This window comes from Sphingomonas sp. TZW2008, assembly GCF_002117915.1.
In the GTDB taxonomy this organism is placed as follows: domain Bacteria; phylum Pseudomonadota; class Alphaproteobacteria; order Sphingomonadales; family Sphingomonadaceae; genus Sphingomonas.
Genome location: NZ_BDJB01000014.1, coordinates 56,323 through 113,367 on the forward strand (window position 1 = coordinate 56,323; position 57,045 = coordinate 113,367).

Annotated in this window: 51 protein-coding genes (2 of these 51 cut by a window edge); 23 read left to right on the forward strand and 28 right to left on the reverse strand. The window is 68.6% G+C overall.

Annotated features, from left to right (window positions below):
- Nucleotides 1–381 carry the final stretch of a M48 family metalloprotease gene (locus B7L05_RS14595; RefSeq protein WP_085811017.1) on the forward strand. It extends 978 nt beyond the left edge of the window, so only the last 381 of its 1,359 coding nucleotides appear in the window; its start codon lies off the left edge, out of view; the stop codon is at nt 379–381.
- Nucleotides 378–1,094 carry a DsbA family protein gene (locus B7L05_RS14600; RefSeq protein ID WP_085811018.1) on the forward strand — a complete coding sequence of 239 codons (717 nt, stop codon included), beginning with the start codon at nt 378–380 and terminating at the stop codon, nt 1,092–1,094. The genes B7L05_RS14595 and B7L05_RS14600 overlap by 4 nt, the downstream gene beginning before the upstream one ends.
- A 178-nt stretch (nt 1,095–1,272) precedes the next feature.
- On the opposite strand, the gene B7L05_RS17820 is transcribed toward B7L05_RS14600, so the two are convergent.
- Nucleotides 1,273–2,103: a cold-shock protein gene (locus tag B7L05_RS17820; protein ID WP_085811019.1), complete on the reverse strand. Its 831-nt coding sequence runs from the start codon at nt 2,101–2,103 to the stop codon at nt 1,273–1,275.
- A gap of 287 nt (nt 2,104–2,390) precedes the next feature.
- On the opposite strand from B7L05_RS17820, the gene B7L05_RS14610 reads away from it, so the two are divergent.
- The 5 genes from B7L05_RS14610 (at nt 2,391) to rpoN (ending at nt 6,614) form a co-directional block, all read left to right on the forward strand.
- On the forward strand, nt 2,391–3,011 hold the full coding sequence (locus B7L05_RS14610) for a ribonuclease D (RefSeq protein WP_085811020.1): 621 nt from the start codon (nt 2,391–2,393) through the stop codon (nt 3,009–3,011).
- A complete protein-coding gene (gene lptC, locus B7L05_RS14615; protein WP_085811021.1) occupies nt 3,004–3,642 on the forward strand; it encodes an LPS export ABC transporter periplasmic protein LptC in 639 nt (212 codons plus the stop codon). Before B7L05_RS14610 ends, lptC begins: the two co-directional genes overlap by 8 nt.
- 6 nt (nt 3,643–3,648) lie before the next feature.
- Nucleotides 3,649–4,182, forward strand: coding sequence for an LptA/OstA family protein (locus B7L05_RS14620; protein WP_085811022.1), 534 nt, complete (start codon nt 3,649–3,651; stop codon nt 4,180–4,182).
- 99 nt (nt 4,183–4,281) lie between these two features.
- Nucleotides 4,282–5,058 (forward strand): LPS export ABC transporter ATP-binding protein, encoded by a 777-nt coding sequence (gene lptB / locus B7L05_RS14625; RefSeq protein ID WP_085811023.1) that lies wholly within the window; start codon nt 4,282–4,284, stop codon nt 5,056–5,058.
- Between the two features lie 65 nt (nt 5,059–5,123).
- Nucleotides 5,124–6,614 carry an RNA polymerase factor sigma-54 gene (rpoN, locus tag B7L05_RS14630; protein ID WP_085811024.1) on the forward strand — a complete coding sequence of 497 codons (1,491 nt, stop codon included), beginning with the start codon at nt 5,124–5,126 and terminating at the stop codon, nt 6,612–6,614.
- A gap of 87 nt (nt 6,615–6,701) precedes the next feature.
- On the opposite strand, the gene B7L05_RS14640 is transcribed toward rpoN, so the two are convergent.
- From B7L05_RS14640 to B7L05_RS14665, 6 genes are all read right to left on the reverse strand, one after another.
- Nucleotides 6,702–8,516, reverse strand: a complete 1,815-nt coding sequence (locus B7L05_RS14640; protein ID WP_085811025.1) for an acyclic terpene utilization AtuA family protein — start codon at nt 8,514–8,516, stop codon at nt 6,702–6,704.
- Nucleotides 8,517–8,607: 91 nt separating this feature from the next.
- On the reverse strand, nt 8,608–9,897 hold the full coding sequence (locus tag B7L05_RS14645) for an adenylosuccinate synthase (RefSeq protein WP_085811026.1): 1,290 nt from the start codon (nt 9,895–9,897) through the stop codon (nt 8,608–8,610).
- Between the two features lie 112 nt (nt 9,898–10,009).
- On the reverse strand, nt 10,010–11,113 hold the full coding sequence (locus B7L05_RS14650; RefSeq protein WP_085811027.1) for an ATP phosphoribosyltransferase regulatory subunit: 1,104 nt from the start codon (nt 11,111–11,113) through the stop codon (nt 10,010–10,012).
- 60 nt (nt 11,114–11,173) lie between these two features.
- Nucleotides 11,174–12,193: a VacJ family lipoprotein gene (locus B7L05_RS14655; RefSeq protein WP_256926771.1), complete on the reverse strand. Its 1,020-nt coding sequence runs from the start codon at nt 12,191–12,193 to the stop codon at nt 11,174–11,176.
- Between the two features lie 109 nt (nt 12,194–12,302).
- A complete protein-coding gene (gene serA, locus B7L05_RS14660; RefSeq protein ID WP_085811028.1) occupies nt 12,303–13,880 on the reverse strand; it encodes a phosphoglycerate dehydrogenase in 1,578 nt (525 codons plus the stop codon).
- Between the two features lie 93 nt (nt 13,881–13,973).
- The gene (locus B7L05_RS14665; RefSeq protein WP_085811029.1) at nt 13,974–15,125 is read right to left on the reverse strand and encodes a phosphoserine transaminase; all 1,152 of its coding nucleotides are present in this window, start codon (nt 15,123–15,125) and stop codon (nt 13,974–13,976) included.
- 260 nt (nt 15,126–15,385) lie between these two features.
- Between B7L05_RS14665 and B7L05_RS14670 the strand changes: the two genes are divergently transcribed.
- Entirely contained in the window at nt 15,386–16,036 is a 651-nt protein-coding gene (locus tag B7L05_RS14670; protein WP_307718269.1) for an extensin family protein, read from the forward strand.
- 11 nt (nt 16,037–16,047) lie between these two features.
- Nucleotides 16,048–16,932, forward strand: a complete 885-nt coding sequence (locus B7L05_RS14675) for an LOG family protein (protein WP_085811178.1) — start codon at nt 16,048–16,050, stop codon at nt 16,930–16,932.
- 96 nt (nt 16,933–17,028) lie between these two features.
- Here B7L05_RS14675 and B7L05_RS14680 read toward each other — a convergent pair whose 3' ends face one another.
- Entirely contained in the window at nt 17,029–17,751 is a 723-nt protein-coding gene (locus B7L05_RS14680) for a cytochrome c family protein (protein WP_085811030.1), read from the reverse strand.
- A 108-nt stretch (nt 17,752–17,859) separates the two neighbouring features.
- Here B7L05_RS14680 and B7L05_RS14685 point away from each other — a divergent pair, with 108 nt between their 5' ends.
- Both B7L05_RS14685 and B7L05_RS14690 read left to right on the forward strand, forming a co-directional pair.
- Entirely contained in the window at nt 17,860–18,750 is an 891-nt protein-coding gene (locus B7L05_RS14685) for a prephenate dehydratase (RefSeq protein WP_085811031.1), read from the forward strand.
- Between the two features lie 95 nt (nt 18,751–18,845).
- The gene (locus B7L05_RS14690) at nt 18,846–20,975 is read left to right on the forward strand and encodes a S9 family peptidase (RefSeq protein ID WP_144037316.1); all 2,130 of its coding nucleotides are present in this window, start codon (nt 18,846–18,848) and stop codon (nt 20,973–20,975) included.
- A 188-nt stretch (nt 20,976–21,163) separates the two neighbouring features.
- Here the strand turns inward: B7L05_RS14690 and B7L05_RS14695 are convergent, their stop codons facing one another.
- The 4 genes from B7L05_RS14695 to B7L05_RS14710 are packed head-to-tail and all read right to left on the reverse strand — an operon-like array spanning nt 21,164 to nt 25,267.
- Nucleotides 21,164–21,997 (reverse strand): enoyl-CoA hydratase, encoded by an 834-nt coding sequence (locus B7L05_RS14695; protein WP_085811032.1) that lies wholly within the window; start codon nt 21,995–21,997, stop codon nt 21,164–21,166.
- Nucleotides 21,994–22,860 carry an NAD(+) diphosphatase gene (gene nudC / locus B7L05_RS14700; RefSeq protein WP_085811181.1) on the reverse strand — a complete coding sequence of 289 codons (867 nt, stop codon included), beginning with the start codon at nt 22,858–22,860 and terminating at the stop codon, nt 21,994–21,996. The genes B7L05_RS14695 and nudC overlap by 4 nt, the downstream gene beginning before the upstream one ends.
- A complete protein-coding gene (locus tag B7L05_RS14705) occupies nt 22,857–24,206 on the reverse strand; it encodes a serine hydrolase (protein WP_256926773.1) in 1,350 nt (449 codons plus the stop codon). Before B7L05_RS14705 ends, nudC begins: the two co-directional genes overlap by 4 nt.
- A complete protein-coding gene (locus tag B7L05_RS14710; protein WP_256926774.1) occupies nt 24,203–25,267 on the reverse strand; it encodes an A/G-specific adenine glycosylase in 1,065 nt (354 codons plus the stop codon). Before B7L05_RS14710 ends, B7L05_RS14705 begins: the two co-directional genes overlap by 4 nt.
- 26 nt (nt 25,268–25,293) lie before the next feature.
- Here B7L05_RS14710 and B7L05_RS14715 point away from each other — a divergent pair, with 26 nt between their 5' ends.
- From B7L05_RS14715 to smc, 4 genes are read left to right on the forward strand one after another with little or no spacing between them, the layout of a single operon-like run.
- A complete protein-coding gene (locus tag B7L05_RS14715) occupies nt 25,294–25,818 on the forward strand; it encodes a DUF721 domain-containing protein (RefSeq protein WP_256926775.1) in 525 nt (174 codons plus the stop codon).
- Nucleotides 25,815–26,489 carry a thioredoxin domain-containing protein gene (locus B7L05_RS14720; RefSeq protein ID WP_085811035.1) on the forward strand — a complete coding sequence of 225 codons (675 nt, stop codon included), beginning with the start codon at nt 25,815–25,817 and terminating at the stop codon, nt 26,487–26,489. The genes B7L05_RS14715 and B7L05_RS14720 overlap by 4 nt, the downstream gene beginning before the upstream one ends.
- Before the next feature lie 41 nt (nt 26,490–26,530).
- The gene (locus tag B7L05_RS14725; protein ID WP_085811036.1) at nt 26,531–27,262 is read left to right on the forward strand and encodes a thioredoxin domain-containing protein; all 732 of its coding nucleotides are present in this window, start codon (nt 26,531–26,533) and stop codon (nt 27,260–27,262) included.
- Nucleotides 27,263–27,306: 44 nt separating this feature from the next.
- Nucleotides 27,307–30,723: a chromosome segregation protein SMC gene (gene smc, locus B7L05_RS14730; RefSeq protein ID WP_085811037.1), complete on the forward strand. Its 3,417-nt coding sequence runs from the start codon at nt 27,307–27,309 to the stop codon at nt 30,721–30,723.
- Here smc and B7L05_RS14735 read toward each other — a convergent pair.
- A complete protein-coding gene (locus B7L05_RS14735) occupies nt 30,665–31,903 on the reverse strand; it encodes a hypothetical protein (RefSeq protein ID WP_085811038.1) in 1,239 nt (412 codons plus the stop codon). The genes smc and B7L05_RS14735 overlap by 59 nt on opposite strands.
- 66 nt (nt 31,904–31,969) lie before the next feature.
- Here B7L05_RS14735 and B7L05_RS14740 point away from each other — a divergent pair, with 66 nt between their 5' ends.
- Nucleotides 31,970–33,217, forward strand: a complete 1,248-nt coding sequence (locus tag B7L05_RS14740) for a putative DNA modification/repair radical SAM protein (protein ID WP_085811039.1) — start codon at nt 31,970–31,972, stop codon at nt 33,215–33,217.
- A gap of 4 nt (nt 33,218–33,221) precedes the next feature.
- On the opposite strand, the gene rarD is transcribed toward B7L05_RS14740, so the two are convergent.
- Both rarD and gpmA read right to left on the reverse strand, forming a co-directional pair.
- Nucleotides 33,222–34,133, reverse strand: coding sequence for an EamA family transporter RarD (gene rarD / locus B7L05_RS14745; protein WP_085811040.1), 912 nt, complete (start codon nt 34,131–34,133; stop codon nt 33,222–33,224).
- A gap of 19 nt (nt 34,134–34,152) precedes the next feature.
- Nucleotides 34,153–34,839, reverse strand: coding sequence for a 2,3-diphosphoglycerate-dependent phosphoglycerate mutase (gene gpmA, locus B7L05_RS14750; RefSeq protein ID WP_085811041.1), 687 nt, complete (start codon nt 34,837–34,839; stop codon nt 34,153–34,155).
- 115 nt (nt 34,840–34,954) lie between these two features.
- Here gpmA and B7L05_RS14755 point away from each other — a divergent pair, with 115 nt between their 5' ends.
- Complete coding sequence (locus tag B7L05_RS14755) at nt 34,955–35,680, forward strand: dienelactone hydrolase family protein (protein WP_085811042.1); 726 nt, start codon at nt 34,955–34,957, stop codon at nt 35,678–35,680.
- Nucleotides 35,681–35,704: 24 nt separating this feature from the next.
- Here B7L05_RS14755 and B7L05_RS14760 read toward each other — a convergent pair whose 3' ends face one another.
- Entirely contained in the window at nt 35,705–36,181 is a 477-nt protein-coding gene (locus B7L05_RS14760) for a helix-turn-helix domain-containing protein (RefSeq protein WP_085811043.1), read from the reverse strand.
- A gap of 174 nt (nt 36,182–36,355) precedes the next feature.
- On the opposite strand from B7L05_RS14760, the gene B7L05_RS14765 reads away from it, so the two are divergent.
- From B7L05_RS14765 to B7L05_RS14780, 4 genes are all read left to right on the forward strand, one after another.
- Complete coding sequence (locus tag B7L05_RS14765) at nt 36,356–36,718, forward strand: hypothetical protein (protein WP_085811044.1); 363 nt, start codon at nt 36,356–36,358, stop codon at nt 36,716–36,718.
- 114 nt (nt 36,719–36,832) lie between these two features.
- Nucleotides 36,833–38,938, forward strand: a complete 2,106-nt coding sequence (locus B7L05_RS14770; RefSeq protein ID WP_085811183.1) for a bifunctional (p)ppGpp synthetase/guanosine-3',5'-bis(diphosphate) 3'-pyrophosphohydrolase — start codon at nt 36,833–36,835, stop codon at nt 38,936–38,938.
- A gap of 123 nt (nt 38,939–39,061) precedes the next feature.
- On the forward strand, nt 39,062–40,897 hold the full coding sequence (locus tag B7L05_RS14775; RefSeq protein WP_085811045.1) for a DUF885 family protein: 1,836 nt from the start codon (nt 39,062–39,064) through the stop codon (nt 40,895–40,897).
- A 67-nt stretch (nt 40,898–40,964) separates the two neighbouring features.
- Nucleotides 40,965–41,981, forward strand: coding sequence for a glycosyltransferase family 2 protein (locus B7L05_RS14780; protein WP_085811046.1), 1,017 nt, complete (start codon nt 40,965–40,967; stop codon nt 41,979–41,981).
- 4 nt (nt 41,982–41,985) lie between these two features.
- On the opposite strand, the gene B7L05_RS14785 is transcribed toward B7L05_RS14780, so the two are convergent.
- Nucleotides 41,986–42,714, reverse strand: a complete 729-nt coding sequence (locus B7L05_RS14785; RefSeq protein ID WP_085811047.1) for a bifunctional 2-polyprenyl-6-hydroxyphenol methylase/3-demethylubiquinol 3-O-methyltransferase UbiG — start codon at nt 42,712–42,714, stop codon at nt 41,986–41,988.
- Nucleotide 42,715: 1 nt separating this feature from the next.
- Entirely contained in the window at nt 42,716–43,138 is a 423-nt protein-coding gene (locus B7L05_RS14790) for a GtrA family protein (protein ID WP_256926776.1), read from the reverse strand.
- A 112-nt stretch (nt 43,139–43,250) separates the two neighbouring features.
- Between B7L05_RS14790 and B7L05_RS14795 the strand changes: the two genes are divergently transcribed.
- Nucleotides 43,251–45,047, forward strand: a complete 1,797-nt coding sequence (locus B7L05_RS14795) for an AcrB/AcrD/AcrF family protein (RefSeq protein ID WP_256926777.1) — start codon at nt 43,251–43,253, stop codon at nt 45,045–45,047.
- Here the strand turns inward: B7L05_RS14795 and B7L05_RS14800 are convergent.
- The 4 genes from B7L05_RS14800 to B7L05_RS14815 are packed head-to-tail and all read right to left on the reverse strand — an operon-like array spanning nt 45,044 to nt 49,024.
- Nucleotides 45,044–46,381 (reverse strand): HAMP domain-containing sensor histidine kinase, encoded by a 1,338-nt coding sequence (locus B7L05_RS14800; RefSeq protein WP_085811048.1) that lies wholly within the window; start codon nt 46,379–46,381, stop codon nt 45,044–45,046. The genes B7L05_RS14795 and B7L05_RS14800 overlap by 4 nt on opposite strands.
- Nucleotides 46,381–47,457: a DUF2336 domain-containing protein gene (locus tag B7L05_RS14805; protein WP_085811049.1), complete on the reverse strand. Its 1,077-nt coding sequence runs from the start codon at nt 47,455–47,457 to the stop codon at nt 46,381–46,383. Before B7L05_RS14805 ends, B7L05_RS14800 begins: the two co-directional genes overlap by 1 nt.
- Before the next feature lie 25 nt (nt 47,458–47,482).
- Nucleotides 47,483–48,673 carry a hypothetical protein gene (locus B7L05_RS14810; protein ID WP_085811050.1) on the reverse strand — a complete coding sequence of 397 codons (1,191 nt, stop codon included), beginning with the start codon at nt 48,671–48,673 and terminating at the stop codon, nt 47,483–47,485.
- A gap of 57 nt (nt 48,674–48,730) precedes the next feature.
- Nucleotides 48,731–49,024: an Hpt domain-containing protein gene (locus B7L05_RS14815; protein WP_085811051.1), complete on the reverse strand. Its 294-nt coding sequence runs from the start codon at nt 49,022–49,024 to the stop codon at nt 48,731–48,733.
- A 103-nt stretch (nt 49,025–49,127) separates the two neighbouring features.
- Between B7L05_RS14815 and B7L05_RS14820 the strand changes: the two genes are divergently transcribed.
- The gene (locus B7L05_RS14820; protein ID WP_256926778.1) at nt 49,128–51,413 is read left to right on the forward strand and encodes a hypothetical protein; all 2,286 of its coding nucleotides are present in this window, start codon (nt 49,128–49,130) and stop codon (nt 51,411–51,413) included.
- Between the two features lie 45 nt (nt 51,414–51,458).
- On the opposite strand, the gene B7L05_RS14825 is transcribed toward B7L05_RS14820, so the two are convergent.
- From B7L05_RS14825 to B7L05_RS14850, 6 genes are all read right to left on the reverse strand, one after another.
- On the reverse strand, nt 51,459–51,722 hold the full coding sequence (locus B7L05_RS14825; RefSeq protein WP_085811053.1) for a DUF1467 family protein: 264 nt from the start codon (nt 51,720–51,722) through the stop codon (nt 51,459–51,461).
- Nucleotides 51,723–51,728: 6 nt separating this feature from the next.
- Nucleotides 51,729–53,366 (reverse strand): ribonuclease J, encoded by a 1,638-nt coding sequence (locus tag B7L05_RS14830; RefSeq protein ID WP_179187242.1) that lies wholly within the window; start codon nt 53,364–53,366, stop codon nt 51,729–51,731.
- 219 nt (nt 53,367–53,585) lie between these two features.
- A complete protein-coding gene (locus B7L05_RS14835; RefSeq protein WP_085811055.1) occupies nt 53,586–54,371 on the reverse strand; it encodes a type III pantothenate kinase in 786 nt (261 codons plus the stop codon).
- 11 nt (nt 54,372–54,382) lie between these two features.
- Nucleotides 54,383–55,132 (reverse strand): biotin--[acetyl-CoA-carboxylase] ligase, encoded by a 750-nt coding sequence (locus B7L05_RS14840; protein WP_307718271.1) that lies wholly within the window; start codon nt 55,130–55,132, stop codon nt 54,383–54,385.
- Nucleotides 55,099–56,559 (reverse strand): NADH-quinone oxidoreductase subunit NuoN, encoded by a 1,461-nt coding sequence (gene nuoN, locus B7L05_RS14845; protein ID WP_085811057.1) that lies wholly within the window; start codon nt 56,557–56,559, stop codon nt 55,099–55,101. The genes B7L05_RS14840 and nuoN overlap by 34 nt, the downstream gene beginning before the upstream one ends.
- A protein-coding gene (locus B7L05_RS14850) for an NADH-quinone oxidoreductase subunit M (RefSeq protein WP_085811058.1) crosses the window boundary here: on the reverse strand, nt 56,559–57,045 show its 3' end. It continues 1,067 nt past the right edge of the window; the window shows 487 of its 1,554 coding nt (coding positions 1,068–1,554); the start codon falls outside the window, past its right edge; its stop codon occupies nt 56,559–56,561. Before B7L05_RS14850 ends, nuoN begins: the two co-directional genes overlap by 1 nt.

Genomic DNA, 57,045 nt, shown 5'->3' on the forward strand with positions numbered 1-57,045 from the left:
GAGCCGCTGCGCACTGCCACCGCCGGATCGCGCAACAATCCGCTGATCGCGACGACCTTCGGCCACGCGCTAATCGCGACCGAGGACAAGGCGAACCTGGCGGAGGCGCGGCAGGTGCTGCGCACCGCAGTGGCGCGCGACGATCAGAACCCCTTCGCCTGGCAGCAGCTCGGCACCGTCTACGAGATGACCGGCGACAGCGCGCGGGCGGCACTCGCCACCGCGGAGCGCGCGAGCATGATGGGCGATGCGAGCACCGCAGCCATGAGCGCGCGCAACGCGATGGCGGGCATTCCGCAGAACACGCCCGACTGGATCCGGGCACAGGATATCGCGATGACGTCGCAGAACGAACTTGGCAGTAAGCGCAAACGGCGATGAGCAGGATCGCTCTTCTCGGCCTCGTTCTGCTCGGCGCGCTGTTCGGCGCCGCGGGGGTGTGGATCGCCGAACGCGCCGCGCCCGGCGATCTTGGCCCAGCGGACAGGACGCGCGTCGAGCGGATCGTGCGCGACTATGTTCTCGCCAACCCCGAACTCATCCCGCAGGCGATGCAGAAGCTGCAGGAACGCGAGAGTGCGCGTGCCATCGGCGGCGATCGCGCGAAGATCGAGACGCCGTATCGCGGCGCGGTGATGGGCAATCCCAACGGCGACGTGACGCTGGTTGAGTTCTTCGACTATAATTGCGGCTACTGCCGCGCCAGCCTGCCGGTCATCCGCCAGCTGATCGCGGCCGATCCGCAGCTACGCGTCGTGTTCCGCGAACTGCCGATCCTGGCTGAGGAGAGCCGCGATGCCGCGCGCGCGTCGCTCGCCGCCGCGGCACAGAACAAGTTCCCCGCTTTCCACGAGGCGCTCTACGCCGCCGGCCCGGTAAGCGCGGCGACGATCGCGGATACCGCGCGTCGCACCGGCGTCGACGCGTCGCGCCTACCTGACGATGCGGACACCGAAATCGCCGCCAATCTAGCGCTTGCCGCGAAGCTGGGCATCACCGGCACGCCGACCTGGGTGGTTGGCGACCGCGTCCTTTCCGGCGCACAGCCATTCGACAAGCTGAAGGAAGCGATCGCCGCCGCCCGCGTGCGGTAACAGCCCGTTAGTCTGGCCGGGCGTGCACTGCACCCCCGAGCAAACCCACGTCGCCGGCGATGGCGTACCGCCCTCGCTCATCATTCCGCCACGAACCGACCGCGCAGAAGGCCACCATAGCAAAAGGGCCGCCCGGCTGCCCGGACGGCCCTTTTCTATTCGGCAATCGTGGGAGCGGTTAGCTGCCCGAGGCGAGGTTCACCGCTGCGTACTTGCCACGCCGATCGACCTCGATCTCGAAGGTCAAGCGATCGCCCTCGTTGAGGCTCGACATGCCCGCGCGCTCGACAGCGGAAATGTGAACGAACGCATCGGGCTGGCCGTCGTCGCGCTGAATGAAGCCGAAGCCCTTCATCGCGTTGAAGAACTTGACCGTGCCGGTCGCCTTCTCACCGGTCAACTGACGCTGCGGGCCGCCGGCACCACCGGCGCCGCCAGCACGCGGGCCGCGATCGCCGCCGCCGAAGCCGCCGTCACGCGGCGGGCCGCGGTCGGTGACGGGGAGCGGCTCGCCCTCGATCTTGAGGTCGGTTGCCGAGATCCGGCCACCGCGATCGACCAGCGTGAAGCCGAGCGGCTGCCCTTCGGCAAGCGCGGTTAGGCCGGCCTGCTCGACCGCCGAGATGTGGACGAACACGTCCTCGCCGCCGTCATCGCGAACGACGAAGCCGAAACCCTTCTGCGCGTTGAAGAACTTGACGACGCCGGTACCCTCACCGACGACCTGCGGGGGCATGCGGTTGCCACCGCCAAAGCCGCCACCACCGCCGCCGCCGCGGAAACCACCGCCGCCGCCGCCGCCGAAGCCGCCACCGCCGCCACGGAACCCGCCGCCGCCACCGAAGCCGCCACGGTCACCGCCGCCAAAGCCGCCGCCGCCGAAACCGCCGCCGCCGAAGCCACCACCACCGAAGTCGCCGCCGCCGCCGAAGTCGCCGCCACCGAAATCATCGCGTTTGTCGCGTCCGCGTCCGCCACGATTGCCGCGGCCACCTTTGTCGTAACTCATAAACCCTGTTCGTCTTCCCGCTCCGCCCGCCGATCGTTCAAGGCTTGCGCGCTGGACGGCCTGCGCAAGTCTTCGCAGCGCCAAAGCCAATGCGCCACACGACTCGTCATAGCGCATCGCGTCGCGCGTCGCGAACGGAATCGTCGCGATTTGCAAGTGAAACGGGCGGTTGATTGCGCAACTGTCGCGCTGAAAGCACAATCCGTCGCATGTCATGGGCCGAAAACCGTCGCTTTCCGGCGCTCGGAGCCGGTTGAGCCCGCCGCGCCCGCACGCTAGGGCACGCCATGGCCGTTCATTTCCACGAAGAAGATCTGCCCGGTGACGTCTTCGCACCCGGCGCCCCGCTCGCGGTAGATACCGAGACGATGGGGCTCATCACCCCGCGCGATCGGCTGTGCCTGGTTCAAATCTCGGACGGGCTCGGCGACGAGCATCTGGTCCGCTTCAATCCGGGCTCGGATTATGCGGCGCCGAACCTGCGCGCCGCGCTCGCCGATCCGGCGCGGCTCAAGCTCTATCATTTCGGTCGTTTCGATATCGCCGCTATCCGTCATTATATGGGGATCGTCGCCGCGCCGGTCTATTGCACAAAGATCGCCTCGCGGCTGGTGCGCACCTATACCGATCGCCACGGACTGAAGGAACTGGTGCGCGAACTCCTGGGGCAGGACATCTCGAAACAGCAGCAATCGTCCGACTGGGGCGGCCCGGTACTGAGCGAGGCGCAGCGCGATTACGCCGCGTCCGACGTGCGCTTCCTCCACCGCCTGCGCGACGAGCTTGACCGGCGCCTCGCGCGCGAGGGGCGTACGGCGCTCGCGCAGGCCTGTTTCGATTTCCTGCCGCACCGCGCCGAGCTCGATCTCGCCGGCTGGCCGGAGGCCGACATCTTCGCGCATGTCTGAGATTGCGCTTCGCGAACGGACCAAGCGCCAGCGCTGGGCCGCGCCGGGCAGCCGGCATGATCGGCTGATCGCCATCACGCACTGGCTGCTGCCGGTGCTGATCGGCGTCCTCGCGGCGTTCCTCGTCATGGCGCCGCTGACGACCGGCGGCGATGTCTCGTTCGTGCTCGACAAGAACAAGGTCGAAGTCGCGAAGGAGCGGCTCAAGATCCAGCGCGCGCAATATCGCGGCGCCGATGCCAAGGGGCAGCCGTTCGTGCTCAACGCGGGGTCGGCGCTGCAGAAGAGCTCGGCCGAACCGATCGTGCAGCTGAACGCGCTAGCCGCGCAGATCCGGCTGCAGGACGGCCCGGCGACGCTTACCGCGCCCAAGGGTCGCTACGACATGCGCAGCGAGCGCGTCGCGGTCGACGGGCCGATCGCGTTTCGCGGGCCGGATGGCTATTCGCTCGACACCAACGATGCGACCGTCGATCTCAAGACGCGCCGCATGCAGTCGGGCGGCGCAGTGACGGGTACTGTGTCGCAAGGGACGTTCAGCGCCGACCGGCTCGACGCCGACCTCGAATCGCGAACTGTGACGTTGCGCGGCAATGCCCGCTTGCGCGTGAACCCGCGAGCGACGAGATAGCGCGCCATGAAACGCGCGTCGCTCCTCCTGCTTCTGCTCGCCACCGGCGCTGGCGCACAGACGCGTCACAATTCCGCCGCCCCGATTGATTTCGGCGCGGACACGATCGAGCTGCAGGACCGCGCGAACCGCGCCGTCCTGTCGGGCAATGTCGCGGTGCGGCAGGCGGAAATGTCTCTGAACGCCGCGCGCATGACGGTGAGTTATACCGGCCAGGTCGTCGGCGGCAGTCCGCAGGTCTCGCGGCTCGACGCGGCAGGGAGCGTGATCGTGCGGCGTCCCGATCAAACGGCGCGCAGCCAATATGCGGTGTACGATCTCAACCGACGCGTCATCACGATGGTCGGCGGCGTCACGCTGACGCAGGCAGGCAACACGGTGAACGGCGGCCGGCTGACGATCAACCTCGATAACGGCAAGGCGGTGATCGACGGTTCGTCGGTGCGCGGTGGCGGCAGTGCGACCGCCCCCGGCGGCGCCGTGACGACCGCGCCGTCTGGCCGCGTGACGGGTACCTTCTCGGTGCCCAAACGCAATTGATCGCAAGGGGGCTTCCCCCGCGCACGCTCCTCATGCATGAATCCTGCCAATCGGTAGCGGGCTGACCGCCCGATCGCACGTACGGGATTGATACAGGCGATGGACGAAGTGATGCCGCTCGATCGGGCGAACCCGGTTCGCGAGGCGCCGGTGACGGGCGGCCTGCAGGTCGTGTCGATCGCCAAGTCGTACGACAAGCGCATCGTGCTCAGCGACGTCTCGGTCTCGGTCGGGCGCGGCGAGGTGGTCGGGCTGCTCGGCCCCAACGGCGCGGGCAAGACGACCTGCTTCTACTCGGTGATGGGGCTGGTGAAGCCCGATGCCGGCCGCATCATGCTCGACGGCGAGGATATCACCGGGCTACCGATGTACCGCCGCGCGATCCTCGGGCTCGGCTATCTGCCGCAGGAAACGTCGATCTTCCGCGGGCTGACGATCGAGAAGAACATCCTGACGGTGCTCGAACTGTCCGAACCCGACAAGGCGGCGCGGCAGACGAAGCTCAATAGGCTGCTCGACGAATTTGGCCTCACGCGGCTGCGCGATGCGCCGGCGATGGCGCTGTCGGGCGGCGAGCGGCGGCGCGCGGAGATCGCGCGCGCGCTCGCCGCCGATCCCTCGATCATCCTCCTCGACGAGCCGTTCGCGGGCATCGATCCCTTATCGATCGCCGACATCCGCGATCTGGTGAAGGACCTGAAGCGCCGCGGCATCGGCGTGCTCATCACCGATCACAACGTGCGCGAAACGCTCGAGATCGTCGATCGCGGCTACATTATCTACGATGGCCGCGTGCTGTTCAGCGGCGCGCCGAACGATCTCGTCGCCGATCCTAACGTGCGCCGGCTATATCTCGGCGAGGGCTTCTCGCTCTGACCGATGGGTGCGCTCCCCGCCCCGTCCCCCGCGCCTGATCGCGTCGTGTCGCGGGCTTCGCGCGCGTGAGCCTCGCCCCGCGCCTCGATCTGCGCCAGTCGCAGTCGCTGGTGATGACGCCGCAGCTGCAGCAGGCGATCAAGCTGCTCGCGCTGTCGAACCTTGAGATCGAGAGCGTCATCGCCGAGGAGATCGAGAAGAACCCGCTGCTCGAGGGCGCCCCCGCCGACGATGATGGCCCGGTGGCCGAGCGCGACACGCTTGTCGAGCGCGACGAGCCTGCGCCCGCGGACGAACTCGTCATCGCCGGAGAGGCTGCAGGCGAGACACTCGACGTCGATATCGCTGCCGAGCGGTTCGATGACGGCCCAGGCGACACAGTAGGAAGCGAGCGCGCGGCGGGCGACGGTCTCGGCCTCGACGGTGCGAGCGGGACGGCCAGCGCGGACGGCCCAGATTTCGACGCAATGGCTAGCGCCGACCTGTCCTTGGCCGACCATCTGCTGCGCCAAGCGGGCGAGGCGCTTGCCGGCGGCGATCTGTTCGTCGCGCAGCACCTTATCGATCTGATTGATGAGGCCGGCTACCTCACCGCCAATCTGCTCGACGTGGCGACGCGGCTCGGCGTTCCGCTCGCACTGATCGAACAGGTGCTGGGCGTGATCCAGACGTTTGATCCGACCGGCGTCGGCGCGCGCGACCTTGCCGAATGCATCGCGCTCCAGGCGAAGGAGGCGGATCGCTACGATCCGTGCATGGCGCGGCTGATCGACAATCTCGATCTCGTCGCGCGCGGCGATCTGCCGCGGCTCAAGCGGCTCTGCCAGGTCGACGACGAGGACATGGCGGACATGATCCGCGAGCTGCGCGGCTACGACCCAAAGCCGGGCTGCCGCTACGGTGGTGAGCCGGCGCAGTCGGTGACCCCCGATCTCCACGTGCGCCGCACCGCGGCCGGCTGGGTGGTGGAGCTCGACGCCGCGTCGCTGCCGCGCGTGCTCGTCAACCGCCGCTATCACGCCGAGCTGTCGGCCGCGCCGCAGGACAAGGCATCGAAGGCGTGGCTCGGCGACATGCTGGCGAGCGCCAACTGGCTGGTGAAGGCGCTTGACCAGCGGCAGAAGACGATCATCCGCGTCGCGACCGAGATCGTGCGCCAGCAGGAGGCGTTCTTCCTGAAGGGCGTCGCGCACCTGCGCCCGCTGACGCTGCGCCAGGTCGCCGACGCGATCGAGATGCACGAATCGACGGTCAGCCGCGTGACGTCGAACAAATACCTGAGCTGCGCGCGCGGCCTGTTCGAGCTCAAATACTTCTTCACCTCGGCGATCCAGGCGGCCGACGGCGGCGACGCGGTGTCCGCGGAGGCAGTGAAGAGCGCGATCAAGGCACTGATCGCGAACGAGGGCGCGAAGGTGCTGAGCGACGACACGATCGTCGAGCTGCTCAATGCCAAAGGCTTCGACATCGCGCGGCGCACGGTGGCGAAATATCGTGAGGCGATGGGGATCGGCAGCTCGGTGCAGCGGCGCCGGCAACGCGCGCTGGCCGGTTAGGCGATCCCCCCCCCCCCCCCCCCCCCCGGCGGCGCCCCCCCGCCNNGGCCCCGGGGCGGGTTGGGGGCCCCCCCCCCCCCCCCCGCGTCAGGCGGCCAGCCGGCGCGGCACCTTCAGCTTCATGTCGAGCAGCTGCTGCCCCTTGCCCTTCGCCAGCGGATCGAGCCTGAGGCTGGCGAACTGCCCCCCGCCGAGCGACTGGATACAGTGGAGATTGATCGCGTTCATGCCCGGTAATTCGTAGCGCCGGACTTCGGGATGCGCGGCCCCTTCGAATTCGTGCGCGAAGAACGCCTTCACCGCTTCCTCAGTCAGCGCGGCGCGGATCCACGGCAGCAGATCGGGCCGACGCGCGATCACCCCGACGTTGAACGCGTCGCCCTTGTCGCCCGATCGCGCCCAGGCGACGTCGATCAGCGCAACCTCGACCAGATCGTCGTCGCCGTCACCAACCGGCGCCTCGCCCACCGACGGACGCTCGACCATCGCGTCCGCGAAGGGTGTCGCCGGCGCCGGATTGATCACTGCGATCGTCTCGCCGCCGATCGCAACCGATGCATCGACCGATCCGCCGTCGACTAGGAACGAGAATACTTGCGATACCGGCGAGATCGTCGGCCGCGCGCCGAACCATCCGGTCGAACCGACGCTCATCGATGTGGTCGGCGAATCAAACTCGCGCATCATGATGCCAAGTGCGGCCTCGTCGTCGTGCTCGGCGCCGATCCGCGCGATCACCTCGCGCGTCGCCGCCAGCGCCGGATTGGCCTGCGCGCCGTAGCTTGCCTCGGTTCCCAGCAATTCGACGCGGGTGTCGCGCAGCGGCGGCAAGTTGCGATCGCGCAGCATCTCGTTGACGCGGGTGATCACCGCCTGCGCCTGCGCCGCGGCCTTGCGCGCCGCATCCCGGCCGACGACGGGCATGATGCCGATGAAGCGGAAACCGTTCTCGTAGGTGACGCATGTCTTGAGGTTGCCGCTCGGCGGATAGCCCTTGGCGTTCGACACACGCACGCGGTGCTCGCCGTCCTGCGTGACGCGCAGCTGCGTGAAGTCGCACACCACGTCGGGCAGCGCGTAACCCTGCGGATCGCCCACCTCGTAGAGTATTTGCTCGGACACCGCGGCGACCGATACCAGCCCACCGGTACCGGCCGGCTTGGTAACGACGAAATCGCCGTCGGCGTGGCATTCGATCACCGGATAGCCGATATGTGCCCAGTCGGGCACCTTCTCCCAGTCAGTGAACAGCCCGCCCGTCGCCTGCGCGCCGCATTCGATCACATGCCCGGCGAGCGATCCTGCCGACAGCCGGTCATGATCGTCCGCACTCCAGCCGAACTCATGGATCAGCGGCCCGAGCGTCAGCGCGCTGTCGACCACGCGGCCGGTGATGACGACGTCGGCCCCCGCGGCAAGCGCCGCCGCGATCGGGCCGCCGCCGAGATAGGCATTGGCGGTCCACACCTTTGACGGATCGGGAAAGCGCGTGCCGGCGAACATCTCGGGCGTGCCTTCGGCGGCGAAGGCCGGCACCCGATCGAGCAGATCGTCGCCGGTGACGATCGCGATGCGAAAGCTGACGCCCGCCTCGGCCGCGATCTCCTCCATCCGCGCGCGGCAGGCGGCCGGGTTCACGCCGCCGGCGTTGGTGACGACGCGCACTCCCTGTGCCTTGAACTCGCGCAGATTGTCCTTCCACACCCATTCGGTGAAATCGCGCGCATAGCCCTGATCGGGACGCGCCCGCTTGAGCTGGCCGAGCGGTGCCATCGTCGCCTCGGCGAGATAGTCGAGGATCATGTAATCGAGCCCGCCGCCGGCGAGCAGTTGCGGCGCGGCCACCGAACTGTCGCCCAGGAAACCCCCTGCGCCGCCGATGCGGACGATCTTCGCCATCATGCCTCTCCCGCTTTATCTTACGGGAACGGCTACAGGATTTGGCCCGTCAGGCAAGATCGCCCGCCGCATCGAGCAGCGGGGCTCGCGCGGATCAGTCGGCGAACGGGTCGCGCACCAGAATCGTGTCCTCGCGTTCCGGGCTGGTCGACACCAGCGCGACGGGGCAGTTGATCAACTCCTCGATGCGGCGGATGTACTTGATCGCCTGCGCTGGCAGATCGGCCCAGCTGCGCGCGCCAGCAGTCGACTGTGACCATCCGTCTATCGTCTCGTACACCGGGCGCACTGCCGCCTGATCGGCCGCGTGCGACGGAAAATAGTCGATCGTTTGCCCGTGCAGCGTGTAGCCGGTGCAGATCGCGATCTCTTCGAACCCGTCGAGCACGTCCAGCTTGGTCAGCGCGATGCCGGTGATCCCGCTCACCGCCGCCGCCTTGCGCACCAGGACGGCGTCGAACCAGCCGCAGCGGCGCTTTCGCCCCGTCACCGTGCCGAACTCGCGCCCGCGCGTGCCGAGCCGCTCGCCCGTCTCGTCGTCGAGCTCGGTTGGGAACGGGCCCGATCCGACGCGCGTCGTATAGGCCTTGGCGATGCCGAGCACGAAGCCGACCGCGCCCGGCCCCAGCCCGGAACCGCCCGCGGCCGTGCCGGCAATCGTGTTCGACGACGTGACGAACGGATAGGTGCCGTGATCGATGTCGAGCAGAACGCCCTGCGCGCCCTCGAACAGGATGCGGCGGCCGCGCGCGCGCGCTTCGTTCAGATCGCGCCACACCGGCTTGGCGAACGACAGCACGAAATCGGCGATCTCGCGCAGGTCGGCGATCAGCCGGTCGCGATCGATCGGCGGTTCGCCGAACCCCGCGCGCAGCGCATCGTGATGCGCGGTCAGCCGGTCGAGTTGCGGCGCGAGATCATCGAGATGCGCCAGATCGCAGACGCGGATCGCGCGGCGACCCACCTTGTCCTCATATGCCGGGCCGATGCCGCGCCGCGTGGTGCCGATCTTGCCCGCGCCGCTCGCATCCTCGCGCAGCCCGTCGAGATCGCGGTGGAACGGCAGGATCAGCGCGCAATTATCGGCGATGCGCAGCGTATCGGGCGTGATCGCGATGCCCTGCTCGCCCAGCTTCGCCACCTCGTCGCGCAGCGCCCAGGGATCGAGCACAACGCCATTGCCGATTACGGACGGCGTGCCGCGCACGATTCCCGACGGCAGCAGCGACAGCTTGTAGACGTTCTCGCCGACGACCAGCGTGTGCCCGGCATTGTGGCCGCCCTGGAAGCGCACCACCATGTCGGCGCGCTCGGCCAGCCAGTCGACGATCTTGCCCTTGCCCTCGTCGCCCCACTGGGCGCCGATCACCGCTACGTTCGCCATGGATACGGTTGCTCCCCTGCCGGAATGACCCCGCGCGCCCTTCGACAGGACTCGGCACGTGGGGGATGGCTGGAATGTGCGCCGCGCCGGTAGCGGCGCGAGCCGCGCACTGTCAACCGCCGAGCGGCCGCGCCTCGCCGCCGGCAAAGACGTGGGTGCACAATTGCGCCTCGGGCGTGTCGCCCGGCTCGAGCGCGGCGACCGTCACCCATCCCGCGCTGCGCAGTTCCGCCCCGATCTTGGGCGGGGTGCCGGCGGGCAGAAACAGCCGGCGGCGCGCACCGGCATAGGCGCCAGCGATCGACGCGGCGTACAGCGAGAAGCCCGTCGCCACCTCCTCCGCCCCGCCCTCATGCATCAGCGTGTAGGTGCCGCCGCGCCCAACCTCGCGCGGCGATCCTTCCGCGAACAGCGAGAAGCCGAGCCACGTCTGATATTCGAACCCGTGCCGCTCGGTCGGGTCGAGCGTCAGCGTCGCCCGGTCGCCGACAGCGGCAGCGATCGCCTCCAGCGCGTCGAGCCGTGAGGCCAGCACGCCCGCCACGTCGAATTGCCGCAGCCGGCCGATCGCGCTGTCGAACGGGCCCGCGGCCTCGATCAGCGGCAGATAGGCGGGGGCGATCTGTGCCACCGCGCCCGCGTCCTTCGCATCAAGCCGGTCGCGCAGTCGTTCGACATCGTCAATTGGCAGCGCGCCGGCGGCCAGCGTCGGCACCAGATCGGGCAGCGTGAAATCGAGTGAGACGCCTTGCGCGCCCGCCGCGGCGAGCGCCTCCACCGCAACCGTCACCACCTCGCGTGCCGCCGCCACGGTATCGAGCCCGATCAGCTCGCACCCAATCTGGCGCGTTTCGCGCTCGGGCTGCAGAGCGCCGCCGCGCAGCTTCAGCACCGATCCGGCGTAGCTGAGCCGGACGGGGCGCGGATGGTGCGCCATGCGCGTCGCCGCGATCCGCGCAATCTGCGCGGTGATGTCGGGGCGGATTGCCATCGTCCGCTGGCTGACCGGATCGACGAAGCGCACCGCATCGAACAGCCCGCCGTCCTTCAACCGCGACGCGAGCCCGTCGGCAAACTCGGCGAGCGGCGGATCGACGCGCTCATAGCCGTAGCCGTGCGCCACGCCGAGGACATGCGCCTCCACCGCCGCGGCTCCATCGGCGTGCGGCGGCAGGGAGTCGCGGAAACCTTCGGGCAGCAGGCTGGTACGGGTCATGCGGCGCCTCTACCCGGAGAGCCGGATCGGGGAAAGCCGCGCCAGCAAGGTGCTACGCCGTCAGCGCGGCGGCACGGCCTCGGGGGTGGCGGGCGCGTCCTCAAGCGTCGTGCCGGAGCGTTCGCGCACCACGATCGGTGCGGTCGGCGCTTCCGACATCGGGCTCGAGTTCCTCGGTGCCTTGCCCTTCAGCTCGTCGATCTCGTTCTGCCGACGCTGGAGGTAGAAGTCGCGCGACCGAGCATAGGGATCGGACTGGCCGTCGTGCAGTTGCTTCAGCGTATCGTCGAACTCCGCGCGGTGATCGAGCGCGCCGAGCACCGCGAACGGCACGGCATATTCGGGCTGCGTAATGCGTGAGCCATAGACGAACGGGAACAGCAGCCGGTCGAGCGCGCCGCCGATCAGGTCGCGCGGCGTCGTCGGGCCGACGATCGGCAGGAACAGGAACGGCCCCGACTTGATGCCGTAGAAGCCGAAGGTGTTGGCGAAGCCGTTACTGCGCCGCTTCGCGCGGAACGGCTTGCGCTTCGCCATGTCGAACAGGCCGGCGATGCCGATCGTGGTGTTGATGGCAAACCGCCCGACCGTTTCCAGCGCGCGCCCGATCTTGAGCTGCAGCGCGAAGTTGAGCGCCACCACCGGCTCGCGAAGATTGTAGAGGAAATTATGGATGCCGTCGCGCACCGGCTTGGGCAGGATGCTCTTGTAGGTGCGCGCGAGCGGCGCGACGATCGCGCTGTCGACCGCCATCGTCGCCTCGAACGCAACGGTGTTGACGTCGGCGAAGGGATCGGGCGCCTCCCACGCGCCGCGCCCGGTGACGACGATGTCCTGTGCTGGCTGGGGCGATGCCGGCGGGGTCTGCGCGGCGACGGGAGCAATCGCATCGGCCCGCGGCGCGATCTCGCCTGGAACGAAATCGGCGGCCGGCATGATCGCCGGCAGATCGGCGTGGATCGGAACATCGGCGAGCGCGGTGACGTCGGCCAGATGGGTGATGTCAATGCCGAGCGGCAGCGCCGGCTGCGCGAGCGGCGGCGCGACGAGCAGCGCCCCGGCAAAGATCAACGCACTCACATTCAGTCCCCGGCGGTTCCGTTCCACCTTCGCGATGGAGCGGGACCGTGGCGGGTCGGACGGGCGATGACAACCGTTAAGTCGTGCATCGCCTGCCCTGCCGCGTCGGTCAGAAGCGCAGCCCCATCGCGGTCTTGACGCCCGGCAGCGCCTTCACAGTCGCGAGCAGCTCGGGCGTCACCGGCTCGTCGACGCTGAGCAGCAACACCGCCTCGCCGCCCGCCTGTCGCCGGCCGAGGTGGAAGGTGCCGATATTGACCCCCGCCTCGCCCAGCGTCGTGCCCAGCCGGCCGATGAAGCCCGGTGCGTCCTCGTTGACGACGTAGAGCATCGCGCCGCTGAGGTCGGCCTCCACCTTGATGCCGAACAGCTCCACCAGCCGCGGCGCCTCGTCACCGAACAGCGTGCCCGCGACCGAGCGTTCGCCGTCGGCGGTGCGCACCGACACGCGCAGCAGCGTGTGATAATCGCCGGCCCGCTCGGTTCGGATCTCGCGCACTTCCGTTCCGCGATCGCGCGCGAGCACGGGCGCGTTGACCATGTTCACCGTGTCGGTCTGCGTGCCCAGGAACCCCTTCAGCACTGCGCTCGTCAGCGGTTTGGGATTGAGCTCCGCCGCTGCACCCTCGCGGTGGATCGACACGCGATCGATCGCCCCGTGCGCCAGTTGGCCGACGAGGCTGCCGAGCTTCTCGGCGAGCCCCATATAGGGCTTCAGTTTCGGCGCCTCCTCGGCGCTGAGGCTCGGCATGTTGAGCGCATTGGTGACGCCGCCCGAGACGAGATAGTCCGCCATCTGCTCGGCGACCTGGATCGCGACGTTGACCTGCGCCTCGGTGGTCGATGCGCCAAGGTGCGGCGTCGAGACGAAGTTCGGCGTGCCGAACAGCGGGCTCTCCTTCGCCGGCTCGGTGACGAAGACGTCGAGCGCCGCGCCGCCGATATGCCCGCTGTCGAGCCCCTGCTTCAGCGCCACCTCATCGATCAGCCCGCCGCGCGCGCAGTTGATGATGCGCACGCCCTGCTTGGTCTTGGCGAGGTTCTCCGCCGACAGAATGTTGCGAGTCTGATCGGTCAGCGGCGTGTGCAACGTGATGAAGTCGGCGCGCGCCAGCAGGTCGTCGAGCGTCACCTTCTCGACGCCAAGCTCGATCGCGCGATCCTCGGTGAGGAACGGATCGAACGCGACGACCTTCATCTTCAGTCCACGGGCGCGATCGGCGACGATCGAGCCGATGTTGCCCGCGCCGATCAGCCCCAGCGTCTTGCTGGTCAGCTCGACGCCCATGAAGCGGTTCTTCTCCCACTTGCCCGCCTGCGTCGAGGCGTCAGCCTCGGGCAACTGGCGGGCGAGCGCGAACATCAGCGCGATCGCATGCTCGGCGGTGGTGATCGAATTGCCGAACGGCGTGTTCATCACCACCACGCCCTTGGCGGAAGCGGCCGGGATGTCGACGTTGTCGACGCCGATGCCCGCACGCCCGACGACCTTGAGGTTGGTCGCGGCGTCGAGGATGTCCTTCGTCACCTTGGTCGAGCTGCGGATCGCGAGCCCGTCATAGCCGCTGATGATCGCCTTCAACTCGTCCGGCGTCTTGCCGGTGATCTCGTCGACCTCGACGCCGCGCTCGCGAAAGATCTGCGCGGCCTTGGGATCCATTTTGTCGCTGATGAGAACTTTTGGCATGGGTATTGTCCTAGGTACGGCCGTCATCCGCGCTGATAAGCGCAGCTTCGTCGACGACTAGAATGTGGAGGCTCTGCGTTTGGAAAAGCGCGGTCAGGCCGCCCTCGCCGTCGCATAGGCCCAGTCGAGCCATGGGCCGAGCGCGACGATGTCCGCGGTGTCGACCGTCGCGCCGCACCAGATACGCAAGCCCGGCGGCGCATCGCGATAGCCACCGATATCATAGGCCGCGCCTTCCGCCTCGAGCAGCGAGACCATCTTCTTGATCACCGCTTCGTCGGCATCGACGGTCAGGCAGACGCTGGTCTTCGAGCGCGACGCGGGATCGGTCGCGAGATGCCCGAGCCAGTCGCGCGCGGCGACGATCTCGTCGAGCGCCGCGGCATTCGCGTCAGACCGCGCGATCAGTCCGCGCTCGCCAAGCGACTTCGCCCATTCCAGGCTGAAGATCGCGTCCTCGACCGCGAGCATCGACGGAGTATTGATCGTCTCGCCCTTGAACACGCCTTCAGCGAGCTTGCCCTTGGAGACGAGGCGGAACACCTTGGGAAGCGGCCACGCCGGCGTGTAGCTCTCCAGCCGCTCGACCGCGCGCGGCCCGAGGATCAGCACGCCGTGCGCGCCTTCCCCGCCCAGCACCTTCTGCCACGAGAAGGTGGCGACATCGATCTTGTCCCACGGCAGGTCGTACGCGAACACGCCGCTGGTTGCGTCGGCGAAGGAGAGTCCTTCGCGACCGTCCGCGATCCAGTCACCGTCCGGCACGCGCACACCGCTGGTAGTGCCGTTCCAGGTGAACAGCACGTCGTTCGACCAATCGACCTGGCCCAGATCGGGCAGCTGGCCGTAATCGGCGCGGATCACCGTCGGATCGATCTTGAGCTGCTTGACCGCATCGGTCACCCAGCCCTCGCCGAAGCTTTCCCAGGCGAGCGCGGTGACCGGGCGGGCGCCGAGCATCGTCCACATCGCCATTTCATAGGCGCCGGTATCGGAGCCCGGGACGATGCCGATGCGATGCGTGTCGGGAAGCGCGAGCAGCTCGCGCATCAGGTCGATGCAATATTGCAGCCGCTGCTTGCCGATCTTGGAGCGGTGCGACCGGCCCAGCGAAGAATCGGCGAGCTTGGCGGCATCCCAGCCCGGCGGCTTGGCGCACGGGCCCGACGAGAAATAGGGGCGCACCGGCTTGGTCGCGGGTTTCGCAGGCGCAATCGTGGCGTCGGCGAGCGTCGTATCAGTCATATAACTCTCCTCACAGAGAGCACGCGCGGCGTTGGGACCGCGTGGCCCGTCGACGGCCCTAGACGTGCGTTGGTCGCGTGACAACCGTCTGCGCCGCCAAGGGTTGCGCGCATCCGCACGCGCCGTCTGCCGGTGATCACCGTCCGCCGGGTTCCTGCCACCATCTGCCCTGCCGCGGATCGCACGCGGCTTCCCTTCGCGGCGGCCGCAGGGAAAGAAGCATCAGCGCCGATTGTCGTGCGGCGCGATCGGGGGTTGTGGTGCGTACCGTCATGCTGCTTGCCGTGCTGACGGCATTGGCCGCCTGTGGCCGATCCGAACCACCGCGCAAGGCGACGACGCGGCCGGCAACGACGACGGCGAAGGTCGACGGCCCGTCGCCGCGCGAGACCGCGATGTGCCAGCGCGACCTGCGCGCGCTCGGCGTCGATTTCGAGCCGCTGCCCGATCGCCAGTTCGGGCCGGGCTGCGCGATCCTCGGCACGGTGAAGCTGCTCGACGTCGGCGTGCCGACGACCAATCTCGGCGCGGTCCGCTGCGGCCAGGCGCGCACCTACGCGCAATGGGCACGCAATGCGGTCGCGCCAGCCGCCTATCAGATCCTCGGCAGCGAGCTTGCCAAGGTCGAGAGCATGGGAAGCTACGCCTGCCGCAACGTGGCGGGCACTGGCCGGCGTTCGGGGCATGCGATCGCCAATGCCATCGACGTCGGCGCGTTCCAGCTCAAGGACGGGCGGCGGATCAGCGTGCTGCGCGACTGGAACTCGCCCGATCCCGATGTGCGCCGCTTCCTCGCGGTCGTCAGCGCGTCAGCATGCCGGCGCTTCGGCACCGTGCTCGGCCCGAACTACAATGCCGCACACCGTGACCACCTGCATCTCGAGGACGACAAGGCGAATTTCTGCCGCTAATGGCTGCCGAAATGACCGAGACCAGAGTACCGAGCCGCGTCTTTCCGCGAGCCCGCCAGGATGCCGAGTCGGCAAAGACCGGCATCTCCACACCCCAGACCGAGAACCCGGCCTACAAGCTCGCCTTCCAGGACATGGATTTCCTGCTGCGCGAGGATCTGCGCCCCGTGCGCTTCCAGCTCGAGCTGCTCAAGACAGAGCTGCTGCTCGAGGAAGCGCATATCGGTTCCACCTTTGTCTTCTACGGCTCGGCCCGCATTCCCGAACCGGCCAAGGCGCAGGCGATGCTCGACATGGCGGACGAGGCGCATCGCCCCGTCGCCGAGCGGCTGGTCGCCAAGTCGAAATTTTACGACATGGCGCGCGAACTCGCGCGGCTTGCGAGCAACTTCCCGCGCGACGAGCAGGGGCAGCGCCACTTCGTCGTGTGCTCGGGCGGCGGCCCGTCGATCATGGAGGCGGCGAACCGCGGCGCGGCCGACGTGCACGCCGAATCGATCGGGCTCAACATCGTCCTCCCGCACGAGCAGGCGCCCAATCCGTACGTGACGCCGTCGCTGTCGATGCAGTTCCACTATTTCGCGCTGCGCAAGATGCACTTCCTGCTGCGCGCCCGCGCGCTCGCCGCCTTCCCCGGCGGGTTTGGTACGTTCGACGAACTGTTCGAACTCCTGACGCTGATCCAGACGGGCAAGGTGGCGCCGATCCCGGTGCTGCTGTTCGGCCGCGAATTCTGGGAGCGGGTGATCAATTTCGAGGCGCTGGTCGAGGAAGGCGTGGTGTCGGAGCGCGACCTCGACATCTTCACCTATGTCGAGACCGCCGCTGAGGGCTGGGCGGTGGTACAGCGTTTCTACCAGGAACGCGCGCAGAAGGATCCCGCGCCGCCGGTGTGATGCGCCGGCGTGATCCCGCGCCCCTTGCCCAGGCAACGAAAAGGGGGCCGGCTCACTTCGAGCCGACCCCCTTTTCGTTAAATGCTGAAGCGCGGCTTACTTGCCAGTCTGCTTCGCCGCCGCCGGGTCGACCGACGGCGCGCCGCTCGCCGGCGTCGCGGTGTTGGCGATATCGCCCGTCTGGCCGCGCACGTCCTTCTCGACCGCGTCGATCGCGTTCGCCGCGCCCGGCGCCGCACCGCCCGCACCCTCGACGGCATTGCCGCCCTCGGCCGCCGGCGCCGCGCCTGCTGCCGGCGCGGCCGGCAGCGGCAGGTTCGATCCCTGCTGGTTGAGGTAGAGGATGATGTTGGCGCGATCCTGCGGGTTCGACAGGCCGGCGAAGGTCATCTTGGTGCCGGGCGCGAACTTGCGCGGGCTCGTCAGCCACGCATTCATCTTGTCGAAGTCCCAGGTGCCGCCGACCTTCTTCAGCGCATCGGAGAAGGCGTAGCCGCCCTTGCCCTGCGCCACGCCCTCACCCATCGTGCCGTACAGGTTGGGGCCGATGCCGTTCGCGCCGCCCTGGTTGATCGTGTGGCAGGCACCGCACTTCTTGAACACGTCGGCGCCCTTCGCCGCATCGGCGGTCGGCAGCAGCGACGCGATCGGCACTTCGGCCGCCCCGCCACCGCCGGCCTCTTCCGCTGCCTCGACCGGATAGCCGAACTTCTCGACCTCGCCCGAGTGGAAGATCATGCCGCCAGCGATCGAGAGCCCGAGTGCAGCACCGCACGCAGCCAGCACCCAGCCTGCAATCGTGTTGTTCCGATCGTCCATCTTGCGCAGTCGCCCCTGAAACGTTTGGCCGTCCCATAGAAAAGCGTGCCCACGACGGCAAGCGCGCTTGAGAGGGTCGGTATGCTCGCTTAACGCCCGTTACCCAGAATGGAAAACTTCGCCGCCCCCGCCCGCCCGATCGTCGCCCGCATGGCCGATGCCGCCGCCGCCGCACCCGAGCGCGCCGTCGCGTTTCAGGGCGCGCCCGGCGCCAACAGCCACGTTGCCGCGGTCGAGGCGTTCCCCGACGGACTACCGCTGCCGTGCTTTTCGTTCGAGGATGCGATCGATGCGGTGAAGCAGGGCAAGGCCGACTGCGCGATCATCCCGATCGAAAATTCGCTCCACGGCCGCGTCGCCGACATCCATTTCCTGCTGCCCGAATCGGGGCTGGTCATCACCGGCGAGCATTTCCTGCCGATCCGCCACGCGCTGATGGGGATCGGAACGCGCGACGAGGTGCGCGAGGCGATGAGCCACCCGCAGGCGCTCGGCCAGTGCCGCCACTGGCTGAAGGCGCACGATATCCTGCCGGTCGCCTATCCCGACACCGCCGGCGCAGCCGCGATGGTCGCCGAGCGGGGCGAGCGCAGCGTCGCCGCGCTCGCCCCGCCGGCGGCAGCCGAGATCTACGGGCTCAATTTGCTCGGCACCGATATCGCCGACGCCGATCACAACATGACGCGCTTCGTCACGCTGGCGCGCGGCGGCCAGCCGCCGGTCGGCGACGGTCCGTGGATGACGACGTTCATCTTCGAGGTGAAGAACATCCCTGCCGCGCTCTACAAGGCGCTCGGCGGCTTCGCGACCAACGGCGTCAACATGACCAAGCTGGAAAGCTACCAGCGTGGCGGCACGTTCGCGGCGACCGATTTCTACGCCGACATCGAGGGCAAGCCGGGCGACGAGCACGTCGACCGCGCGCTGGAGGAGGTCGGCTTCCACTCGAAATGGGTTCGCGTCCTCGGCACCTATCGCCAGGCACGCAAGCGCGGATAGCCCCAGGTGCGCGAGCGCGGATAATCGTCACGCCCGCCCCTTGCGCCGCCCCGCGCCTGTCGTATCACCTGCGACAAATCGCTGTGGGGATGATGATGCGGAAGATGTTGCTCGCCGGCGCCGCGCTGGCCGTTTCGACCGGTGCGCTGGCGCAGACCGCCAAGCCGTCGCAGGCGACGGCAACCGCGCCGCGGGCCGCCAAGAAGCCGTTCCAAGTGACGTCGCCCAACGGCGCGCGCATCGACGATTATTACTGGCTGCGCGACGACACGCGCAAGAACCCGGAGATGCTGGCGTATCTTAACGCCGAGAACGCCTATGCCGATACGCAGCTCTCCGCGCTCAAGCCGCTCGAGGACACGCTGTACCGCGAGACGGTGAGCCACATCAAACAGGACGACAGCTCCATTCCGTATCTGAAGAACGGCTATTGGTATCAGTCGCGCTTCGATACCGGTGCGAACTATCCCGTCATCGAGCGGCGCAAGGGCGACAAGGCCGCGCCCGCGCAGGTGATGTTCGATCAGCCGGCGATGGCGAAGGGACATAATTTCTTCGCGCTGTCCGACTGGAGCGTCAGCCCCGACAATCGCCTCGTCGCCTATGCCGAGGACACCGTCGGCCGCCGGCAATATGTGCTGAAGGTCAAGGATCTGACGACCGGGCAGCTGCTGCCCGATACGATCACCAACGCCGAACCCAATGTGATCTGGGCGGGTGACAACCGCACGATCCTCTACGTCGCCAAGGGTCCGACGACGCTGCGCGGCTACAAGGTGATGGCGCACGTCCTTGGTACGCCCGCGGCACAGGACCGGCTGCTGTACGAGGAGAAGGACGACACGTTTCAGATGGGGATCGGGCGCACCAGCGACGATCGCTTCGTGTGCGTCGTCGTGCAGTCCACCGTCAGCACCGAGCAGCGCTGCGCCGCCGCGGCGGCGCCCACCGCCTTCCAGGTCATCGCACCGCGCAAGCGCGACCTGCGCTACGAGGCCGATCACATGGACGGGCGCTGGATCCTGCGCACCAATCTCAAGGCCAAGAATTATACGCTGATGACGCTCGCCGACGCCGATGTGGCGAAGGGCACGGCGGCGTGGCGCGACCTGACGCCCGCCAGCGACAGCGTGTTCATCGAAGGATTCAAGCCGTTCGCCGGCTTCGTCGCGATCGATCAGCGCGAGGGCGGTAATCGCATGATCCGCCTGCTCGACGCCGCTGGCAAATCGCTGCCCGTAAAGGCGGACGAGCCGGCGTACCGTATGGCGCTCGACGTCAACGAGGAGCCGAAGACCGATTGGGTGCGCTACACCTACGGCTCACTGGTGACGCCGACGACCACCTACGAGGTAAACGCGAAATCGGGCGAGCGGCGCGTGCTCAAGGTAGCACCCGTGCCCGGCTACGATCCGGCGAACTACGTGACCGAACGTGTCTGGGCGGCGGCGCGCGACGGCACCAAGGTGCCGGTCAGCGTCGTCTACAAGAAGGGCGTCAAGCGCGACGGCACTGCGCCCCTGTTCCAATACGGCTACGGCAGCTACGGCGCGTCGATGGATCCGGCGGTCGATCCCGGCCGCATCGGCATGCTCGACCGCGGCGTCGTCTACGCCATCGCGCACATCCGCGGCGGGCAGGAAATGGGCCGCGGCTGGTATGACGACGGGCACCTGCTCAATAAGAAGAACAGCTTCACCGATTTCATCGACGTGACGCGCTATCTCGTCGCGCACAAATATGCCGCGAAGGATCGCGTCGCGGCAATGGGCGGCTCGGCCGGCGGGCTGTTGATGGGCGCGGTCGCCAACATGGCGCCACAGGATTACAGGGTGATCGTCGCGCAGGTGCCGTTCGTCGACGTGGTGACGACGATGCTCGACGCATCGATCCCGCTCACCACCTTCGAATACGACGAATGGGGCAACCCGGCACAGAAGCCATACTATGATTACATGCTGAGCTACTCGCCCTACGATCAGGTTGCGGCGAAGGGCTATCCGGCGATGTACGTCGGCACCGGGCTGTGGGACAGCCAGGTGCAATATTACGAGCCCGCCAAATGGGTCGCCAAGCTGCGCGAGATGAAGACCGATACCAATCCGCTGCTCTTCCGCGTCAACATGGAGGCGGGGCACGGCGGCAAGTCCGGCCGGTTCGAGCGCTATCGCCAGAACGCCGAATGGGGCGCGTTCGTGCTGCAGCAACTGAACGTGGCGAACTGAGCGGCGGACGAACACCCGTACCGCGGCCTTGAATCGGCGCGTCGATCGTCAGGCGCGCCGATTTTGGCTCGAGACGATGCGGCTATTCGTTGGCGCTAATCCCGGTCGGCGATAGCTGCAAGGCGCGCGTTGTCGCGGGTCGAGCCTGGATTTCTCCTCGCAAACCAGGAAGCCGGAAGCGGGTTCCGCTATTCCCTGCCCATCCGGGTGCGGATGGCTGAAGGCAGGTTGCTCGGATCGATCGGCAGCCCGTGCACCAGCTGGTTGTGCGCATGCGCCAGCTGATGATTGGCGAAGGCGGTGCGCATAGCATCGGCGCGCCCCATCCGGTCCTGCGCGGCGTTGATCGATTCCTTCGCGAGCTTCAGCGTGAAGCGATTGGTGCGCGCGATCCGCTCGGCGAGCGCAAGGGTGAAATCCGCCAGTGCGTCTCGAGGTACGACGTGGTTGACCATGCCGAGCCGGAGCGCCTCGTCCGCTGCGAGCCAGTCGCCGGTGAACAGCCACTCCTTCGCCTTGCGCACGCCGAGCTCGAACGGGTGGTGAAAAAGCTCGACGCCCGGTACGCCCATGTCGGCGGCACTGTTGTCGCGAAAGCGCGCGTCCTCGGCGCAGACGATCAGGTCGCACGCCCACGCGAGCATCACGCCGCCGGCGATCGCGATCCCCTGTACCGCCGCGATCGTCGGCTTGGGTAGGTTGCGCCATCGCTCGGTGATGTCGAGATATAGCGCCCGCTCGCGCGAATAGCCCGCCTCCCAACCCGCGCCGCCGAAGTCACCCCACGCGCCGCGCGCCGCGGCCGGATCGAGCGGCCCATCGGACAGATCGTGCCCGGCGCAGAAATGGTCGCCTTCCGCCGCCAGGATGATGACGGAGACATCGTCGTCGCGCGCGGCGCGGGTGAACGCGTCGTCGAGCGCGTGCGTCATCGCCGCGCCCTGCGCGTTGCGTTTCTCGGCCCGGTGGAGGACGATCCGCGCCACCCTTGGCGCCGGCGTCTCGTACCGGACCTGGCTCATTCCGCGGCCCAGATCGTCAGCAGCGTGTGCGCGATCGCGTACGGCGGCGGCGCGATGAACGGCCCGTCGCCGGCAAGCGCCGCGCGCACCTCGTCGCGGGTGAACCAGTCCGCCGCGTCGAGCTCGTTCTCGTCGAGCGTGATCTTGTCGTCCTGAGCGATGCCGACGCAGGCGATCATCAGCTGCGAGGGGAACGGCCACGGCTGGCTCGACAGATAGCGCACCCCGCTGACGCGTACGCCTGCCTCCTCCTCGATCTCGCGCGCCACCGCCTCCTCGATCGATTCGCCCGGCTCCAGAAAGCCGGCGAGTGCGGAGTATCGCCCCTGTGGCCATGCCGGCTGCCGCCCCAGCAGCGCCCGCCCGTCATGTTCGGCGATCATGATCACAACCGGATCGACGCGCGGGAAATGCTCGGTCTTGCACGATCCGCACTTGCGGCCCCAACCGGCGCGGAACAGCGTGGTCGGGTTGCCGCAATTGGCACAGAAGCCGTGCCGTGCGTGCCAGTCGATCACGCTACGCGCCGCGGCGAAGGTCGCCGCCTCGCCGGGGCGGAGCTGGTCGAGCACGCCGAACAGATTGGGTGAGCGGAACGGTGGCGGCGCCGCCTCCCCCGGCACGAAGGCGGCGAAGCGCGGCTTGCCGTCCTCCAGCCCGAGGAGGATGAATTCCGCCTCGTCGGGCGCCTCGGTCAGCATCGTCCAGGCGAGCCGGCCGTCGTCGGTAACCTCGGGCTCATAGTTGTGCAATTTGAGCAACCGCGCCTGCCAATTGCCCATCGCGCTCGCCAACGCATCGTCATCATGCCGCAGGCGATCGGCGCGATCGAGCGTACCGCCGGTGAAGCCGGGCACGATCATCGCGGCATCATCCGCGCCATATCGCGCGCGAGCGCGGCGGGCACGCTTTGCCGCAGCCCCCATTTCTCTGCCGGGAAATATTGCACCATCACCGTTCCTCGCATCCTCCGCGCCGGATCGACCCACGCGATCGTTCCCGCCGCGCCGCCCCAGCCATAGGTGCCCTTCGACGGCCCGCCGTTCGGCGCATCCTCCAGGTACACCGAGCCGCCGGCGCCGAACCCCATCCGGGCCGACATCGCGCCCCCGGTGCCGCCGCCGATCCCACCGAACGTCACCCCCGCGGGCAGCAGGTTCGACATGCCGAGCGCTACTGTTTCGCGCTTCATCACCTGCCGCCCGTCGAGCGTGCCGCCGTTCGCGAGCATGTGGAGGAAGCGGTCGTAATCGCGCGCGCTGGATACCAGCCCCGCCCCGCCATAGGGAAATCTGGGCGGCGAGAGGTATACCGACGTCGCACCGGGATCGAGCGGACTGCGCGTATCGCCGACGAAGACGTAGTTGGTCGACAATCGCCCCGCCTCGCTGGCCGGCACGCTCCAATAGGTCGATCGCATGCCGAGCGGATCGAGCAGCCGCGTCTGCACGAAGCGGTCGAATGGCATCCCGCTCGCCTTCTCGATCACCGCGCCCATCACGTCGAGCCCGATCGAGTAGCTCCATTTGGTGCCGGGCTCGGCGATCAGCGGCACACTGGCGACACGGTTGGCGAATTCGGCGAGCGTCGTCGGCCGCGCACGCCGCGCCTGCGCCTCGACCTGAGCGTTGACCTGCCCCGGCAGGATGCCGAGCCGCTCATATTCCTTGAGCAGCGGGCCCTTCGCCGAGATATTGTACGACAGGCCGGCAGTGTGCGTCAGCAGGTGGCGGATCAGGATCGGGTTTTTGGCGGGTACGCTGCTTAGCGACGTGTCCGGGCTAGTCAGCACGCGCATCGTGGCGAAGGCGGGGAAATATTTGCTCACCGGATCGTCGAGGTTGAGCTTGCCGTCCTCGACCAGCAACATCGCCGCCATGCCGGTGATCGGCTTGGTCATCGAATAGATCCGCCACAGGCTGTCCGGCCCGGCGGCGGGCGCGGTCGGCGCGTCGGCGATCCGCCCGGCCGACACGAATTGCGTCGGAAAATCGCCGACCCCGAACGCCCCGACAATGCCGGGCATCTTGTCCGACGCGACAAGGCCGTCGAATAGCGCCTGCGTCGCCGGCAGGATCGGATTGCCGCGCTGGGATGACGAGGCCGATGCGATGGACGGTGTCGGCACGGCTACCGGCTGCGCCTGCCGCGCGTGAAGCCCGCCGGCCAGCAGGATCATCGCCGCGCTGGTGCCGGCTAACCACGTCATCCGCATCGCTTCCTCCCTATCGCCTCGGCCGCCTTGCCGAACACGGTCGGCAGGCCGGCTTCGGCCAGGCGATCGACCGGCCACCAGCGTGCGTCCCCGTTCGGCTCGACGTCGGTCGCTGAATGCGCGTCAACGCACGCCACGGCAAGCGCGAGTTCGAGCGTGAAATGGGTAAAGCCATGGCTCACCTCGTCGTTCAGCACCGTCCAGTCCGCCGCCGCTGCCGGCGCATCGACGAGGCCGGGCCGATCCGCGAGCCACGGCCCGGTAGGCAGCGCCCGCATACCGCCGAGCAGACCCTTTTCAGGCCGCCGGACAAGCAAGACGTCGCGACCGCCGTCCGCGCCGATCCACTCGAGCCAGAAGATCGTGCCGTAGCGTGTCGGGCGCGGCTTCTTCGCTGTCTTGACCGGAAAGGCTTCCTGCTCGCCCGCCGCCTTCGCCGCGCATCGATCGGCGAGCGGACACAGCAGGCACTTCGGACGCCGCGGCGTGCAGATCGCTGATCCCAGATCCATCATCGCCTGCGCGAAATCACCCGCGCGGGTGTCGGGCGTGATCGTCTCGGCAGCGGCGCGAACGGCGGGCTTGCCGGCGGCGCGGAATAGCCGGGCGACGACCCGCTCGACGTTCGCGTCGATCACCACTGCGCGTCGGCCGAAAGCGATCGCGGCAACCGCAGCGGCGGTATAGTCGCCCAGTCCGGGCAGGCGTCGCAGTGTTGCCTCGGTATCGGGAAAGCGGCCATCGTGATCGGCCACCACGGCGCGCGCCGCCTTCACCAGATTGCGCGCCCGAGCATAATAGCCGAGCCCGGCCCATGCGGCCATCACGTCCGCTTCCTCTGCCGCCGCGAGGCTTGCGACGTCGGGCCAGCGCGCCACCCACGCTGCAAAGCGCGGCCGCACCGTCGCGACGGTGGTCTGCTGCAGCATCACCTCAGATAGCCAGACGCGGTACGGATCGGGCGCTGTCCCGGGCAGCGCACGCCACGGCAGCGTGCGCGCGTGCTGGTCGTACCAGGCGAGCAGAGGATCGGCGATCAGGCGCTTGGCGTCCACGCCCCGGCTATGGCATGAGGCGCGCCATGAGCAAGCGCCTGCGCGCCCCCCAAACCGGCCCCGCCGCCGAGCCCGTGCGATCGAACCGCTCGCGCCAGGTGTCCGAACTTCTGCCGCACGTCGGCGGGGCGGCGTTCCGGCGCTTCGGCTTCGTGCAATCGTCGATCGTGACGCGCTGGCCGGAGATCGTCGGCGAGCGGCTGGCGGCGGCGAGCGCACCCGAATCGATCAAGTTCCCGATGGGCAAGAAGCAGGACGGCACGCTGACGCTCGTCGCGCGCGGCGCGCACGCGGTGATGATCCAGCACGTCATCCCCGAGATCATCGAGCGGGTGAACCGGTTCTTCGGCTATGCCGCGGTCGCCAAGGTGACGATCCGCCAAGGCGAGGTCGCAGCGCGCCCCAAGCCGCGCGTCGCAGCGGCACCTCAGCCCGTTCCCGCGGAACTCGGCCAGAGCCTCAAGACCATCGAAGACCCCGAACTCAAGGCCGTTCTGGAGGCGCTCGCCGCCGGGATCGGCGCCTCCAGCGGATTGCCCATCGTCAAATGAAGAAGCTGCTCGCTCTCGCGCTCGCCGTAACCCTCGCCGCGCCGCTCACCGCCGCCGCGCCAAAACCGTGGCCGTCGGTAGCGACGCCGGCGGCGCAGGGCAGCTACGTCATCGGCAATCCCAAGGCGAAGGTGAAGCTGGTCGAATACGTCAGCTACACCTGCCCGCATTGTGCGCATTTCGCGCGCGATTCGGCGGCGGTGCTGAAGGGTCGGATGATTGCGTCGGGCTCTACCAGCCTCGAAGTGCGCAGTTCGGTGCACGATCGCTATGATCTGGTCGCGGCGACGCTGGCACGCTGCTCGGGCCCCGCGCTATTCCCCAAGATGCACGAGGCGCTCTTCGCCCGGCAGGACGAGTGGCTGAACAAGGCGGTCGCGTTCGATCCGGTCGGCGGGCAGAACCCGGCTGGCACCACGCAGGCGCAGAAGATGCGTAGCCTCGCCAATGGCGCCGGACTGAGCGACATCGCCAAGGCGGCCGGGATGACCGATGCGTCGATCAACGCGTGCTTCGCGAACGAGGCGAACGTCACCAAGACGCTCGCGGTCGCTCAAGGCATGCAGGGCAAGATCAAGGGCACGCCGACGTTCGAACTGAACGGTAAGCTGATCGAGAATACCGACTGGGCGAAGCTCGAGCCGATGCTGCGCGCTGCCGGCGCGCGCTGATCTCTCGGCCGCCTCCCGCCCGATTTCAACGGAGTAGATTGATGACCTTGCGTATCGCCGCCACCGCCATCGCGCTTACCTTTCTCGCCGCGTGCGGGGATGGCGGCTCCACCGGCTCGGCCGCACCCAACTCGGTCGCGGCCGCTCCTGCCCCGGCAGGGCAAGACTGGTCGCAGACCGTCAGCAAGACGGTCGATGGCGGCTTCGTCATGGGCAATCCCAACGCGCCGCTGAAGCTCGTCGAATACGGCTCGCGCACCTGCCCGACGTGCGGCAACTTCGGCCGCACCGGCACCGAGCCGCTGACGCAGAACTATATCAAGACGGGCAAGGTCTCGTTCGAATTCCGCGATTTCCTGGTCCACGCCCCCGATCTTGGCGTCGCAATCCTCGGCCAGTGCGCGGGCGAGACGCCGTTCTTCCCAATCCTTGAGCAGATGTTCCAGGAGCAGAATGGCTTCCTCGAAAAGCTCGAGAAGGTGCCTGCCGATTTCCAGCAGCGGCTGCAGGCGATGACACCGGCACAGCAGGCGACCGCCTGGGTCGAGTATCTCGGCTACATCGATTTTGTTAAGCAGCGCGGCCTGAGCGAGCAGCAGGCGCACCAGTGCCTCGCCGATCCGCAGCGGATCGAAGCGCTCGCCAAGGTGTCCGAAGTCGCGATGCGCGACAAGGAAGTCACCGGCACGCCGACCTTCTTCCTCAACGGCGAGAAGCTCGACGCGGCGAGCTGGGAGCAGGTTGAATCGGCGCTGAAAGGCGCCGGCGCCTGAGGCGACGCATACGCCGCGCCGCTTGATACCACGGTTGCGCTGACGTGCAGATCAAGCGGCTGCGGCTGTCCGGCTTCAAGAGTTTCGTCGACCCCGCCGATCTACGGATCGAGCCGGGGCTGACCGGGGTCGTCGGCCCCAACGGCTGCGGCAAATCGAACCTGCTCGAAGCGCTGCGCTGGACGATGGGCGAGAACAGCGCGAAATCGCTGCGCGGCGCGGGCATGGAAGACGTGATCTTCGCCGGCACGGCGACGCGCCCAGCGCGCGATTTCGCCGAAGTATCGCTGCTCGCCGAGATCGACGGTGCGGAGACCGAAGTCGTCCGCCGGATCGAGCGCGGCGCGGGCAGCGCCTATCGGATCGACGGCAAGGACGTGCGCGCGAAGGACGTGTCGCTGCTGTTCGCCGATGCCGCGACGGGCGCCCACTCCCCTGCGCTCGTCAGCCAGGGGCGGATCAGCGCGGTGATCGCGGCGAAGCCCGCCGACCGGCGCGCGATGCTCGAGGAGGCGGCCGGCATTGCGGGGCTCCACGGACGCCGCCGCGATGCCGAGCAGAAGCTGCGGGCAACGGAGGCCAATCTCGCCCGGCTCGACGAGGTGATCGCCGATCAGGAAGCGCGCGCGGCGGCGCTGCGGCGGCAGGCGCGGCAGGCATCGCGCTACCGGCTCCTCTCGACGCAGATCCGCCTCGCCGAAGCGCGCATGATCTTTTCCCGCTGGCGTGAGGCGGCGCAAGCAGCGGACGACGCAGCCCGTGTCGCGCAGCAGGCCGAGCGCGCGGTCGCCACCGCCGGCGCGGCGCTTCGGGCAGCCGAGGCCGCGCAGGCGGAGGCGGCCGCGACACTCGCCACCGCGCGCGCCGCGGCGCTGTCGGCGCGCGATCGTAGCGCGACGGCGGCGCACGACGTGTCGGCGCTGCGGGCGAAGGTGCAGGCGGCAAAGCGTCGGCTCGACGAACTGGCGCAGGCGGCGGCGCGCATCGCCGACGACCGTACCCGCGAGGGAGATCTGGCGCGCGATGCCGCGGCGGCGCTCGCGCGGCTGGAGGAAGAGCGCCGGGCGCTTGAAGCCGCGATTACGGCCGACGCCGCCGAGCTGCCTCGGCACGACGCGGCGCTCGCGGACGCCGAGCGTCAGGGGCGGGATGCTGAAGTCGCGCTGGCACAGGCGCTGTCGCGTCAGGCGAGCGACATGGCGGAGGCGCGCGTGGCGCAAGCGGCGGCGGCGGCGGCGCGAAGTCGGCTCGATCGCGCCGAGCGCGACGCGGCGCAGGTGACGGCGCAGCTTGCGGCGCTGGGCGACGCCGCACCGCTGGAGCGCGAGCGGAACGAAGCGGCGGCGATGATTGCCGTTGCCGAGCGTGAAATCGTCGCAGCACGCCAAAGCCTCGCCGACGCCGAGCAGGCAGAGCGGCACGCAATCGCAGCACGCGACGACGCGCAGGGCAAGCGTGCCGCTGCGCGCGCCGAACTGGCGGCGCTGGAAAGTGAAGCGGCTGTCCTGCGGCGCTCGACCGAGCGCGCCGGACGCGATCGGCTGCTCGATCACGTCGCGGCCGACGCCGGCTATGAGCGGGCGCTGGCCGCAGCCCTCGGCGATGATCTCGATATCGGCCTCGATCGCGCAGCCCCTGCATTCTGGAATGGGTCGCCGACGTCAGGTACGGCGCACGCGACCCCGGATACCGCAAGCGCAGACGGACGCGATCGCCTGATCGCGCACGTCCAGGCACCGGCGTGGCTCAGTCACCGCCTGTCGTACGTCATCGTAACCGACGAGGACGACGGTCGCGTGCTTGCGCCGGGCGAGCGGCTGGTGACGCGCGCGGGCACGATGCGGCGCTGGGACGGTCTGGTCGTCACCCGAGGCGGGGCGGCCGCGGCGGAGCGGCTCGAACGGCGCAACCGGCTGAGCGCGATCGACGCCGCCCTGCCGGCGGCGCGGGATCAGGCGGCGGCTTCCGAGGCCGCGGTGGTGGCGGCGGAAACGGGTATTGCCGGAGCGCGCGCCGAAGCGGGCGCAGCGCGGGCCACGATCGCGGAACGCGAAGCACAGGTGCGTCAGGCGCGCGTGCGGCAGGACCGCGCTACGGCGCAGATCGAGCGGCTCGACGGACTGCGCGCCGATCTGACGGCACGTGCCGCCCGTATTACGGACGAACGCGGTGAGGCCGCGCGAGACCAGACGGCGGCGGTGGATGCGGTGGCTGCGCTGCCCGATACTGGCGCTTCCGCGGCGGCAGTATCCGAGAGGCAGCGCACGGCCGAAACGTGCCGCCAGACGATCGCCACCGCGCGGGCGGCGCGCGAGGCAGCGGCGCGCGCCGGCGAGCAGGCGCGCACCCGCCTCGCCGCGGCAGTCGCCGACGCGAAGAGCTGGCGGGCGCGGGCAGGCGATGCCGCGCGGCGGATCGCCGACATGGACAAGCGCGCGCGCGACCTTGCGACGGAGACGGCAGCGCTGGCCGATCGACCGGCGGCGTTGGAGGCCGCCCTCGCCAAGGCAATCGCGGCGCATGATGAGGCGCGGCAGGCCACGGAGGCGCTCGCCGCGGCTGAAAGCGCCGCCGATGCCGCCCTGCGGCGAACCGAGGACGAGACGCGCCGCGCGGGCGAAGCGCTGGCGCAGGCGCGCGAGGCGCGCGCCGGCGCGGTCGCGCGCGCCGAGAGCCACGAGGCGCGACGGATCGAGATCGGGCGGGTATCCGGCGAACGTTTCGAGTGCCCCGCCCCCGTCCTACCCGAGAAGATCGGCTTTGCCGCCGACGATGTCCGCCCCCCGCAGGACGAATCCGCGGCGCACGATCGGTTGATGCGCGATCGCGAACGGATCGGACCGGTCAATCTCGTCGCCGAGCAGGAACTCGCCGAGCTGGAAGCGGGCGCGAGCGGCAACGCCGCCGAGCGGGCGGAGCTCGGCCAGGCAGTCAACCGGCTGCGCGGCTCGATCGGGACGCTCAACCGCGAGGGGCGTCAACGGCTGCTCGCGGCGTTCGAGGCGGTCAATGGCCATTTCCGCCGGCTGTTCACCACCCTGTTCGATGGCGGGCAGGCGCATCTCGAACTGATCGACTCGGACGATCCGCTCGAGGCGGGGCTCGAGATCATGGCGCAGCCGCCGGGCAAGCGGCTCCAGTCGCTCACGCTGCTGTCGGGCGGCGAGCAGGCACTGACCGCAGTCGCGCTGATCTTCGGCCTGTTCCTGACCAATCCTGCGCCGATCTGCGTGCTCGACGAGGTCGACGCGCCGCTCGACGACGCCAATATCGAACGGTTCTGCGACCTGCTCGACCGGATGAGCCGGGAAACGCGGACCCGCTACCTCATCGTCACGCACAATGCGGTGACGATGAGCCGGATGCACCGCCTGTTCGGCGTGACGATGATCGAGCGCGGCGTCAGCCGGCTGGTATCGGTCGACTTGCAGGCGGCGGAGACGCTGCTGGCGGCGGAATGAGCCACGCCGCCGGCCTCGAACGCACCGCATCGACGATCAGCCACAGCATCGCTGCCCCGCGAAATGCGGCGGCGAATGCGATATGCGTCTGCGTGATGCCTGGACCGCTGCCGCCGGGCGAGGCGAAGAACCAGAATTCGGCCCAATAGGCCCCAAGGTCACCGGCGACGAACCACGCGACCGGCCAAAGCCGGCGGCTGGTGAGCAGTAGGAAGGGATAGAGCCACAGGTCGAATTGCGGCGAATAGACCTTGTTGGTGAGCAGGAACCACGCGAGCACGGGCGTGAACAACACCCACGATCGTTCGGCATGCCGCCGCCAGCCGACCAGCACGATCGCCGCGGCGCCGGCGACGAAGGCGGCGAACGACCAGAGGTTGCGCGTCGGCAGATCGGTGATCCACCAGCCCTGTGTCGCCATGATCTCCCAGATCGACGCGGCGGTGCCGCTGCGCGCCTGGCTGAACGAGTAGAACTCCGCCCAATTGGCAGGCGCCGCCAGCGCGACCGGCAGGTTGATCGTCGTCCAGGTGCCGAGCGCGACGAGCGAGAGGGTAGCGCTGGCGGCGAAACGCGCCTGCCACACCGCCCTCCGCCGGAGCAGTGCGCCGAGGCCTAGTAACGGGAGCAGCAGCACCGGAAACAGCTTCGCCGCGGTGCCGATCGCGGCGAGTGCGGCGCCGACGCGGGTCGCGGCGCGGCGGGCGGCGAGCAGCGCCGCGACCGCCAGCGCCACCGCGAGCATGTCCCAATTGTGCCCGAGATAGAGCACCAGCGGCGGCGCGCCCGCCCACCACCAGCGCCGGCCGCGGGGTACGCCCGCGCGCTCCATCATCCACAGCACCGCGAAGGCGAGCGCGGCATTGACGAGCGAGACGACGAGCAGGAAATCGAACGCATCGCCGCGCGCGCCGCCGATCGTGCGAACGACGAGCCCCTCGAGCCAGATCAGCGCGCCGGTCAGCACGGGATATTCGATCCGCGCCTCGACATAGGGCAGCTGCCCCGCCGCGACGCCGCGCAGGCCCCAGAAAGGCACGGCATCGGAGTAGCAGCCGGTGAGATACTGCTCGTCGCCGGTCCAAGACGCCCCGCAATGCGCCTTGAACCACCAACCGAGAACGCACGTCAGCGCGAGCAGCGCATAGGGGCCGGGATGGTCGACGCGGGGCAATCGCATTGACCGCGGTTAACCCGGCGCGGCGCTCAGGTCGACACTCGGCGCATGAGAACCTATATAGAACGGATGGCGCAGCTCGACGTCCAACAGAAGCTGGAGATTTTGGCTGATGCCGCCAAATACGACGCGTCGTGCGCGTCGTCGGGCACAGCCAAGCGCAACTCGCGCGACGGCAAAGGAATTGGGTCGACCGAGGGGATGGGCATCTGCCATGCCTATGCGCCTGACGGCCGCTGCATCAGCCTGCTCAAGATCCTCCTGACGAACAGCTGCATCTTCGATTGCCACTATTGCATCAATCGCAAGAGCTCGAACGTCCGCCGCGCGCGCTTCACGGCGAAGGAGGTGGTGAACCTCACGCTGTCCTTCTACCGGCGCAACTATATCGAGGGGCTGTTTCTCTCGTCGGGCATCATCGGCTCGTCCAACTACACGATGGAGCAACTGGTCGAGGTCGCGCGCTCCTTGCGGGAGGATCATCACTTCCGCGGCTACATCCATCTCAAGACGATTCCTGACGCCGATCCCGAGCTGATCCACCAGGCCGGGCTCTACGCCGATCGCATGTCGATCAACGTCGAGCTGCCGACCGTCAGCGGATTGAAGCGGCTCGCGCCCGAGAAGGACAATGGGCGGATCGAAGGCGCGATGAAGGGTCTGCGCACGTCGATCATCGATACGCGCGACGCGAAGAAGAAGTACCGCTCCGCGCCCACCTTCGCCCCCGCTGGCCAGTCGACGCAGATGATCGTCGGCGCCGATGCCGCAACAGATGGTGACATCGTGACTAAGGCCGCTCGGCTGTACGATCGGTTCGAGTTGCGCCGCGTTTATTATTCGGCGTTCAGCCCGATTCCCGATGCCTCCGCGGTGCTGCCGCTGCAGCGCCCGCCGCTAATGCGCGAACACCGGCTGTACCAGTCGGACTGGCTGATGCGCTTCTACGGCTTCCAGCCCAAGGAAGTCGTCGCGGCGGCGGACGAACGCACGGGGATGCTGCCGCTCGACATCGATCCCAAGCTCGCCTGGGCGCTCAAGTTCCGCGACAGCTTCCCGGTCGACGTGAACCGCGCGCCCAAGGAGTTGCTGCTGCGCGTACCGGGGCTCGGCACCAAAGCGGTGGCGAACATCCTGACGAGCCGGCGGTGGCGCAAGCTACGGCTCGAAGACGTCGCCCGCCTGACGGTGTCGATCGCCAAGATCCGGCCGTTCATCGTTACCGCCGATTGGCGCCCGGTGACACTGACCGACAAGGCCGAACTGCGCCCGATCGTAGCGCCGAAGAAGCAGCAGCTCGAGCTGTTCGCCGCCTGACCCGTCAGGCGGGCTGCGCGGCGATGGCGCGCTGGCGGGCGGCGCGCACGCTGTCCCATGCGAAGATCGCACATCCGGCCCAAATCAGCCCAAAGACGAGGAAGTGCAGTGGGCGCAGCGCCTCGCCGAACACCGCAACCGCGACGATGAACTGCAGCGTTGGCGCCAAATACTGGAGCAACGCGAGCGACGAATAGGGCAAGCGGCGCGCGGCGGCCGCGAACATCAGCAGCGGCGCTGCGGTGATGAGGCCGAGCAGGATGAGCTGTGCATTGGTGCCCGCCCCCGCCCCGAACGCCCCCGCACCACGCTGGGCGAGCAGCAGGAGATAGAGCAGCGCGGGCGGCGTGAGCTGCGCGGTCTCGACCATCAGCCCGCCGAGCGAGTCGATCGCGACGACCTTGCGCACCAGCCCGTAGACACCGAACGACACGGCGAGCGTGAGCGAGATCCACAGCGTATCAAGCGCGCCGAGCGCCATCGCGACGACGCCGACCGCGGCGACCGCGATCGCCACCCCCTGCCACCGCCGCAGCCGCTCGCCGAGCACCGCCACGCCGAGCGCGACGTTGACGAGCGGATTGATGAAATAGCCGAGGCTTGCCGCCAGCGTCTGATGTGCGTTGACCGCCCAGATATAGACCAGCCAGTTGATTGCGATCAGCGTCGCGCTCGCCGCCAGCATCGCCAGCGTACGCGGCGTGATCGCCGCGCGCACGGTGCGCCAGCGCCGCAGCGCCGTCACGACGACGACGAGCAGCAGCAGCGACCAGACGACGCGGTGCGAGAGGATCTCGAGCGCGGACAGTCCGCCGAGCCAGCGGAAATAGAGCGGCAGCACGCCCCAGAAGGCGTAGGCGCCGAGCCCAAGCAGCAGCCCGCCGCGCGCTGCCGACCGATCCGACGCGTCGGTCATGCGGCCGCCTGACGCGCGATCACCGCTCGCCCAGATAATAGCGGTCGGTGGCGGCAAGGGTCGCGTCGAGCTCGTAAACGATCGGCTGGCCGGTCGGGATCTCGAGCGAGGTGATTTCGTCGTCGGGGATGTTCGACAGATGCTTGACGAGCGCGCGCAGCGAATTGCCATGCGCGGAGATGAGCACGCGCTTGTCCGCGCGCAGTTCGGGCGCGATGCGTTCTTCCCAATAGGGCAGGACGCGCGCGATCGTGTCCTTCAGACTCTCCGTCTTAGGGATCGCGATGCCGGCGTAGCGCCGGTCGTTGGTCATGTCGAACACGCTGCCGGCCTCTTCCGCCGGGGGCGGAATATCGAAGCTGCGACGCCAGATGTGCACCTGCTCGGCGCCGTGCTTGGCCGCCGTCTCCGCCTTGTCGAGCCCGGTCAGCCCGCCATAGTGGCGCTCGTTCAGCCGCCAGTGCTTCTCGGTCGGCAGCCACAGCCGGCCCATCGCCTCGAGCGCGAGGTTGAGTGTCTTGATTGCGCGCGTCTGCAGCGAGGTGAAGGTCAGGTCGAAGTCGAGGCCCTTGGCCGCCATCAGCTCGCCCGCCGCGCGCGCCTCCGCCGCGCCCTTCTCGGTCACGTCGACGTCCCACCAGCCGGTGAAGCGGTTCTCCAGGTTCCAGGCCGACTGGCCGTGGCGGATCAGGACGAGCGTGGGCATGATGGTCTCCCGTTGGCGCTCGACACAAGCGCGGACTTCCCTTTGACGCCGCGCTGATAGAGAGAAGCGCAGGCGTTCGACAAGCGCGCGGCGCACGGTTTGTAAGGAGCAGGTGATGGCGATCGTACGGCAGACGCTGATCTACGACGGTCCCGGCGGCCCGTTCGAGGGCGTCGTCGCGTGGGAGGACGAGGTGGAGACACCGCGGCCGGGCGTGCTCGTCTGCCCCAATATCCTCGGCCAAAAGGAATCCGACAACCAGAAGGCGGAGGCGCTGGCGAAGCTCGGCTACGTTGCGCTCGCCTGCGACGTCTACGGCCAGGGCAAGCGTACGACGCGCGAGAGCCCCGACGCCGGGCTCTACATGAACCAGATGAACGCTGACCGTGCGCTACTGCGCGATCGGCTTGCGGCGGCGCTCGACGCGCTCCGCGGGTTCGGCCCTGTGGACGCTACGCGGATCGCCGCGATCGGCTTCTGCTTCGGCGGAAAATGCGTGCTCGACATGGCGCGCAGCCGGCTGCCGATCCTCGGCGGCGTGAGCTTCCACGGCGTGTACGACCGGCCGGACTATGCCAATGTGCAGACGATCGACGCCAAGCTGCTGATCTGCCACGGCTGGGAGGATCCGCTCGCCACCCCCGAACAGATGGTGGCGCTGGGCCGTGAGCTGACCGAGGCGCACGCCGATTGGCAGATCCACGCTTATGGCAACGCCGGCCATGCCTTCACCGATACCGCGCTGGTCAAGCCGGCAGCGCCCGGCGTCGCCTATCACGAGCGCGCCGACCGGCGCAGCTGGAAGGCAATGATCGACTTCCTCGCGGAGCTGTTCGTCTAACGCCCCTCACCGGGGCCAATTGCATTATTCGGCGGCGTCGCGGTGCTCGGCGCGCTCGACGTCGCTCGGCAGCGCCCAGATCATGTCGCTTTTGCCGAGCACCCGGCCGTCGTGGCTGAGCACGGCGACCTGCTGGATCGGGCGACCGTCGCGTGCGTCGACAAGGATCGGAAAGGCGGGGCAGCCCGTCTCCCACCGCTCGCCCCACTGCCGCAGCGCCACCATCGTTGGTAGCAGCGCATAGCCCTTTTCGGTCAGGCCATAAGCGATCTTGCGGCGATCCTCGGGCAGCGAGCGGCGTTCCATGATGCCGTGTTCGACAAAGCGCGCGAGCCGGTTGGCAAGGATATTGCGCGCGATGCCCAGTTCGGACTGGAACTCCTCGAAATGCTGAAGGCCGTTGAACGCGGCGCGCAGGATCAGGAACGCCCAGCGCTCCCCCATCGCCTCCAGCGCCGCCGGTAGGCTGCATTCCTGAAGCGGCTCGCGCAGCTTGTCCATTCCAACTCCTTCTGATGCCACCCTAACGCATCGCGCAGGCGAAGCGCAGGGTATTAGGCAATGCATTCACAAAAATAAAGGTTTTCGATTGCAACTCGCAGATGCGAGTTTTTACTTGCAACTCGCATCTGCAATATCTAGGTAGCGTTCAGCAACCTTTTCTGGGAGGTCCACATGATTCGCACGATCGCCAAGTCCGTTCTCGTTTCCGCCGCCCTGCTCGCTGCGGCCGGCGCCTCCGCGCAGCCGACCGACGGCGCCTATGTCGCCACGCCGGTCGCCGCGCCCGCCAAGACCACGCTGATGACGCGCGACACCGCGTGGAAGCTGCGCGACGGCGCGTTCGTCACCGTCAATGCGCCGATGCGCGAGATGGCCGCGTGCCAGCTCGTCGCGCGTGACGCCGGCCTGCTGTCGGGCTTCACCGCCAACGGCAAGGCGTTCGACGCGGCGCAGCTTGACGCGTGCAACGCCAAGGCGAAGGTCGCCAAGACGCAGGTCGCCAAGACCGATGCGGCGCCGGCCACCGCGAACTAATTACACCGATCGGCACTCCCGCCGATAAACGAGGGGGCCTGCGCCACTGGCGCGGGCCCTTTTTTATTGCCTTTCTTGTTGCATTGCACGCCCCGCCTGCCCCAAATCCTGATGGTGCTGCGCCAATACGAACTAGTCGATCGGGTCCTCGATTACGATCCGAGCGCCGATGAGGCGATGCTCAACCGCGCCTACGTTTTCTCGGTCAACGCGCACGGCACGCAGAAGCGCGCCAGCGGTGACCCGTATTTCAGCCACCCGATCGAGGTGGCGGGCATCCTGACCGAGCTTCATCTCGACGACGAGACGATCGCCACCGCGATCCTGCACGACACCGTCGAGGATACCGTCGCCACCAGCGAGGAGATTCGCCGCATCTTCGGCGACAATGTCGCGCGGCTGGTCGACGGCGTCACCAAGTTGTCGAAGATCGAGGCGCAGACGGAGAGCGAGCGCGCCGCGGAGAATCTGCGCAAGTTCCTGCTCGCGATGTCGGGCGACATCCGCGTCCTGCTGGTGAAGCTAGCCGATCGCCTGCACAACATGCGCACGCTGCACTTCATCAAGTCGGAAGAGAAGCGCCGCCGCATCGCGCGCGAGACGATGGATATCTACGCGCCGCTCGCCGAGCGGATCGGCATGTACGAATTCATGAAGGAGATGCAGACGCTCGCCTTCCGCCAGCTCGAACCCGAAGCATATGAATCGATCACCCGGCGGCTCGAGCAGCTCAATGCCGGGGGCGGGGACAAAATCGCCAAGATCGGCTCCGGCCTGAAGCTGCTGCTGTCGCGCCACGGCCTCGACGTGGAGATTTCGGGGCGCGAGAAGCATCCCTACAGCATCTGGCGCAAGATGCAGGAGCGCCACATCGATTTTGAGCAGCTGTCCGACATCATGGCGTTCCGCGCGATCGTGAAGACGGAGGACGATTGTTACGCCGCGCTTGGCCATATCCATCGCCGCTGGCCGACGGTGCCGGGGCGATTCAAGGACTATATCTCGACCCCCAAACGCAACGGCTATCGCTCGCTCCACACCGCGGTGATTCACGCCGAGAACAAGCGCGTCGAGATCCAGATCCGCAGCGAGGAAATGCACGCGGAGGCCGAGTTCGGGCTCGCCGCGCACTGGGCGTACAAGCAGGGCAGCCGCGTCAGCCCGCAATCGCAGCACAGCTGGATCGCCGATCTGGTCGAGATCCTCGACACCGCGGGCAGCCCAGAGGAGCTGCTCGAACACACGCGCATGGCGATGTACCAGGATCGCATCTTTGCGTTCACGCCGAAGGGCGAGCTGATCCAGCTGCCCAAGGGCGCGACGCCGATCGATTTCGCTTATGCCGTTCACACCGATCTGGGCGACCAGGCGGTCGGCGCGAAGATCAACGGGCGCGTGGTGCCGCTCCGCACGCCGATCGAGAACGGCGATCAGGTGCAGGTGCTGCGTTCCAAGGCGCAGACGCCGCAGCCCAACTGGCTCGGCTTCGCGATCACCGGCAAGGCGCTCGCCGCGATCCGCCGTCACCTGCGACAGGTAGAGCGCGAGCAGACGGTGGCGCTGGGGCGCAAGCTGTACGACGATATCGTCACACGCCTCCCCGCCCCGCTCGGCCCCGACGCGCTGACGCAGGCGCTGAAGCGGCTCAAGCTCGCCGACGAGCCGCAGCTGATGCAGGCGATCGCCCGCCGCACGCTGACCGACGCGCAGGTGATGGAGGCGCTGATGCCCGGTTCGGCGGGGGCCGACGTCGCGCACGCGCCGCCGCAATCCTCCGCGATCTCGATCGAGGGGCTCGCGCCCGGCGTCGCCTATGAGCTCGGCGGCTGCTGCCACCCCGTGCCCGGCGACCGTATCGTCGGACTGCGCCGGCCAGACGCGTCGATCGAGGTCCACGCGATCGACTGCGCGACGCTGAGCGATCTCGCCGACCGGTCGGACGAGGAGACGGACTGGATCGACGTGCAATGGGGCAACAAGACCGAAGGCGCGACGGCGCGCATCTCGGTCGAGGTGAAGAACGAGCCGGGCGCGCTTGGCGTGCTGGCGACGATCATCGGCCAGCACAAGGCGAACATCATCAACCTGCGGCTCGATACGCGCGATACCCAGTTCCACACCAATATCATCGACGTCGAGGTGCACGATGCGCACCAGCTGATGCGCCTTCTCGCCGCGCTGCGCGCCGCCGACGCAGTGAATGCAGCGGAGCGCGTCTGACCCTCGCGAGCGCCGGCCTTCGTCACTCGCTCAGGCGCGGCGGCGTTGATTTGTGTCACTTGCGACTAACGCATCGCGCCGCCTAGAACCCTGCCCAGCCTCCCCAACGAAAGGGCCAAGTTCTTGGATCGTCGTTCCTTCCTCGCCTCCGCCGGTGCCGCCTCCGCGATCGCGCTGATCCCCGAAGCGCTACGCGCGCAGGCCGCCGCCTCGCGGACCGCCCCCGGCGCCGCACCCGCCAGCCCGGCGGACGCCAAGCTCAACGCGATCTTCGACCAGGTCTTCGCCAAGACGCTGCAGCGCTCGCCCGAGCTTGCGACCTCGCTCGGCATGGACAAGGGCCCGAATGCGCGGCTGAAGCATCAGCTGTCGGACAAGTCGCCCGCCGCCAAGGCGCGCGATCAGGCCGAGCTCAAGCAATCGATCGCCGCGATCCAGGCGGTCGATCCCGCGCCGCTGTCGGCTCGCTCGAAGCTCGACCGCGAGGTGATCCTCTACTCGCTCAACAGCTACGCATTGCCGTACGATCGCTTCAAGCTCGATTCGGTGCAGCGCCCCTTCACCATCTTCCAGCAGGGCGGCGCCTATTTCTCGACGCCCGACTTCCTGAACTCGGCGCACACGATCAACACGACGGACGATTGCGAGGCGTATCTCGATCGTCTGGCAGCATTCGCGACGCGGCTCGATCAGGACAGCGCCGAGCAGAAGGAAGAGGCCGCGCGCGGCTATCTCGCGCCCGATTTCTCGCTCGATCTGACGCTGGGACAGATGGCGAAGCTGCGCGGGCAGCCGGCGGCTGACAGCGGCCTCGCGCAATCCGTGGCCAAGCGCGCCGCGGCGAAGAACATCGCGGGCGACTGGCAGGCGCGCGCGGCGAAGATCGTCGAGGCGCAGGTTTATCCCGCGCTAGACCGGCAGATCGCGCTAATGAAGTCGCTACGTCCCAAGGCGCGGAGCTCGGCGGGGGTGTGGGATGTGCCGCAGGGCGACGCAATCTACGCCGCCGCGCTCGAGCAGGCAACTACGACCAAGTACACGCCCGACGAGGTCCACAAGATGGGGCTCGAGCAGGTCGCGCAGATCTCCGCTGAGCTCGACGCGATCCTGCGCAAGCAAGGGCTGACGCAGGGCAGCGTCGCCGAGCGGCTCAACGTGCTCAACGTGCGCGCCGATCAGGTTTATCCCGACACCGCCGCCGGGCGCACCGACCTGATCCGCGGGTTGAACGAGGGCAATGCCGCGATGACGGCGAAGCTTGCACAGGCGTTCATCAATCCGCCGAGCGAGCCGCTGGAGATCCGCGCGGTACCGGTCGATATCCAGGACGGCGCATCCAACGGCTACTACAGTCGCGCCGCGCTCGACGGCTCACGCCCGGCGATCTACTGGATCAACCTCAAAAGCGTCGGCGACTGGCCGAAATATTCGCTGCCCAGCCTCACCTATCACGAAGGCGTGCCGGGACATCACCTCCAGATCTCGATCGCGCAGAAGGCACCGCAGCCGCTGCTGCGCAACCTCACCTTCTTCTCGGCCTATTCGGAAGGCTGGGCGCTATATGCCGAGAGCGTGGCGGACGAGCTTGGCGGCTATGCCAGCGAACTCGAGCGCGCGGGCTTCCTGCAGAGCTATCTGTTCCGCGCCGCACGGTTGGTGATCGACACCGGGCTGCACACCAAGCGGTGGACGCGCGATCAGGCGACCGATTACATGGTGCAGACGGTCGGCTTCGCACGGCCGCGCTCGCAGCGTGAGGTAGAGCGCTATTGCACCCAGCCGGGGCAGGCGTGCAGCTACAAGGTCGGCCATGCGGCGTGGCAGCGCGCCCGCGCCACCGCGCAGAAGATCCGCGGCGACCGCTTCGACCTGAAGCAGTTCCACGAAGTGCTGCGATACGGCGCGGTGCCGCTGACGATCCTCGAGCGGCTGGTCGAGGAGCAGGCACGGCTCGCGTGATCGGCGGGCGTCGCCACCGAAGTTCCACGTGATTTCAGGCGGGGCGGTCTGTAAGACCGCCCCGATCATGCACCGTCCCGCCCTCTCGATCGTCATTCCCTGCTACAACGAAGCCGCCAACCTGCCGCTGCTGCACCAGCGGGTGGCGGCGGCCGCCGCCGCTGCGGTCGGCGACGATCATGAGATCGTGTTGATCAACGACGGGTCGCGCGACGACAGCTGGTCGATCATGCAATATCTCTCCGCCAGCGATCCGCGGCTGGTGGCGATCAACCTGTCGCGCAACCACGGTCATCAGCTGGCGCTCACCGCCGGGCTCGATCTATGCTCGGGCGAGCAGATCTTGATCATCGATGCCGATCTTCAGGATCCGCCTGAGCTGCTCTCCGACATGCGCGCCGTGATGGCGCGCGAGGGCGCCGACGTCGTCTATGCCGTGCGGCGGAAGCGCGCCGGCGAGACGCTGTTCAAGAAGGCGACCGCCGCTGCCTTCTACCGCCTGCTCGATCGGCTGACCGATACCGAGATACCGCTCGACACCGGCGATTTCCGGCTGATGTCGCGCCGCGCGCTCGACGCACTGCTGTCGCTGCCCGAACAGGCGCGCTTCATTCGCGGGATGGTGGCGTGGGTCGGCTTCCGCCAGGTCCCCTTCCCCTACGACCGTGCCGAGCGGCACGCGGGTGAGACCAACTATCCGATCTCCAAAATGCTGCGGCTCGCGTTCGACGCGGTGACGGGCTTCTCCACCGCGCCGCTGCGCTTTGCGAGCCACGCTTCGGTTGCGCTCGCCGGGCTGTCGCTGCTGCTGCTCGTCTACATCGCCTGGGGCTACTTCGAGGGCGATCCGGTGCAGGGCTGGACGTCGACGATGCTCGTCGTGACGGTGCTGAGCGCGGTGCAGATGTTCGTGCTCGGCATGATCGGCGAATATATCGGGCGGCTGTACATCGAATCGAAGCGGCGCCCGCTGTACCTCGTCGCCGATATCGCCGGCGCGGTGCATCGCCGCGCGACACTCGGCTTTCAGGCGGAGCGCACGCGCATTCCCGACAGCGAAGTCGCGCGCGAGGAGCGCGGCTGAGCGATCAGGCTGGTTCGGCGAGGGTCACGATCGAGACGCCGGGCGGCATCGGCAGCCGGCCGACCATGTGCCGCTCGAGCCGGAAGATCGCTTCGAACAGCTTGTTGATCGCGGGCGGCGGGGGCGAATCGTCGCTGTCGTCGCGTCCCGTCAGCCGCCCCGCGAGCCGCGCGCCCGCCGCGAGCGGGAACAGCAGCGAGTTGAAATAGCCGAGCTTGCGCGGGCGCAGCCCGGCGGCCTCGATCGCCTTTACCAGCGTCGACTTGGAATAGCGGCGGTGGTGATGGTTGACGACGTCGTGCGCGCTCCACATCCACTGGTGCGCGGGCACGGTGATCAGGAGCTTGCCGCCCGGCGCCAGCCGGGCGCGCATCGCGGCAAGCGCGGCCACATCGTCCTCGATATGTTCGACGACGTCGAGAACGGCGATCAAATCGTAGTGCGCGTCGGGCACGCCGGAAAGCGACGGCAACGGGCTGTCGCCCACCGGCTTGCCGAGCCGCTGCCCCGCGATGCCGCGCGCCGCGGGATCGATCTCGATCGCGTCGACCTCGCCGAACGCGGCAAGCATCGGCAGATTGTGCCCCGTGCCGCAGCCGATCTCGAGGATGCGTGCCTTCGCCGGCAGCCGCCCCTCACGCGTCAGATAATCGGCCAGGATGTCGCGACGCGCGCGATACCACCAGTGGGTGGAATCGTGCTCGGCCATGCGATCGTAAACGCGGCGATCCATATCAGGCGAATACCCACAGACGATTGAGTGCAAAGGTGACGAGCGGCGTGACGAGCACGATCGGGATCAGCGGCCACCACCACGGCCCCGCCAGCATCGCATCGTCGGTGAACAGCCACACCCAGAAGGTGTTGACCGCATAGCTGACGAGCGACACCGCGAAGAACTTCGGCGCCGACGATTTGGCCGAAGCATTGTGGCCGCGGAAGCTCCACTTGCTATGGAGGACGTAGCCCGACAACATCGCGACGAGATAGCCCGCGATATTGGCGACCTGTTCCGACGTGATCTTGAACGCGGCGAGCGGCGAATAAACTGCGGCATAGCAGACGGTGGCGAGCCCGCCGGCGATCCCGAAGCGGACGATCTGCCAGAACGTCTCCCGGTTCTGCGCCGTCAGGAACTTGTTGCGAACCGCGTCCACGCCTTGCCCTTTGTGCCCCCCGGATTAGAGGCGATGCACCGCTTTCCGGCTTGGCCAGGGAAACGGGTGGTGGCGGGGCTCCTAAAGTGCGCGGCGGATCGAGGGAAGAGTTTTGAACGATACGAAGGGCACACCCGCCCTGCCCCCGGCGCTCGCCGCCGAACTCGACCGTCATTGGATCCGCTTGACGCTGATCGCCTGGATCGTCGTTGCGATCTTCTACGTGTGGCAGCGCTGGAGCGCGATCCACTGGCTGTCGCTCGGCGATACCGACGACAATATGCGGCTGATGCAGGTGCGCGCGCTGCTCGGCGGGCAGGGCTGGTACGATCTGCGCAACTACCGCCTCAACCCGCCGGGCGGGTTCGACATCCACTGGTCGCGCATCGTCGATCTGCCGATTGCGGCGCTGATCCTGCTGCTGCGGCCGTTCGTCGGCAACGCCGAGGCGGAGAAGCTTGCCTGCGGCATCGCACCGCTGATCCCGCTCGCGGCGACGCTGCTCGGCATCGGCGCGACGGTGCGGCGGCTCGTGGCGCCGACCGCATGGCCGCTCGCGATTGTCTTCATGATGGGATCGACCGTCGCGCTGCTGATGTTCATGCCCGATCGCATCGATCATCACGGCTGGCAGTTGGCGATGCTGAGCCTGACGGTGGCGGGCTTGTGCGATCCCAGGGGCCCGCGCGGTGGCGCGATGGTCGGTTTGGCGAGCGCCGTATCGCTGACGATCGGGCTCGAGATGTTGCCCTATTGCGCCATGGCGGGCGCGATCATCGCGTTGCGCTGGGTATGGGACGCGGCCGAGCGGCAGCGGCTGCTTACCTATGCGTTGGCGCTCGGCGGCGGGTGCGCCGCGGGCTTCGCGATCTTCGCGTCCGAGGCGAACCGCGTGATGCGCTGCGACGCGTTGACCCCGATCTGGCTCAGCGTATTCGTCGCGGCGGGCGCGCTGCTCGCCCTTCTGGCGATGGTCTCGCCGCCCCGTCGCGGCGTGCGGCTGGCGCTGGCAGTGGCGGCGGGCGCGATCATCGTCACCGGCTTCGCCCTGCTCTTCCCGCAATGCCTCGGCCGGCCCGAGCAGGTGTCCGACGAACTTTACAACAACTGGCTGGGCAACGTGCGCGAGGCGAAGCCGATCTATCGCCACCCGCTGCGCGTCGGGCTGCCGCTGATGGCGCTGCCGACGATGGGGCTGATCGGCGCGCTGATCGCGACGTGGCGCGCGCGGCGCGAGCCGAGCGCGCTCGGCTGGGCGTGCGTCACGCTGTTCGCCGTCTTCGCGATGGCGATGCTGCTGTGGCAGGTGCGCGCCGGGCCCGCGGCGCAGGTGCTGGCGATCCCCGGCGTCACCGCGCTTGGCTGGCTGATCCTGCCGTGGCTGCTGGGGCATCGCTCGCTGTTCGTGCGCGTGTTCGGCACCGTCGCGGTATTCATCGCGATCTCCGGCCTGTTCGCCGGTCTGGCGCTCAAATGGTTCCCGATCGACCGCCCCAAACCCTACGTCCAGCGCGTCAACCGCGCGACCGGGCGATGCCTGACGCTGCCGGCGATGGACCCGCTCAACCGCCTGCCGCGGCAGACGATCTTCACCTTCGTCGATCTAGGGCCGCGGTTGATCGCGCTGACGCATCACAATGCCATTGCCGGGCCGTATCACCGTAACGGCGACGCGATCCTCGACGTGCAGCACGCCTTCAAGCGGTCGCCGGCGGAGGCACGCGCGATCATGAAGCGGCACGGCGCGACGCTGATGCTGGTCTGCCCGAACATGGCCGAATCGACCGTCTATCGCGATCGCGCGCCCGGGGGCTTCTACGATCGGCTGGCACATGGGGAGACGTTCGACTGGCTCCAGTCGGTGCCGATGCCGAAGGGATCACCGCTGCGGCTGTACCGAATCCGCTAGGCGGCGGGCAGCGTCAGCACGAAGCGCGCGCCGGCGTCCGGGGCGCTGTCCACCGTCAAGTCCCCGCCCATCGCGCGCGCCAAGCGGCGCGCGATGTAGAGGCCGAGGCCGTTGCCGCCCGCCTCGGCGGGATCGACGCGCTCGAACTTGCCGAAGATGCGCTCCTGATCCTCGGGCGCGATTCCCTTGCCCTGATCGGCAACGATCGCAATCGCGCGGTCTCCGTCGCGCTGCAGCTTGAGCCAAATCGTCGCGCCGCGCGGCGAGTAGCGCACCGCGTTGCCGATCAGATTGACCATGATCTGCAGCGTGCGTCGGAACTCGCCGTGCGCAGCGAGCGGCTTATCGAGGTCGCTGCGGTCGATCGTGACACCGCCGTTCGCGGCCCGGACCGCGAGCAGCCCCGCGGCGCGCCGCGTCACGTCGGCGAGGTCGATCCCCTCGTCCTCGACGGTGAAGTCGTCGCGCTCGATCGCCTGCATGTCGGCGAGATCGTCGATCAGCCCCATCAGGTGACGCGCGGCGCTGGCGATGTCCGCGGCGTAATCGGCGTAGTGCGGATCGATGGGGCCCTCGGCCCCGGCATTGATGCTGTCGGCATTGGCGACGATCCGCCCAAGCGGGCCGCGCAGGATCGTGTCGAGCCGCCGGTTGAACGTGTCACCGAGCGCCTCCGCCTCACGCGCGGGCGAGACGCGTTCGTGGAACGTGCCACCGACGAACCCGGCGAAAGCCCCGCTGCCGTCGCGGCGGACGTGCCCGGCGAGCGTCACCGCCGCGCCGCTTTCGCGCAGCACGGCGGGCTGGCCGTCGAAATCCTCGGCCGCCGCCACCGCCTCGAGCAGCGTCAGTACGCCGTCGTCGCCGCCTTCTAGCGCGAACAAGCGGGTCAACGGCTTCCCGAGCGCCGCATCGGCATCGAAGCCGAACCGTGCGCCTGCGTCTGGTGCGATGCGCTGCAGGCGCAGACCGGCATCGGTTTCCCAGATCCAGTCGGCGCCGGCGGGCGGCGGCACCACGCCGCCCGCGCTGGGTGACCGCCACGCGGGCCGTTCACGCGTCGGCGAGATCGCCAGCGACACGCCCTGGTCGGTCGGCGTCGCGCGCACCCAGCAGTCGAGATCGAGGTCGGCGTCGGCGATCGTCACGGCGCGCGAGACGAGGATGCGCAGCCGCCGGGCGAGCCGCACCATCGTGGCGAGCTGCGGCGTCGCGAGCGGCGCGCCGATCGCGCCGCCCGCACGCTCGTTGAGCGCGAGAAAGGCGGGATCGGCGTCGATCAGGCAATCGGCGGCGTCGAGCTTCGCCGACAGGATCGGTGGATCGATCATCATCACGCGCTGATCCGCCCGAGCGCGCGCACCGCGGCGCGGAAATCCGCCGGCAGCGAGAGCGTGCCGAGTGCGACGCGCGCATCTTCGGGGGTTATCGCGGCGATCGCGTCGAGATTGTCGGCGAACCCCTCGATGTCGCGGCGCGGATCGGCGTCGGCGAGCGCCAGCCCGACGCGCGCGATCGCCGCGCGATCGGCGTGATGCGCGCGTAGGGCGAGCCACAGCACGTCGCCCTCGGGATCGAGCACCAGCGTGCGCGCCTCGCCGAAATCGATGCCGAGCGCGTGCGCGAGGATCGCACAAAACAGGGCCGGATATCCCTCGTCGAGCGCACCGGCGAGCAGATCCGCCAGTTCCTCCGGCCGTGCGTCGATCGCAGTGGCGAGCCGCAGCGCGACGGCATCTAGCCGATCGTCGTCGTCGTGCGCGGCGATGCTGCGCTGCGCCCCGGCAACGAGCGCGCGATCGAGGCGATCGAGCGGCCCGCCCGCGGCGATCAGCTGCTCGCGCACCGCCGCCGCGGTCCACCAGATCAGCTGACGATGCAGGTGAGCAGGAAAATCGCTGCCCCGTGCGCCGCCCACCGTTCGACGTCGGTTCTCCGCCTGAAGATACAGCCGGGCGGCGGCGGCGATCACCCCGTCACCACAGCCGGCGAGCTGCGCCAGCAGCACAGGCTGCGCGCCGGGCGCGCGATTGGCGCGCAGCGCATCGGCAAGAAGATCCTGCCGCGTCTGCCCCAGCAGTTCGCTCATCAATCCCGCGTCGCGCAGCAGGCCCGAGGCGCTGAGCCGGCTGACTAGCCCTGCCGCTTCCGGGCGCGGCCACTGGCCCGAAAGTTGCCGCGCCGCGTGACCCACGATCTCACCGGCGATCGCGCCAATCGCATCGGTGAGCAGCGTGCCGATCGCGGCGCGGGTGCGATCGTCGAGGCGATCGTTCTCGGCCAGGAAGAAGTCCTCGATCGCGGTCTGCAACCGCCGATCGGCACGACGATCTGCCGCCGCCGCGCGCGCGACGAGCGGCGCGACGGTCACCTGGGGCGCGCGCAAGGCGTCGTTGGGATCGGCCGACATGGCGGCGGCTCTAGCAAGCGTTGCGTTAAAGCGCTGCTAAGCCTCGCGCACGAAGCCGCTCGATCGCATGGCCAAGCGTCACCGCGGCATAGACGCCGGTAAGCGCGAGCCCGAGCAGCGGCAGGCCGAGGATCGTCGCGGCCGCGAGGAGCAGCAGATAGCCCGGCGGATCGCCCCACCACGGCTCGCGCGCCTCGCCGATCGCGCGCGTCCCCAGCCCGCCCGCGACAGCTAGCGCGAGCGCGAGCACCGTTGCGGTCCGCTCGCCCGTCTCGGCATCGAGCACATGACCGAGGAGCAGCTCGGCGGCGGCGGGAACACCGAGGATCAGCCAGCCGAGGGCCCGCGCCAGCGCGGTCTCGTCGCGCAGCCAGGCGAAGCTCGAGGCGAGCGCTGCGGTCGCAACCCCCACCAAAGCAGCGAGCAGCCCCGCAGTTAGGTGCCCCGCCCACAAGGCGCCGAGCCCGCCGAGCGCGACGAGAGCCGCGCCGCTGGCGAGCGCCGGTGTCGGCACGTGGCGGCGCATCAGCGGCGGCAGCGTGAGCCGTGCGAGCGGCTTCACCATCCAGCGATCGAACCAGCCGATACGCGCCGCCAACGTCGCGGAGACAACGGCGCGGCTGCGCGCCTCAAGCGCGTCGCGGCGCCGTTCGATGCCGTGGCCGGCGCGGCCCTCGTCGTCCGGCAGAACCAGCCGGCGCGCGCCCGCCTGTGCAGCGGCGTGAAGCAGCGCCGATTGCACGTCATAATCGCGCGGCATTGCCGCAACCTCCGCCAAACGCCGTCCGTCGAGCCGCGCGACGCCGGCCCAGGCCTGCCCCCCGCCGACCCGCTCATACCCTGCCGTCGCCTCGCCGTCGGCGACGACGAGCATCACGTCGCCCGGGGTACGCACCACGGGCGCCAGTACGGTCTGCGTCGTGACGAGCCCGTCGGCGAGCACCAGCAGGTGCGACAGTGGATGGAGGCGGGCGGAGGCGTCGGCGGCGCTGCGCACCGTATCGATCGTCACGCCGCGCCGCCCGATCCGGGCGACCGCGCCGAGCAATTCGGGCGTCAGCCGCGCAACCACGACGACGATCTGCGACGCACCCGCATCGATCAGCAGCCGTGCCTGATATTCGATCACCGTCATGCCGGCGAACGGCAGGGTGGCGGCAAGCGCGCCGGGCCGGTCCTCGGCGTCCTGCACGGCAAAGATCAACCCGGCGAGCATCGCCGGGCGCTTAGGCCGTGTCCCGCCCCGGGGCAACGGCGGCGGGCGGTGACCGGGCTAGAGCCGCTCGATCGCGCGGCGCAGCTTGCGCAGCATCGCGGCATCGTTCGGCGAGAGCGCGGTCGCCTGGGTCGCGAGCGCCATCAGCCGCACCGCGCCGAAACTCGCCGCCAGCCCCTTCAGCCGCCACGCCGCCGCACGCCACGCCTCGTCGTCCGACGCGGCGGCGAGCGCCTCGAACCCGCGCTTGGCGCTGTCGACGAAGGAGGCGCGAAGCTCGGCGATCAGCGCCGGATCGTCCCCCACGGCGGCAGCGAGCGCCGCATCGATAGCTCCGGGATCATAGGCCATGGGGCAAGTCGCTAGCAGGCAACGCTTAATCGCAAGTTTCCGCTATTCGCTTTCGGCGCGATCGATTCGTGATACACCCGGCGGCATGACCGGGGGGCCATCAGTGATCGACATTCGCTCGCGTGACGCAAGCGATCAGCCGCAGCCGACCGAGGCCGAAGCGCCCGTCGCCCTGGCGGAGCATTTCGCCTTCGACGAGGAGCCGATCGAGGAAAATGGCGGCTACGTCGCGCCCTCCCCGCTGCGCAATATCGGGCCGATCGCGCTGGTTGCGGTGTCGGTGGCGTGGGTCGCCGGGCTGATCTGGCTGGCGCGCGGGCAGTTCGCGGCGATGCCGGCTTTGGCGGTGGCGCAATTCGCCGCAGCGCTCGTGGCGGTACCCGTCCTTGCCGGCGTGGTGTGGTTGATCGCACTGCGGACGAGCCGGGCGGAGGCGATGCGCTTCGCCGCCACCGCGCGCGCGATGCGTGGCGAGGCCGCCGCGCTCGAACGGACGGTGGGTGCGCTTGCCGCCGCGCTGGAGGACAATCGCCAGCGGCTCGCGGAACAGGTGCAGCATTTGAGCACGATTGGCGACGCGGCCACCGCGCGGCTGTCGGCGATCGGTCGCGGCCTGTCGGAAGAAATCGACCAGGCCGACGTTCACGCGCGCTCGCTCGCCGAGGCGGCGGGTAATGCGCAGAACAACCTGTCAGTGCTCCTCGCCACGATGCCGCGCGCGCAGGCCGAGGCCGACGCGATGGCGGGCAAGATCGAACGCGCCGGGCTGGCCGCAGGCGAGCAGGTGGCGGCGCTGGACGCACAGATCGTCGCACTCGCCGATCGCGGGCGCGAGGCGGAAGCGGTGGCTGGCGGGGCGGCACAGAAGCTCGCGGCGCATATCGCACGGATGGAGGCAACCAGCGAGACGGCAGGCGTTCGGTTAGAGGCCGTCACGGCGGAGATGACGGGCGCGGTCGACGCGTTGCTGTCGCGTACCGCCGATGCGGTCGACGAATCGCGCAAGGGGATCGCCGCGCAGGGCGACGCGATGCTCGCGATGGTCGGCGCGAATCAGGCCGCGCTCGACGCCGCAGCGCGCGAGAGTGCCGAATCGCTCGCAGAGCGGATCGGCGTGATCGAAATCGTCATCGACCGCATCACCGCGCGACTCGCTGCACAGCGGTCGAATGCCGACGGGCTGGTCGGCGACCTCGAAGTGGGCATCGCGCGCGTCGGCGGCGAGCTCGATGAGCTACACCGCCTGGGTGTCGAGCGCTCGCAGCATCTCGCCGCGTCGATCAGCGCGCTCGGCGGCTCGGCGAGCGCGATGACCGAGGCGCTCGTCGCCGGGGACACGATGGCAACCAAGGCGATCGCTACAACCGAATCGCTGCTGCTCGCGCTCGACGCGGCGGCGCGCGAGATCGACGAAACGCTGCCGGCCGCGGTCGACCGTCTCGACGCGCGAGTGATGGCGGCCAAGGCGGTGGTCGTCGCCGCGAAGCCAGAGCTGCTCGCGCTCGTCACCGCCGCGGAGAGCACGCACAGCGCGATCGAGGCGGTCGCGCAGGTGGTGGCGGACCAGCGCAACAACGTCGACACGTTGAGCGGCACGCTGCTCGAGACGCTGTCGACCGGCCGCGCCAAGGCGGATGCGATGGGGCAGATGGTCGACGATGCCGCCGACCGAGCGAACCGCTTCGCCGAAGAAGCCGCGCCGCGCCTGCTGGAGGCGCTGCTGCGCGTGCGCGACACCGCGACGCAGGCGGCAGATCACGCGCGCGAGGTGCTGGCGCGCGTCATCCCAGAAGCGGCAGAGGCGCTGGAGAAATCGGGCGCGGCGGCGCTGCGGCGGGCGGTCGACGCCGGGCTCGACGGGCAGATCGCGCAGATCGCCGTCAGCGCGGAGACGGCGGTAGAGGCCGCCAACCGCGCCGCGCTGCGGCTCGACGAGCAGATCAAGGCGATCGACGCGGCGGCAGCATCGGTCGATACGCGACTGGAGGTGGCGCGCGCCGAACAGGAGGAAGCGAGTCAGGAGAGCTTCGCCCGCCGCGCGTCGCTGCTGATCGAGGCGCTCAATTCGGCCGCGATCGACATCACGCGCAGCTTCGCGCCAGATGTCGCCGACAGTGCCTGGGCAGCGTATCTGAAGGGCGACCGCGGCGTGTTTACGCGGCGCGCGGTGCGGCTGCTCGACGGCGTCGAGCAGCGAGAGATCGCGCGCCTGTACGACGACGATCTCGGCTTCCGCGACCAAGTGAACCGCTACATCCACGATTTCGAGGCGATGTTGCGGACGATCCTGACGCAGCGCGACGGCTCGCCACTCGGCGTCACGTTGCTGTCGTCTGACATGGGTAAATTGTACGTCGCGCTGGCGCAGGCGATCGAGCGGCTGCGCTAGCGGCGCCGCGGGCCGCAGGCAGCGCCGCCTGCCGCCCGCGATGCCTTAGTATTTGGTGAGGTCGACCATCGCCGGCGTGATCCAGTCGAACACGTAATTGGCGTAGAACAGGCCGAACAAGATCGTCGCGACGATCGTCACGCGCACGATCAGCCGCCTCAGCGAGAATTCATGCGGCGCGCTATCCGCCTGACCGCGGATCCGATCGCCGCCAGCCTCTTCCGTGGTGCGGACGCCGAAGGGCAGCACAAGGAAGACGCTGAACGACCAGAACAGGATGTAGATCGCGAGCGCGGACGACCAGCGCATGGTGCGTCACACCTCGATCATCAGGACGTCGACGACCGGCTTCTTGCCGGTCCAGCGCGTGGCGCAGCGGCGCACCGCGAGGCGCACGTCTTCGCGCACGCGATTGCGATCGCGATTGCGGCCGCGTGCCGCCTCCGCCGCCGCATCCTCCGCCTCGGCGATGAATGCGTCGCGCTCCTCCTCCACAGGGATGCCCTGCAGCCGCACCTGCGGCGTGCCGGCAAGCCGGCCGTCCTGCGCCAGTGCGAACGCAACCGAGATCTGGCCATTGACGCCGAGGCGGCGACGCTCGTTGATCGTCCCGCCGTCCGCCGGCAGGATCACGTCACCGTCAAGGACTAGGCGGCCGACGGGCGCGTGGCCGATCTTGGCCGGATCACCGGGCGCAAGACGCACCAGATCGCCGTCGGTCTGCACCAGCGTGCGCGGAATGCCGCGCGCAAGGCCAAAGCGCGCCTGCTCCATCAGATGCCGCATCTCGCCGTGGACGGGCACGAGGACACGGGGCCGCAGCCAGCCGTAGAGCTGCTCGAGCTCGGGCCGGCCTGGGTGGCCCGACACGTGGACGTGCGCCTGCTTCTCCGTGACCATCGCGACGCCGCGACCGGCGAGGATGTTCTGGATACGACCGATCGCCACCTCGTTGCCGGGAATCTGCTTCGACGAGAAGACGACGGTATCGCCCGCGTCGAGCTTGATCGGATGCTGGCCCTCCGCGACACGGGCGAGCGCCGCGCGCGGCTCGCCCTGCCCGCCCGTGGCGACGATCAGCACCTTGTCGCGCGGCAGCCGCATCGCCTCTTCGGGCGATACCGTATCGGGAAAATCGCGCAGATAGCCGCAGCTGCGCGCGACCTTGATGATACGATCGAGCGAGCGGCCGGTGACGCATAGGGTGCGCCCAGTCTCGCGCGCCACTTCGCCCAGCGTGTGCAGCCGCGCGGCGTTGGAGGCGAAGGTGGTGACGAGCACGCGCCCCTTCGCTTTGCCGATCGTCTCCATCAGCCCGCCGCGCACGTCGCTCTCGGAACCGGACGCGGTGTCGTTGAACACGTTGGTCGAATCGCACACCAGCACGTCGATCCCGCGATCGCCGATCGCCTTAAGCTCTTCGGCGCGCGCCGGCTTCCCGATCACCGGATCGGGATCGAGCTTCCAGTCGCCGGTGTGAAACACACGGCCCTGCGGTGTGTCGATGAGGAGCGCGTTCGCCTCAGGGATCGAGTGCGACATCGGCACGAACTCGAACCCGAACGGGCCGACGCGGAATGACTTACCCGGTTCGATCACGCGCAGGTCGATCCGGTCGGCGATCCGCTCCTCCTCCAGCTTGTGGCGGATGAGCCCGGCGGTGAACGGCGTCGCGTAGATCGGCACACCGAGATCGTCGGCCAGATACGGCAGCGCGCCGATATGATCCTCATGCCCGTGCGTAATGACGATGCCGTCGAGCGTGTCGAGCCGCTCCTCGATGAAGGCAAGGTCGGGCAGTACCAGATCGATGCCGGGATATTGGTGATCGGCAAAGGTGACGCCGCAATCGACCATCACCCAGCGGCCCTGCGCGCCATAGAGGTTCACGTTCATGCCGATCTCGCCCGAGCCGCCGAGGGCGCAGAAGAGAAGTTCGTCGTTCTTGGAAATCGTATTCGTCCTTCAGCAACACCGCCGCAATGTGGCGGCGGTGCGGGCGCCGGGGCGCCTCATGATCAAGGCTTCGTTATCTGGGGGAAGCCCGTGCCCCAATCTCGTCGCCAAGCCGGTTGGCCGGGCGGTCAGTCCGCCGCGTCGCGAACGGTCGTTGCTACGCGCCAGCCAGGGCGTCTCGCAGCAACGGTTCGGCGGATGCGGCGGTGAAATCTTTCACCCGATGATATGGGCGCGCTCGGCCATGATCGCCAGCCCCTGGATCGTCAGATCGGGCTCGATCGCGTCGAATACCCCCGTGTGCTGCTCGAACAGCGTGGCGAGGCCGCCGGTGGCGATCACCTTGGCCGGACGCCCGATCTCCGCCTTCATCCGCGCGACCAGCCCCTCGATCATCGCGAGATAACCCCAGTAGATGCCGATGTTCATCTGATCCACGGTGTTGCGGCCAATCACGGACAGGTTGTTCTTAGGCGCCTCGATCGCGATGCGCGGCAGCTTGGCCGCGGCGTTGACCAGCGCGTCGAGCGACAGGTTGATGCCCGGCGCGATGATTCCGCCCTTGTAGGCGCCGTTGAAGTCAGACACGTCGAGCGTCGTCGCGGTGCCGAAATCGATCACGATCAGGTCGCCGGCGTGCAGCGCGTGCGCCGCGATCGTGTTCACCGCCCGATCCGCGCCGAGGTTCTGCGGCTCGTCGACGTCGAGCGCGACGCCCCATTCGAGCGGCGCGCGCCCCGCGACCAGTGCGTCGGAACCGAAGTATTTGGACGAGAGCACCTGCAGATTGTGCAGCGCGCGCGGAACGACGGTGGAGACGACCACCGCGTCGACATCGCTGCGCTGATACCCTTCGAGCGCGAGCAGCTGGCTCAGCCACACGGCATACTCATCCGCGGTGCGGCGCGGATCGGTGGCGATGCGCCAGCGCGTCTTGATCTCGCGCCCGTCGACGAGCGCGAAGACGATGTTGGTGTTCCCCGCATCGACCGCGAGCAGCATGATCTTCCCCCCTAAACCACGAACACGTCGGCGGCGTGGATGACACGGACCGCGCCATCCGCCAAGCGCAGCCGCAGTGCGCCGTCATCCGCTAGGCCAACGAACGCGCCCGCCAAAGATGATCCGTCCGACAGATTGGCGACGAGCGGCGTGCCGAGGGGATGTGCCTGCCCCTCCCAGCGCGCGATGACGGGCGCGAGCCCGTCGCGGCGCCAGATGCCGAGCCAGCGCGCAAAATCGCTGACAAGGTGATCGAAGAGCTCGGCCGCCGAGTGCACCCACAAGCGACCGGCGAGGCTCGCGGTCTGGCGCCCCTCGATCGTGGGGTGCGTCGCGAGATTGACGCCGAAGCCGGCAATCACCGCGTCGCCGCTGCGCTCGAGGAGAATGCCGGCAAGCTTTGCGCCGTCAAGCAGCAGATCGTTGGGCCATTTGATCGTCACCGCGGGGCAGCCGAGCGTCCCGATCGTCTCGGCGAGCGCCACCGCGCAGACGAGCGCGAGTGACGCTGCAGGGGGATCCGTCGGCACGATCCGGATCAGCGTGCTGGCATAGAGGTTGCCGCCCAGCGATTCCCATGCACGACCTTGACGCCCGCGGCCCGCCGTCTGCCGCTCGGCGCGCAGCCAGCTGCCTTCGTGCGCGCCATCGGCGGCGAGCGCGAGGAGGTCGGCGTTGGTCGAGCCGGTCTCCGCGACCGTCAGGATCGCCGGCAGCGCCGGTCCGCTCAGAACAGCGCCTGCGCTGCCGCCATCGTCCAGCTACCGAGCAGCGGAATGGCGAGATAGCCGAGCGGCGATACTGCGACCGCGGCCACCGCGATCAGCCCGCCCTCCAGCCGATCACCCGTGCCGAACGCCGCAGCCGGCTCATCAAAGTACATCGTCTTGACGACGCGCAGATAATAATAGGCGCCGATCGTGCTCGCCGCGATGCCGACGACGGCGAGCGGGAACAGCCCGGCGCGCACCGCGGCATCGAACACCGCGAACTTCGCCCAGAACCCGAACAGCGGCGGGATGCCGGCAAGGCTGAACATGAAGATCGCCAGCGCAGCGGCCAGGCCCGGGCGGCTGCGCGACAGGCCGGAGAGCGAGGCGATCGTCTCGATCGGCTGCCCCGCCTCGTCGCGCATCTGCAGCACGACGAGGAACGCGCCGAGCGTCGTCGCGATGTAGATCGCCATGTACGTCAGCACCGACGCGACACCCTCGGGCGTTGCCGCTGCGAGGCCGATCAGCGCGAAACCGACGTTGTTGATCGACGAATAGGCGAGCAGGCGCTTGATGTTGCTCTGCCCGATCGCGGCAACCGCGCCGAGGATGATCGACGCGAGCGCGGCGAAGATCACGATCTGGCGCCACTGGTCCGCCGCCGGGCCCATCGCCTCGATCGCGACGCGTGCCGCAAGCCCCATCGCGGCTACCTTCGGCGCGGAGGCGAAGAACGCGGTCACCGGCGTCGGCGCGCCTTCGTAGACGTCGGGCGTCCACATGTGGAACGGCACCGCGCTGATCTTGAAGGCGATGCCGGCGAAGACAAAGACGAGCCCGAACATGAGGCCGATCGACTTCGCGTCGCCCGTCAGCGTTGCCGCGCCATACGCGCCAGCAATCTCGCCGAACATCGTCGAGCCGGTGAAGCCGTAAACAAGGCTGATGCCGTAGAGGAGGATGCCGCTGGCAAGCGCGCCGAGCACGAAATACTTTAGGCCAGCCTCCGCTGAACGCGCGTCCTGCCGCATGAAGCTGGCGAGTACATAGGCGGCGAGGCTCTGCAGCTCGAGACCGATGTAGAGCGTCAGCAGATCGCCGGCGGAGACCATGATCCCCATGCCAATCGCCGACAGCAGGATCAGCACGGGATATTCGGGCCGCAGGTCGTCACCCGCGGTGCGCTCGAAGAAGCTCGGCGCAAGGACGATCGCGATCGCCGAGGCGATGTAGATCAGCACCTTGCCGAAGCCGGCGAAGGCATCCGCACGGTACATGCCGTCGAACGCCGCGCCGCCGCCCGTCGCGGGCCCGATCAGCGCGAGGCACGCGCCGCCAAGTACCGCAACCGCCGTCCACGAGATCGCTCGCGTCGCCGTGGCAGGCGCCCAAGCCGACACCATCATCAGCGCCAGCGCACCGAGCGCCAGCACGACTTCGGGAAGGGTCATCGCGACCTGCGATGCATAGTCCATCAGTGCGCCTTTCCGGGGGCGGTGGCGTGCGCGGCGCCTTCTGCATGCGCGGCGGGAACGATGCCGGTGCCGGGTGTCGGGCGCGAGTCACCGGCGGGCTGTGCGCGCTCGATCCGCGCGAGCAGTCGCGCGGTGTCAGCGCGCATCGGCGCGAGGAAGCTTTCGGGATAGACGCCCATCCACAGCACCGCGGCGGCGATCGGTGCGAGCAGCCAGAGTTCACGGCGCGACAGATCGGGCATCGCGCGCACCTCTTCCGACTTGATCTCGCCAAACACCACGCGGCGGTACAGATAGAGCATGTACGCCGCGCCGAGGATAATGCCGGTGGTGCACAGCAGCGCGATCGTCGTCGACACCTTGTACGTGCCCATCAACGCCAGCAGCTCGCCGACGAAGTTGCTCGTCCCTGGCAGGCCGATCGACGCCATCGTGAAGAGCAGGAAGAAGACGGCGTAGCGCGGCATGTTGCTGGCAAGCCCGCCG

Coding starts and splice junctions, on each gene's coding strand:
- B7L05_RS14810 (WP_085811050.1), bottom strand. CDS start 48,673: ATGCTCGCCGGGTTGATCTTTGCCGTGCAGGACGCCGAGGACCGGCCC.
- B7L05_RS14765 (WP_085811044.1), top strand. CDS start 36,356: ATGATTCGCACGATCGCCAAGTCCGTTCTCGTTTCCGCCGCCCTGCTC.
- B7L05_RS14690 (WP_144037316.1), top strand. CDS start 18,846: ATGCGGAAGATGTTGCTCGCCGGCGCCGCGCTGGCCGTTTCGACCGGT.
- B7L05_RS14785 (WP_085811047.1), bottom strand. CDS start 42,714: ATGGATCGCCGCGTTTACGATCGCATGGCCGAGCACGATTCCACCCAC.
- nuoN (WP_085811057.1), bottom strand. CDS start 56,559: ATGGACTATGCATCGCAGGTCGCGATGACCCTTCCCGAAGTCGTGCTG.
- B7L05_RS14680 (WP_085811030.1), bottom strand. CDS start 17,751: ATGGACGATCGGAACAACACGATTGCAGGCTGGGTGCTGGCTGCGTGC.
- B7L05_RS14720 (WP_085811035.1), top strand. CDS start 25,815: ATGAAGAAGCTGCTCGCTCTCGCGCTCGCCGTAACCCTCGCCGCGCCG.
- B7L05_RS14760 (WP_085811043.1), bottom strand. CDS start 36,181: ATGGACAAGCTGCGCGAGCCGCTTCAGGAATGCAGCCTACCGGCGGCG.
- B7L05_RS14740 (WP_085811039.1), top strand. CDS start 31,970: ATGGCGCAGCTCGACGTCCAACAGAAGCTGGAGATTTTGGCTGATGCC.
- nudC (WP_085811181.1), bottom strand. CDS start 22,860: ATGATCGTGCCCGGCTTCACCGGCGGTACGCTCGATCGCGCCGATCGC.
- B7L05_RS14610 (WP_085811020.1), top strand. CDS start 2,391: ATGGCCGTTCATTTCCACGAAGAAGATCTGCCCGGTGACGTCTTCGCA.
- B7L05_RS14715 (WP_256926775.1), top strand. CDS start 25,294: ATGAGCAAGCGCCTGCGCGCCCCCCAAACCGGCCCCGCCGCCGAGCCC.
- B7L05_RS14640 (WP_085811025.1), bottom strand. CDS start 8,516: ATGATGGCGAAGATCGTCCGCATCGGCGGCGCAGGGGGTTTCCTGGGC.
- B7L05_RS14755 (WP_085811042.1), top strand. CDS start 34,955: ATGGCGATCGTACGGCAGACGCTGATCTACGACGGTCCCGGCGGCCCG.
- B7L05_RS14695 (WP_085811032.1), bottom strand. CDS start 21,997: ATGAGCCAGGTCCGGTACGAGACGCCGGCGCCAAGGGTGGCGCGGATC.
- B7L05_RS14815 (WP_085811051.1), bottom strand. CDS start 49,024: ATGGCCTATGATCCCGGAGCTATCGATGCGGCGCTCGCTGCCGCCGTG.
- B7L05_RS14725 (WP_085811036.1), top strand. CDS start 26,531: ATGACCTTGCGTATCGCCGCCACCGCCATCGCGCTTACCTTTCTCGCC.
- B7L05_RS14835 (WP_085811055.1), bottom strand. CDS start 54,371: ATGCTGCTCGCGGTCGATGCGGGGAACACCAACATCGTCTTCGCGCTC.
- B7L05_RS14780 (WP_085811046.1), top strand. CDS start 40,965: ATGCACCGTCCCGCCCTCTCGATCGTCATTCCCTGCTACAACGAAGCC.
- serA (WP_085811028.1), bottom strand. CDS start 13,880: ATGCCAAAAGTTCTCATCAGCGACAAAATGGATCCCAAGGCCGCGCAG.
- B7L05_RS14600 (WP_085811018.1), top strand. CDS start 378: ATGAGCAGGATCGCTCTTCTCGGCCTCGTTCTGCTCGGCGCGCTGTTC.
- lptB (WP_085811023.1), top strand. CDS start 4,282: ATGGACGAAGTGATGCCGCTCGATCGGGCGAACCCGGTTCGCGAGGCG.
- B7L05_RS14800 (WP_085811048.1), bottom strand. CDS start 46,381: ATGATGATCGATCCACCGATCCTGTCGGCGAAGCTCGACGCCGCCGAT.
- B7L05_RS14645 (WP_085811026.1), bottom strand. CDS start 9,897: ATGGCGAACGTAGCGGTGATCGGCGCCCAGTGGGGCGACGAGGGCAAG.
- B7L05_RS14650 (WP_085811027.1), bottom strand. CDS start 11,113: ATGACCCGTACCAGCCTGCTGCCCGAAGGTTTCCGCGACTCCCTGCCG.
- rarD (WP_085811040.1), bottom strand. CDS start 34,133: ATGACCGACGCGTCGGATCGGTCGGCAGCGCGCGGCGGGCTGCTGCTT.
- B7L05_RS14805 (WP_085811049.1), bottom strand. CDS start 47,457: ATGTCGGCCGATCCCAACGACGCCTTGCGCGCGCCCCAGGTGACCGTC.
- lptC (WP_085811021.1), top strand. CDS start 3,004: ATGTCTGAGATTGCGCTTCGCGAACGGACCAAGCGCCAGCGCTGGGCC.
- B7L05_RS14705 (WP_256926773.1), bottom strand. CDS start 24,206: ATGACGTGGTTAGCCGGCACCAGCGCGGCGATGATCCTGCTGGCCGGC.
- B7L05_RS14735 (WP_085811038.1), bottom strand. CDS start 31,903: ATGCGATTGCCCCGCGTCGACCATCCCGGCCCCTATGCGCTGCTCGCG.
- B7L05_RS14620 (WP_085811022.1), top strand. CDS start 3,649: ATGAAACGCGCGTCGCTCCTCCTGCTTCTGCTCGCCACCGGCGCTGGC.
- B7L05_RS14675 (WP_085811178.1), top strand. CDS start 16,048: ATGACCGAGACCAGAGTACCGAGCCGCGTCTTTCCGCGAGCCCGCCAG.
- B7L05_RS17820 (WP_085811019.1), bottom strand. CDS start 2,103: ATGAGTTACGACAAAGGTGGCCGCGGCAATCGTGGCGGACGCGGACGC.
- B7L05_RS14665 (WP_085811029.1), bottom strand. CDS start 15,125: ATGACTGATACGACGCTCGCCGACGCCACGATTGCGCCTGCGAAACCC.
- B7L05_RS14825 (WP_085811053.1), bottom strand. CDS start 51,722: ATGCGCTGGTCGTCCGCGCTCGCGATCTACATCCTGTTCTGGTCGTTC.
- B7L05_RS14685 (WP_085811031.1), top strand. CDS start 17,860: ATGGAAAACTTCGCCGCCCCCGCCCGCCCGATCGTCGCCCGCATGGCC.
- gpmA (WP_085811041.1), bottom strand. CDS start 34,839: ATGCCCACGCTCGTCCTGATCCGCCACGGCCAGTCGGCCTGGAACCTG.